The sequence below is a fragment of the Pseudoflavonifractor hominis genome, from assembly GCF_014288125.1.
In the GTDB taxonomy this organism is placed as follows: Bacteria; Bacillota; Clostridia; order Oscillospirales; family Oscillospiraceae; genus Pseudoflavonifractor_A; species Pseudoflavonifractor_A gallinarum.
The window spans coordinates 115,343-173,013 of the sequence record NZ_JACOPR010000007.1; the positions used below are offsets into that span (position 1 = coordinate 115,343).

The 57,671-nt window shown below is 59.5% G+C and carries 48 protein-coding genes, 1 pseudogene and 4 riboswitches (2 of these 53 running past the window's edge); of the genes and pseudogenes, 7 read left to right on the forward strand and 42 right to left on the reverse strand.

Annotation, left to right across the window (positions count from 1 at the left end):
- The 10 genes from H8S34_RS11550 to H8S34_RS11595 all read right to left on the reverse strand — a co-directional run.
- Positions 1 to 5,283 carry the 5' portion of an S-layer homology domain-containing protein gene (locus H8S34_RS11550; RefSeq protein ID WP_186964049.1) on the reverse strand. The gene continues 4,392 nt to the left of window position 1, outside the view, so the window shows 5,283 of its 9,675 coding nt (coding positions 1-5,283); the start codon lies at positions 5,281 to 5,283; its stop codon lies beyond the left edge, outside the window.
- A gap of 726 nt (positions 5,284 to 6,009) precedes the next feature.
- Positions 6,010 to 7,437, reverse strand: a complete 1,428-nt coding sequence (locus H8S34_RS11555; RefSeq protein ID WP_155117037.1) for a hypothetical protein — start codon at positions 7,435 to 7,437, stop codon at positions 6,010 to 6,012.
- Positions 7,438 to 8,034: 597 nt separating this feature from the next.
- Positions 8,035 to 8,379, reverse strand: a complete 345-nt coding sequence (locus tag H8S34_RS11560) for a hypothetical protein (protein ID WP_021631872.1) — start codon at positions 8,377 to 8,379, stop codon at positions 8,035 to 8,037.
- Between the two features lie 226 nt (positions 8,380 to 8,605).
- Positions 8,606 to 8,862, reverse strand: a riboswitch (cobalamin riboswitch).
- A 558-nt stretch (positions 8,863 to 9,420) separates the two neighbouring features.
- Positions 9,421 to 9,614: riboswitch (cobalamin riboswitch) on the reverse strand.
- A 176-nt stretch (positions 9,615 to 9,790) separates the two neighbouring features.
- A complete protein-coding gene (locus tag H8S34_RS11565; RefSeq protein ID WP_044942432.1) occupies positions 9,791 to 11,257 on the reverse strand; it encodes a UPF0236 family transposase-like protein in 1,467 nt (488 codons plus the stop codon).
- 230 nt (positions 11,258 to 11,487) lie between these two features.
- Positions 11,488 to 12,420 (reverse strand): LysR family transcriptional regulator, encoded by a 933-nt coding sequence (locus H8S34_RS15180; RefSeq protein ID WP_021631852.1) that lies wholly within the window; start codon positions 12,418 to 12,420, stop codon positions 11,488 to 11,490.
- 23 nt (positions 12,421 to 12,443) lie between these two features.
- Positions 12,444 to 13,244, reverse strand: coding sequence for an ABC transporter ATP-binding protein (locus tag H8S34_RS11575; RefSeq protein WP_021631853.1), 801 nt, complete (start codon positions 13,242 to 13,244; stop codon positions 12,444 to 12,446).
- On the reverse strand, positions 13,207 to 14,139 hold the full coding sequence (locus H8S34_RS11580; protein WP_021631854.1) for an ABC transporter ATP-binding protein: 933 nt from the start codon (positions 14,137 to 14,139) through the stop codon (positions 13,207 to 13,209). The genes H8S34_RS11575 and H8S34_RS11580 overlap by 38 nt, the downstream gene beginning before the upstream one ends.
- A gap of 13 nt (positions 14,140 to 14,152) precedes the next feature.
- Complete coding sequence (locus H8S34_RS11585; protein WP_256291703.1) at positions 14,153 to 14,938, reverse strand: ABC transporter permease; 786 nt, start codon at positions 14,936 to 14,938, stop codon at positions 14,153 to 14,155.
- A gap of 41 nt (positions 14,939 to 14,979) precedes the next feature.
- Entirely contained in the window at positions 14,980 to 15,924 is a 945-nt protein-coding gene (locus H8S34_RS11590) for an ABC transporter permease (protein WP_034566845.1), read from the reverse strand.
- Between the two features lie 58 nt (positions 15,925 to 15,982).
- Positions 15,983 to 17,599, reverse strand: a complete 1,617-nt coding sequence (locus H8S34_RS11595) for an ABC transporter substrate-binding protein (RefSeq protein WP_021631857.1) — start codon at positions 17,597 to 17,599, stop codon at positions 15,983 to 15,985.
- Between the two features lie 213 nt (positions 17,600 to 17,812).
- Positions 17,813 to 18,008: riboswitch (cobalamin riboswitch) on the reverse strand.
- Between the two features lie 193 nt (positions 18,009 to 18,201).
- On the opposite strand from H8S34_RS11595, the gene H8S34_RS11600 reads away from it, so the two are divergent.
- The 6 genes from H8S34_RS11600 to H8S34_RS11625 all read left to right on the forward strand — a co-directional run bounded on the left by H8S34_RS11600 (position 18,202) and on the right by H8S34_RS11625 (position 24,541).
- Positions 18,202 to 19,026: a nitrogenase iron protein NifH gene (locus H8S34_RS11600; protein WP_007490275.1), complete on the forward strand. Its 825-nt coding sequence runs from the start codon at positions 18,202 to 18,204 to the stop codon at positions 19,024 to 19,026.
- Positions 19,019 to 20,629, forward strand: a complete 1,611-nt coding sequence (locus H8S34_RS11605; RefSeq protein ID WP_186964050.1) for a nitrogenase component 1 — start codon at positions 19,019 to 19,021, stop codon at positions 20,627 to 20,629. Before H8S34_RS11600 ends, H8S34_RS11605 begins: the two co-directional genes overlap by 8 nt.
- A 98-nt stretch (positions 20,630 to 20,727) precedes the next feature.
- Positions 20,728 to 20,845, forward strand: a riboswitch (cobalamin riboswitch).
- Positions 20,846 to 21,064: 219 nt separating this feature from the next.
- Positions 21,065 to 22,192 (forward strand): ABC transporter substrate-binding protein, encoded by a 1,128-nt coding sequence (locus H8S34_RS11610; protein WP_186964051.1) that lies wholly within the window; start codon positions 21,065 to 21,067, stop codon positions 22,190 to 22,192.
- Positions 22,176 to 23,234 carry a FecCD family ABC transporter permease gene (locus tag H8S34_RS11615; protein WP_021631993.1) on the forward strand — a complete coding sequence of 353 codons (1,059 nt, stop codon included), beginning with the start codon at positions 22,176 to 22,178 and terminating at the stop codon, positions 23,232 to 23,234. Before H8S34_RS11610 ends, H8S34_RS11615 begins: the two co-directional genes overlap by 17 nt.
- Positions 23,231 to 24,019, forward strand: a complete 789-nt coding sequence (locus H8S34_RS11620; protein WP_021631994.1) for an ABC transporter ATP-binding protein — start codon at positions 23,231 to 23,233, stop codon at positions 24,017 to 24,019. Before H8S34_RS11615 ends, H8S34_RS11620 begins: the two co-directional genes overlap by 4 nt.
- A gap of 9 nt (positions 24,020 to 24,028) precedes the next feature.
- On the forward strand, positions 24,029 to 24,541 hold the full coding sequence (locus tag H8S34_RS11625) for a hypothetical protein (RefSeq protein WP_186964052.1): 513 nt from the start codon (positions 24,029 to 24,031) through the stop codon (positions 24,539 to 24,541).
- 211 nt (positions 24,542 to 24,752) lie between these two features.
- Here the strand turns inward: H8S34_RS11625 and H8S34_RS11630 are convergent, their stop codons facing one another.
- The 4 genes from H8S34_RS11630 to H8S34_RS11645 form a co-directional block, all read right to left on the reverse strand.
- On the reverse strand, positions 24,753 to 25,220 hold the full coding sequence (locus tag H8S34_RS11630) for an ABC transporter ATP-binding protein (RefSeq protein ID WP_186964053.1): 468 nt from the start codon (positions 25,218 to 25,220) through the stop codon (positions 24,753 to 24,755).
- Between the two features lie 32 nt (positions 25,221 to 25,252).
- Positions 25,253 to 25,549, reverse strand: a complete 297-nt coding sequence (locus tag H8S34_RS11635; RefSeq protein ID WP_186964054.1) for a helix-turn-helix domain-containing protein — start codon at positions 25,547 to 25,549, stop codon at positions 25,253 to 25,255.
- Complete coding sequence (locus H8S34_RS11640; protein ID WP_420890022.1) at positions 25,546 to 27,357, reverse strand: type IV secretory system conjugative DNA transfer family protein; 1,812 nt, start codon at positions 27,355 to 27,357, stop codon at positions 25,546 to 25,548. Before H8S34_RS11640 ends, H8S34_RS11635 begins: the two co-directional genes overlap by 4 nt.
- A 153-nt stretch (positions 27,358 to 27,510) precedes the next feature.
- On the reverse strand, positions 27,511 to 28,197 hold the full coding sequence (locus H8S34_RS11645; RefSeq protein WP_007493932.1) for a DUF3991 and toprim domain-containing protein: 687 nt from the start codon (positions 28,195 to 28,197) through the stop codon (positions 27,511 to 27,513).
- Positions 28,198 to 28,521: 324 nt separating this feature from the next.
- Between H8S34_RS11645 and H8S34_RS11650 the strand changes: the two genes are divergently transcribed.
- On the forward strand, positions 28,522 to 29,544 hold the full coding sequence (locus H8S34_RS11650; RefSeq protein ID WP_186964055.1) for a PDDEXK nuclease domain-containing protein: 1,023 nt from the start codon (positions 28,522 to 28,524) through the stop codon (positions 29,542 to 29,544).
- Between the two features lie 33 nt (positions 29,545 to 29,577).
- Here H8S34_RS11650 and mobP3 read toward each other — a convergent pair whose 3' ends face one another.
- From mobP3 to H8S34_RS11790, 28 genes and pseudogenes are all read right to left on the reverse strand, one after another.
- Entirely contained in the window at positions 29,578 to 31,011 is a 1,434-nt protein-coding gene (gene mobP3 / locus H8S34_RS11655) for a MobP3 family relaxase (protein WP_243208004.1), read from the reverse strand.
- Positions 31,012 to 31,025: 14 nt separating this feature from the next.
- Positions 31,026 to 31,445 carry a hypothetical protein gene (locus H8S34_RS11660; protein WP_009261388.1) on the reverse strand — a complete coding sequence of 140 codons (420 nt, stop codon included), beginning with the start codon at positions 31,443 to 31,445 and terminating at the stop codon, positions 31,026 to 31,028.
- Positions 31,446 to 31,769: 324 nt separating this feature from the next.
- Positions 31,770 to 32,585 carry a hypothetical protein gene (locus H8S34_RS11665; protein ID WP_009261389.1) on the reverse strand — a complete coding sequence of 272 codons (816 nt, stop codon included), beginning with the start codon at positions 32,583 to 32,585 and terminating at the stop codon, positions 31,770 to 31,772.
- Positions 32,582 to 33,940, reverse strand: coding sequence for an ankyrin repeat domain-containing protein (locus H8S34_RS11670; protein ID WP_186964057.1), 1,359 nt, complete (start codon positions 33,938 to 33,940; stop codon positions 32,582 to 32,584). Before H8S34_RS11670 ends, H8S34_RS11665 begins: the two co-directional genes overlap by 4 nt.
- Positions 33,927 to 34,187 (reverse strand): DUF6103 family protein, encoded by a 261-nt coding sequence (locus tag H8S34_RS11675; protein ID WP_009261625.1) that lies wholly within the window; start codon positions 34,185 to 34,187, stop codon positions 33,927 to 33,929. Before H8S34_RS11675 ends, H8S34_RS11670 begins: the two co-directional genes overlap by 14 nt.
- Positions 34,188 to 34,189: 2 nt before the next feature.
- Positions 34,190 to 34,789 carry a hypothetical protein gene (locus tag H8S34_RS11680; protein ID WP_055271887.1) on the reverse strand — a complete coding sequence of 200 codons (600 nt, stop codon included), beginning with the start codon at positions 34,787 to 34,789 and terminating at the stop codon, positions 34,190 to 34,192.
- Positions 34,790 to 34,795: 6 nt separating this feature from the next.
- Positions 34,796 to 35,875, reverse strand: coding sequence for a M23 family metallopeptidase (locus tag H8S34_RS11685; RefSeq protein WP_186964058.1), 1,080 nt, complete (start codon positions 35,873 to 35,875; stop codon positions 34,796 to 34,798).
- Positions 35,872 to 36,663: a hypothetical protein gene (locus tag H8S34_RS11690; protein WP_131972138.1), complete on the reverse strand. Its 792-nt coding sequence runs from the start codon at positions 36,661 to 36,663 to the stop codon at positions 35,872 to 35,874. The genes H8S34_RS11685 and H8S34_RS11690 overlap by 4 nt, the downstream gene beginning before the upstream one ends.
- Entirely contained in the window at positions 36,660 to 38,501 is a 1,842-nt protein-coding gene (locus H8S34_RS11695; RefSeq protein ID WP_186964059.1) for a VirB4 family type IV secretion system protein, read from the reverse strand. The genes H8S34_RS11690 and H8S34_RS11695 overlap by 4 nt, the downstream gene beginning before the upstream one ends.
- A complete protein-coding gene (locus H8S34_RS11700; protein WP_186964060.1) occupies positions 38,494 to 39,078 on the reverse strand; it encodes a hypothetical protein in 585 nt (194 codons plus the stop codon). The genes H8S34_RS11695 and H8S34_RS11700 overlap by 8 nt, the downstream gene beginning before the upstream one ends.
- Positions 39,071 to 39,337, reverse strand: a complete 267-nt coding sequence (locus H8S34_RS11705) for a hypothetical protein (protein WP_186964061.1) — start codon at positions 39,335 to 39,337, stop codon at positions 39,071 to 39,073. Before H8S34_RS11705 ends, H8S34_RS11700 begins: the two co-directional genes overlap by 8 nt.
- 59 nt (positions 39,338 to 39,396) lie before the next feature.
- Positions 39,397 to 39,834, reverse strand: a complete 438-nt coding sequence (locus tag H8S34_RS11710) for a hypothetical protein (protein WP_186964062.1) — start codon at positions 39,832 to 39,834, stop codon at positions 39,397 to 39,399.
- A 109-nt stretch (positions 39,835 to 39,943) separates the two neighbouring features.
- Positions 39,944 to 41,474: pseudogene (locus H8S34_RS11715) on the reverse strand (DNA cytosine methyltransferase).
- Positions 41,471 to 42,358, reverse strand: a complete 888-nt coding sequence (locus H8S34_RS11720; protein ID WP_024725202.1) for a conjugal transfer protein TrbL family protein — start codon at positions 42,356 to 42,358, stop codon at positions 41,471 to 41,473. Before H8S34_RS11720 ends, H8S34_RS11715 begins: the two are co-directional and overlap by 4 nt.
- Before the next feature lie 14 nt (positions 42,359 to 42,372).
- On the reverse strand, positions 42,373 to 42,714 hold the full coding sequence (locus tag H8S34_RS11725; RefSeq protein WP_024725203.1) for a DUF3852 domain-containing protein: 342 nt from the start codon (positions 42,712 to 42,714) through the stop codon (positions 42,373 to 42,375).
- A 68-nt stretch (positions 42,715 to 42,782) separates the two neighbouring features.
- On the reverse strand, positions 42,783 to 48,305 hold the full coding sequence (locus H8S34_RS11730) for a SpaA isopeptide-forming pilin-related protein (RefSeq protein WP_186964063.1): 5,523 nt from the start codon (positions 48,303 to 48,305) through the stop codon (positions 42,783 to 42,785).
- Positions 48,306 to 48,415: 110 nt separating this feature from the next.
- A complete protein-coding gene (locus tag H8S34_RS11735; protein ID WP_186964064.1) occupies positions 48,416 to 49,234 on the reverse strand; it encodes a hypothetical protein in 819 nt (272 codons plus the stop codon).
- Between the two features lie 130 nt (positions 49,235 to 49,364).
- Entirely contained in the window at positions 49,365 to 50,162 is a 798-nt protein-coding gene (locus H8S34_RS11740; protein WP_186964065.1) for a class D sortase, read from the reverse strand.
- A complete protein-coding gene (locus tag H8S34_RS11745; protein ID WP_186964066.1) occupies positions 50,159 to 51,076 on the reverse strand; it encodes a cell wall anchor protein in 918 nt (305 codons plus the stop codon). Before H8S34_RS11745 ends, H8S34_RS11740 begins: the two co-directional genes overlap by 4 nt.
- Complete coding sequence (locus H8S34_RS11750; RefSeq protein ID WP_186964067.1) at positions 51,073 to 51,732, reverse strand: hypothetical protein; 660 nt, start codon at positions 51,730 to 51,732, stop codon at positions 51,073 to 51,075. Before H8S34_RS11750 ends, H8S34_RS11745 begins: the two co-directional genes overlap by 4 nt.
- Before the next feature lie 14 nt (positions 51,733 to 51,746).
- Positions 51,747 to 52,481, reverse strand: coding sequence for a DUF3849 domain-containing protein (locus H8S34_RS11755; protein ID WP_186964068.1), 735 nt, complete (start codon positions 52,479 to 52,481; stop codon positions 51,747 to 51,749).
- Positions 52,474 to 52,845, reverse strand: a complete 372-nt coding sequence (locus H8S34_RS11760; RefSeq protein ID WP_186964069.1) for a hypothetical protein — start codon at positions 52,843 to 52,845, stop codon at positions 52,474 to 52,476. The genes H8S34_RS11755 and H8S34_RS11760 overlap by 8 nt, the downstream gene beginning before the upstream one ends.
- Before the next feature lie 22 nt (positions 52,846 to 52,867).
- Positions 52,868 to 53,881: a DNA adenine methylase gene (locus H8S34_RS11765; RefSeq protein ID WP_186964070.1), complete on the reverse strand. Its 1,014-nt coding sequence runs from the start codon at positions 53,879 to 53,881 to the stop codon at positions 52,868 to 52,870.
- Positions 53,865 to 54,188, reverse strand: a complete 324-nt coding sequence (locus H8S34_RS11770; protein ID WP_087359992.1) for a hypothetical protein — start codon at positions 54,186 to 54,188, stop codon at positions 53,865 to 53,867. The genes H8S34_RS11765 and H8S34_RS11770 overlap by 17 nt, the downstream gene beginning before the upstream one ends.
- 109 nt (positions 54,189 to 54,297) lie before the next feature.
- The gene (locus H8S34_RS11775; RefSeq protein WP_186964071.1) at positions 54,298 to 55,296 is read right to left on the reverse strand and encodes a hypothetical protein; all 999 of its coding nucleotides are present in this window, start codon (positions 55,294 to 55,296) and stop codon (positions 54,298 to 54,300) included.
- Positions 55,297 to 55,302: 6 nt separating this feature from the next.
- Positions 55,303 to 56,472 (reverse strand): antirestriction protein ArdA, encoded by a 1,170-nt coding sequence (locus tag H8S34_RS11780; RefSeq protein WP_186964072.1) that lies wholly within the window; start codon positions 56,470 to 56,472, stop codon positions 55,303 to 55,305.
- Entirely contained in the window at positions 56,465 to 57,316 is an 852-nt protein-coding gene (locus H8S34_RS11785; protein WP_186964073.1) for a DUF4314 domain-containing protein, read from the reverse strand. Before H8S34_RS11785 ends, H8S34_RS11780 begins: the two co-directional genes overlap by 8 nt.
- A 192-nt stretch (positions 57,317 to 57,508) precedes the next feature.
- Positions 57,509 to 57,671, reverse strand: the end of a protein-coding gene (locus H8S34_RS11790) for a hypothetical protein (protein WP_186964074.1). It continues 548 nt past the right edge of the window; only the last 163 of its 711 coding nucleotides appear in the window; its start codon lies off the right edge, out of view; it ends in the stop codon at positions 57,509 to 57,511.

Sequence of the window (57,671 nt, forward strand, 5' to 3'; positions counted from 1 at the left end):
GTATCCAGGCTCTGTGCAGGTGGCCGCTCGCTGGCCGATGACGACGTTCTCACCCACATGGATGCCGTCGGCGCAGGCCTCCGGCTCCACGTCCTCAACGGGAACTGTGGGTAGCTGGTATTCGGGCGGTTCTAGTTTCTGCGCCACGGTTGCACCGCCGGCCCAGACGGATTTCCCGTCCACGAGGATGTCCTCAATCTGGTAGCCCTCGTTTGGCGTGACGGTAAAGGACTGCTTCGCCCCATCCGGCACCGTGACATCACCGACGGGAGAGATGGTGCCACCGGCATCTGCCGAGGCGTGGATGGTGTGGTCGGTATCAGTACCGTCCGTCGGACCGTCAAACACGTCGCTCATGTCATAGAGGGGTTTCTTGTTGTTCTTGTAGCGGTCGTAAGCCACCAGGGCATAGGCTGCCTGCTCGGTGGACATTTGGTCGATGGGACCATCAGAGGTGTGGCTGAATCCGCCATCCGTCTTCCGGTAGCCCAGCAGGTCCGCCAGAACGCTGATGCTGCCCTTGGCAAAGCTCCCCGCATCCTTCTTGAGCGCAGCTAGGGCCACAATGACCTGCGCGCTGGACTCCGAACTGCCGTATCCGCCGGTGCTGTTCTGCGAGGTGGACAGGAAATCCAAAGCTTTTTTTACAGCGCTCTGCAGATCTTCATGGCTGTGCGCTGTGCCCAGACGGTTGAACTCACCTGCGTCGAGATAGTAGGGTGCCAGCGCCTGGAGTGCCATGGCGCAGACGTCCACGCCGCCCAGTTGGCTTCCGGAGCCGTCATTCTCCTGGTCCGGGTTATAGATGGGCCAGTTGCCGTTGGACTGCTGCTTGTCAATCAGCAGGTCAATCCATGCGGCCCGGGCCGTGTTGCCCGCTTCATCCCGGTAATAATCGCCGGAATTCAAGGCAATGAGAGCCCAGATGGTGCCGTTGTTGCCCTGCTCAGAGACCTGATAGGTGTAGCTGCTGCCTTCGGCGGCCTCGTCCAGCAACGGCTTCACCAGATTGTAGGTTTTACCGTCACTGACCTGGAACTGTGTGGCGTCCATGCCCAAAGCGGTTAGGGTTACTACGACACGGGCGTACTCTGTGTGCATGGTTCCATTCTTGGAGGTGTCCAGTATGCCGTCATGGGTCTCCACATAATCCGCCAGGTTGGCCAGATATGCCGCCCGGACGTCTTCGGACAGGGTGCCGGCCCGGGCCTGGGCCAGGACGGCCCACTCGCCTTTTGTGGAGCCGACAATCGGATTTTTGACGTTCTGCTCCAAATATTCCAGAACGCCGTTCATGACCTCCCGGTAGCCGGAGGTGTCCTGTCCGCCGCCCTGGAGGATCTCCAGCGCGGCCTCGGCAGCCTCCAACACGTTCAGGTTGGACACCATGTCCTTGCCGCTGAACTTGCCGGCATAGTCCGTGTACGCCTGCCGGGCAGCGGTGATGGCCGCCTCGCTCTCCAGCGTAACCGTGCCGATTCCGGCGATCCGTTCTACCACAGGCAGGGCGGCCTCCGCATTGAGGAGGGTGTTGTAGGAATCCGGCGCGGTTGCAACCAGGGCTTTTTGCGCATCCGTCAGGTTCTCATATGCCGTCCTGGCGGCTACAATGGCATCCTTGCTCCCGGCGCTGACTTTTTCCCCAATCGCTTCCACCAGATCGTTAAACGCCTGTACTGCGGCCACGTCGTCCGGCGATATGCTCCCGCCCAGGGCCTCCACCGCCTCGTTGAGACGGGCGACCTCCGCTGCCTTCAGATAAAGTTGGCCGCTGATACCCAATGCCTCGTAAGCCGTTTTTGCAGCTTCAACTTTTGAACGGTGCGCCTCAGGATTCTCCGTAATTTCTACGGCAGTGGGAAGGTCGGCGATCTGAGTTTTTACGCTGTCAATAGCCGCAAAGAACTGGATCTGCTCCGCCGCTGCTGTCAGTTTAGCAGCAGAAACCTGTGATTTGTCCGGCAGTGCATTATAATCCGCTTGTAGCGCACTGACCGTCTGTTGGAAGCTTTTATAGTTGCTATATGTGATTTCTGACTTATCCGGCAGGTCGTCGATCCTGGCCTGGATTCCCTTCGCTCCGCTCTCGCAGACCTGGATGGTGTACCAGGTGCCGGTATAGCGGAGCGTGTTGCCGGACTGGTTGTTCATGGACGGCCACTTGTATTCGCCCACACCGATGTAAATGGTGTCTCCTGGCTGGACCGGTAGATTTTCACCACGGCGATAGTACTCCACATTGTTGGCCGTGGTTTTGTTATTGATAAATGTCTTGACCAGGAAATTTTTGTTTGCCGCTGTAGGTGTGACCGACACATCTCCGCCGTCCAGGGTCAGGGCATAACTGGTGGTCTCCCCGTCGAAGGATGGCGACAGCGTACCGCCGGTGACCTCTAGTTCCTTGAGGCTGGTGTCTCCGTTGCCCCAGGTTCCGCCCAGATCGTCTCCGTACCCGTCCATCGTGAACATCACGCGGATCTCGTCTCCGTCAACCAGGCGGTAATCGCGATCCGTATTTGAAACAGCATAGGAAGAAAATCCGTAGTTGGTGAACCAATCGTTGAGCACGCCCATCCAGCCGGAACTCACACTGCCGTCAAATGCCGCAAGTTTGGCTTCGCCATTGTCCCACTGCCCATTCTGATTTACATCTTTATAGATGTTTTCGATGTAAGTGACGCTCGTGTCATTCCCGTTGTTCCAACCATAACCGTTCTCGGACAGGGCTTCCAACACAGCAGTCATCATAGTGGTATCACTGTAAAGCTCGACCTCCGCCTCTACAAAGGCGCCGCCATTTTGATAGAAAGAGCCGTCCGCGTAAGTGGTGTTCTCAACGGTCACATGCACACTGCCGAACTCTCCGCTGGAAACGCGCGTCTCAACGGCTTTCATCGCATTGAGGGCATCGCTCAAGGCTGTTTCTATTGCTTCGGCGTTCTCCGCCGCATTGATCTTGGACACGCCCTCGTCATACGCAGATGTCAGTGTCTTCCAGTTTGTATCGCTGTAATCAGACCGCTTATAGCCATTGAACGCCTCTGACAGTTGATCCAGCGCACTGCTGCGCAGACTTTCCACCGATGTTTTGCCTCGGATATAAAATGTGATCGTCACATCGTTCCTCGGCATGAACGCTGATGTGGAGTCAGCGAAGTAGAAAGGGGCAACCCCTTCCCAACCCTTGTTGTATCCGCCTTTCGGATCGGTTGGGGGCCTATCCAGCCTCAATTCGCTCAGTGTCGCCCCCGTGGACTCCACACGATAGATCTCATAGTCCAGTTCATTCAATGCAGTGCCGGTTTCCGTACGGATATATACCCACCACTCATCATTGGGCGAGAGTTCAATGACGTTCGCATATCGAAAGCCTTTGTTTTTAAGGGCCAAAAAGCTCTTGAATGGGTCACTGGATCCCTCCTGCCCAATGAACTCAAAGGTCAGCGTAAAGGTCTTTTCCGGCAGGTTGCTTCCGTCCTCACCATAGGCTTCTACCAGAGCCTCCCACTGTGCCTGTTCCTGGCCGGTGAGCTGTGATTTCTGGTAGCCGGTCATTCCGGCATAGTGGGAACTCGCCTCCTGCATGGTGGAGATGTCGCTCTGCAGGAAGAGTCCCTCCCCGATCTGTGCCACTGTTGGGAGCTTCGCCAGGTATTTCCGCATGGCAGAGACAGATTCCTCATTGGATTTCTCCGCGTTCTCCACCAGGCTCTCGATTTGGGTCAGCGCATTTGAGAGCGCGTCTTCGGCCGCTTTAAGGCTTGTCGCGTCCTCGATGGCCTGCACTCCCGCATCATGGGCCGCCTGGACCTGGGCGTAGACGGCTTCTCCCAACTCAGTGGCGTTGCATCCGGCCAGCACCGCAGCCAGAAGGCTCTTGCGCGCTTCCTTCGCCGCCGCAAGTTCTTCCTCATTCAGAGGGGTGACCGTCACTGTGGTCCGGGCGGGCGCGTTCAGCGATGCGTACTGGTGCTGGGCGCCGCTGGCCGTCTGGTCAAATATCACGGATTCCGGATTCGCCGCAACCAGCACATATTGGCCCGCCTCATTGAGATGCGTGGTCACCGTCCCGCTTGCGTCGGTGATCCCCTCCAGAAGCTGGTACTCCCCGGACGGCGCTCCTCTCTCATCCAGCTTCACTGCCAGCAGGCGGGCGCCGTTGAACGGCGCAGAGCGGCCGTCGTAGCTTCCCACCCAGCCTCCAGTTCGGGTCACCTTCAGCGTAAGCGCCTCGCCCTCTGCCACGGTCTCCGCATGGTCTTCAAACGACAGCAGGCCCCAGAAGTCTGTCGTGTTGACATACGCCGTTACGCCCATGGCGCTGTATTCCCTGTCCATGGGAGCGGGGGCGAACAGGATCACAACTTCATCGCCGTCCCGGAGCTTTATGTCGCCCCACTTCGCTCGATTTACGGCCACTCCGTCGAGCTGTGTCGGATTTAATCCGGCATCCCGGAGCTGAATGCCGTTGACGAAGACCGCGACCGTGGTTTGGCGGTTTGACGTGAGCGAGGAATTGCCTTTCACCTGCAGCTGGAGCCCGGCTGACGCGACCAGTCCGGCAACGGTGCGGCCCGCACCGCTCAGGGAGACGTCAGGGTTCTCATAGATGCCTTCCGAGGGCGGGAGTCCCAGCTCCGCTCCGTCTGGGCTGGCGAGGTCGTAGGCAACCTGGCTGTCGGCCACGCGGAGGGAGACAGAAATTGTTTCCTTCGCGCTCTCCAGCCCCTCGTAGTAGGCCGACCACAGCGCCGCCGCATGTCTCTGATATCCATTCAGGACAGAAGCGGACACCGACGTCCCTACCAGACCGTGCTGCTGATAGTAGGATTGGGCTTCCTGGTAGGCCGTCTGGAACGCGGTAAAGCTCTCCTCTGTATAGCCGCTCTCATGTTCCAAAGCGCCCGCGAACTGAGCGAGCATACCGGCAAGCGACCGCTGATAGATCGACGCGCTGGTCACCTCATCGCCGCCGTTGTAAACAGCGTCCAGATCGCCGGCGGCAGCCAGCAGCTCCTCCGCGTACTGCTCCACAGTGTCCTGATGCTCAGCCTTGTTCTCCGTTGTGGGGTTCCCATCCTGGTCATAGAGGGAAGCGAGGTAAGCTTTGCCCTTCTCATAGACTGTCTTATACGCAGTCCAGGTCTCCGGCGTATAGTCCTCCTGCCGGTACCCTCGGATTTCCACCTCCTGGATGGCTTCATACAGGACAGTGGCGTTGACCTGGTTAGCAGGGATCAGGTTGGCGATGGCCGCATTCAATGAAGCTGTGGCACCATTCACATCCTCCTGTGTTGCAGTTATATTATCTAAAATCTCCTTTGCTGTTTTTAGTGCCGTCTGAAAGTCCTGCCAAAAGCCGTCACTGCTCGTTGTCTTCCCGTTGTAATAATCCTCAGCCTGATAGTAATCACTACTACTTATTAAGCCAGCCCCAGCAATGACACGTTGAAGCTCATCTTTATTTGCTCCTTCGACTTCTTGCGATGCCTCTGGCCATTCCAAAATAAGGACACCAATTATGGTATTAATTTTACCCCGTTTAACAGTATATAGGTAGTATCCAAGCTTGTCTGTGTCTGTTCTTAGTCCATCTAAAATTTCTTCAGACAGATTGGATGAAATACTGCTTTGATAAAGGGCCTCACCTTTCGAGTAATTTTCCGAATCAGGTGCCACGTTAATCAAGTTTGTCGCACCTATAGCTGCTGGTTTCTTACCCATAACTGGCACGACAGTCGTAATTGCGCAGCTTGACGCATCCGAAAACTCAATCGCATTATATTGTACAGTATCTACTACAAGGCGGTATAAATTATAATCATTTCCTTCAATTGTTATAGTTCCAATTTGCTCCAAAGCATCTGGGTCCGATACGGTCATGGTCTCGGCGGCAAAAGCAGTTGTCGGTAAAAACCCAAGCAGGATTGTCAAAATCAAAATAAATGAGATGAGCGAGCGTCCAAAAGGACGCTCGCTCACTTTTCCTATTTTATCCATATCCATTTTTTATTGGCAAATCAGCACAGTAATATACGGGGCCTCTTCTCCGGTCTGCGTGATGATCTGTAACATGTCTCCGGCTGCCATTGTAAACACATGCCCATCCGCAGCATCGCTAATCGTCTCGCCATTGAGCAACACACGCTCCATATCGGAGTACAGACGGTACTCGCCAGCGGCCACTACCTGGCTCCCCCCGTTGCTCGTATTCACCTCGTTCTCTTCTGTCGCTGCATCGGCAATAAACAGATCCTCCGTGATGCTGGCAGAGCCGCTCCCTGTCACCGCGTAGATGCCGCAAACCTCAGCGGAGGTCTCACCGAAGATACCGGGTGTGGGGATGGTGGTGTTATCCGTGCTGCTCATCAGTGCGGATGTATATACCCGGATATAACCGATCCTTATAAGCCCCGCAGGTGTGCCGTCCGGCTTTACCGCCCACGCAATGTCGAAGCCATCCCCACCCTGCGTGGTGGCCGCGGCGGTGTAGGGATTGATCGCCGTACCATAATTGCCGCCATTCACATGGATATCCGCATAGCCAAACTGATAGTCCGCGGTGGTATCCGTGTCCTTTACCAGTGTAACGCCGGTATAAGTCACGCTGGCGCCGTTAAAGGCGGAAGCGCCGACGGTCTGATCGCTGGAGACGGCGGACGTCTTCCACACGCCGCCGTAGTTCGCCGTGGTGGGGAACCACGCAGCGGCGCCAGCCTTGAACGTCCCGGTGAGTGGGAAGGAAACGCCGGGATTGCGCCCGTTCGGATCCGTGATGCTGTACTGAATATCGCTCCCGCTCAGGGTATAGGTGATGTTCACATCGCGAAGCGTATTGGGGTCATAGTACAAACTTCCGGCCAGCTCATACCAGGTCTTTCCATCTTCGGAGACCTGGACAGAGGCCGCCTCAGGGTTGCCGTTGAAGGCGTTGCCGTAGACGATGAAGTCCACGCCATAGGGATTGCTCGCGTCATCTTCAATATAGGCCTGGTTCCCTTCGCTGTCCCGCAGGGCATACTGGACGTAGCCGCCGCCGGCACCCAAGGAGACGCCGGTAGAAGAGAACCCGCCTAGAACCTTGGGGGTGCTGCCGGCCGTCGTGCTGCCGTCGGTATAAGGGCTGCCCCACATCGTGCCCCGGGCATACTGGCCCAGCGGCAGATACCCCTGCAAGACTCCGGTGATGGCGCCGCCGGCCATCTGTCCCTCCGGCGCAGCAAAGGTCAGCGTGTAGACGTTGTTGCTCTGGGCCGCATTCGCCAGCCTAATCACAATGCTGCCCCCGCTGTTGTTGGTCACCAAATACTTGGTGCCGCCCTCCGTTTCCTCCACAGGCGCAGACAGGGTGCCGCCAGTAACGGTGATTCCGTTCTCCTCGGCGCTGTCTACATAGAGGTAGAAGCTGGAGGGATAGTAGCCGTCTTCACTCGACACGATATCTCCTGTGTGATAAGCTTCGGAATCTACGGTTTCACTATCCCATACCACCGACAAAGGGCCTGCAGTATCAACGCTGATGCGGTCATGGTCATTGTCCATTACCGCTCCCGCACTGACCGTCAGCAAGCTGAATGCCATAGCCAGGGTCAGCAGCATCGCTGTAAATTTTCTGGTTTTCATACGTAAACCTCCTTCAAGTCTCTCCGTTGGATCGTTTCCCTTGTACTCCTGTTTACAACTCTTTTTGACTCTCACCGCCTCCTTCCGCTGAGAAGTCGCATTTTAATCAACCGTCAATGCGGCCGCCGCCGCGCTCCCGGAAAAAGCGCAGGGGCCGCCGCACCGATTGTCCCGTTCCCGCTGATCCTCTCCGCCCAAACACCAATACTGTTCCTGTGCAGTTGCCGCCCCGCATTGCTCCACGTCTCTCCGCTGTTGGTGGCTCGGCCGGCCTTGCCGGCGTCCTGGCCTACTCCGCTCACGGAATATCGCTTTTGGTACTGGGTTATTCAATTGTCAGCCGCGTACCGGCCATATGCGACGGGCGATAGCCCGCTGAATGCTCAAAGAGAGATCGTCATAGGGGTTTCCCTATGACGGAAGAAGGGGATCCCCTTCTTCCTCCGGATTGCTCGCTGCTGTTCTGTTGCTCTGTGCACTCCCGCTCTCCGCCTGGCAACGGAACTCCTCCTTGAAAATCTGCCGCTTGGAGGTGGGCTTCTGCTTCTTCGGCGAGGGCAGTCCTGCTGACGTGATCACATTCTGCCAGCCGCCAAAGCGCGCCGCCTCGCTCCGGACATAATCCAGCAGCGCTTCGTCGCTGGCGTCACCATGCGCCTGGGCAAACTGGACGTTTCGCTGACGAAGCGCCTCCTTGGTCCGCCCAATGAGCTTTCTGCTGAGCTGCTGGTTGCCGATGAAATGCTTACCGTTCACAAAACAGCCTCCTGACTTGTGGCACAATCCGGCTACCCCGCAAACCTCTTGGGGCAATCGAAACAAAAAGACGGACGCATACCGATACGTCCGTCTTTCTCCCGAGCTTGCGAATAAAAAACGGACGCAAAATATGCGTCCGCTTCTGCTCCCATTTCGGGTAGAAGGGGCCACTTATTCAGTGCCCTCCTCACATTTGGCATTTATCTCAGAGCAACCCCAATGAATTGGGGGTAAGCTCCTAGTAGGTCTTCTGACTAATGTGTCCCGACGGGCTTAAAGCCCGCCTGCGCATATCCGCCGCCTTCCCAGCTAAGCCATTACGACCGCCAGTGACCTGCTTTCGCAGAAAACAGATATACTCCACAATCACAGCTATTGAATTGCACGTCCCCGTAGCTTTCGCCACGGCTCCTGCTGCAAAACATGTCCAGGAATTTCACCTGATTCCCTTGTTCAGAAACAAGGATGCGTGTCCGCTCCCTGACGGGAGTCGGGTCGCGCATTTGCCACAAAAGCCGGATTCATATTAAATTTTACAGGAAGGTGCATGCCACTCTGCCCATGCAGAACTCAGAAGCCATCCCCTTCAAAGAACTATCTTTTGTTAAACTTGCACTTTACAAATGGCTTTCTTTTGAGTTCATTATACAACTTTCCGCTTAAAATGCAAGGGGTAAACAGGAAAATTTTTCAAACACTATTTCGCGATCCTGATAATCGCCTTTTCGCCGAGCGCTGCGGTATAATAAAAAGCACATGGCCCACCCCTGCGCCGGGTTCAGGCCATGTGCTTCTCTTGTTCCGGCTGGAAGAACACATAATATTACCCACGATATTATGCGCCCTTTTCTTCCAGCCGATTGCTCCAAAATGACGCGAGACCTGCAGAAGAGTCCCGTGTCCCGTGTGGAGCAGCACGAAATAGGAGGGACAAGTGAATTCGGCAACAAAAAAACTGTATCCTGAAGGATACAGCAACAAATTCCACAGGTTCCTACTGTGGTTGAAACTGCACCCTCCCAGGTCCGGGGAGGCTTTTTTGTGCGTTATACACAGGCAGGTCTTCTGACTCAGACGTTCAAACGCACCTCTCCGTCTTCCCGGAACAAACATCCCAGTGACATAGCAGAGAGGCACTCCGCCAACACAGCAACGGCTTTGTGCGGGATTCTCACCCGGCTTCCCTTTTCACCCACCACAATTGGATGGACACCTGTGTACCAACTATATTCACTTGTTTTTTTATTTTATCAGGGTGCACTCGGAATGTCAAGATGGAACAAAAGAAAGTATGTGTAACAAAATCGTTGGCAAGGGGTGCTGGTACCAAAATTGGAGCCAGTAGAAAGTGTTGTTCAAGGTGAATGGCCTCGGCGTAAACCGGGCCAAGCGCACTCAGCCAGCACAGTCATTCTGTGGTGTGCATCTCGGACAGCGGGAAGAATTTGGTCAGGCAATACTTCGCGGCTGGATGGAGGTCACCAGCAGACAGTAAATGCGGTGGGATATAGATTTCACTCATCTGTTTGTTGGTTTGCTTTGCAGATATGGGAGCCGTTATTGTGTATAGCTTAGAGGGGGCCCCGTGGGCCGTCCAATCCCGCAGAACACGCCGCAGATGGCCGGTGCGGTGCAAGGCGAGCAAAGCCGCAAGGTTGTTGGCCCCGGCCACGCTCCAGCAGGTGCGGTTGTGCTTCATCCGGTTCCCAATAATGGTAAAGATGTTGCTCTCCATGCTCCCACACCGGGCGGGCTGCTGGCCCTCGTTGGGCAGCGGGGGTTTTCTTCCACTCCGTTGGTAGTATGGAATAAGGGATTTCCGGTAGTTGTTGAAGTAGGTAAACAGCTTCCGCCGCTTCTCTTGTTCGTCGGGATCCAGTGTGCTCTCAATAGATGCCTCCACCACAGCAATCGCTTCTTTGACTTTACGTGCATGAAATAGCTCCAGGATGGTTTCCTGGAGGTCTGGGTCATTCACACAGGTACGCACAGCCCGGTTCCGGTGGAACAAATCGAGCTGGTAGGTACATCCAGGCACCATATTCCGTTGCAGCCAGGTTCCGCCGTCGCTGTTAAAGACCCGTCGCTTCACGCAGTCCACAGCATAGAAGTCGGCCACTACACCCTCGGCGTGGCGGCGGAAGTGTTCCGCCTGTTCCATGCTGGCGTATGAAACCTTGTTGGCAAGGCCTCGCCGCCCGCTGGCGTCCTCGTAAATCCCGGAGTAGGCAATAGACACCTTCATCTCTTTGCTGGGGCCGTGTTCCAGCCGGTCTTTCCCTTGCAGAGCAAGGTACACGCCGTCCATCTCCTCATACAGTACCGGCGTTTCATAGGTCCCAGACCCACACTCGGCCTTTGCCGCCGCCGCCAGGCTGTCCACTCGGGCTTGCTCCCAGCTCCCAGCGTTCTGGACAATGCGCCAGACGCTCTCGTGGCTCAGGCTCAGCCCGGTCAGATCGTTGAGTGTGGCGGCTGCCGTCCGGTGACTCACCGCACAGGCCGCTTCCACCGCCATCATACACACAGTATCGCTGAAAAGGCCTACCGTGTCAAGGCCCATGCTCCTGTCCAGCAGGTATACCGTTGCCCTGGGCTGCTCCGCGGCCCCGGACAGCAGGTAGACATGGCGCTGGTACCCCACCTCGCCCATCACTGTTTTGAGCGTGGTGGGCCGGTAGCCCTTGTCCCGGTACATCCCACGGTCCCGCTGCCGAGCGAGCGTCCGATCCGCCTCCTCTATGCACTGGCGCATGATATTGCGGCCGAGGGAGAGAACGGCTTCGTACACCGCTTTCTCCAGTGTGGCGATGTCTACAAACTTCTCGCCCCACTGAAAAATCTGCTTGCCTTGTGTCTCTAACTTTGTTACCATTACCTTGGGACTCCTTTGCAGTAGGTGTTTGTTCTCAACTCACAATTCTACTGACTTTGGAGCCCCAAGGGAAGCGATGTTTTCACCGTTTCCCTTTTTCTTTTGCCTACGATAATTTTACACTAACAAAAGAAACGTGCGCCATCCGGCTCAAGCCGGACGGCGCATTTTTTATACAGTCTTCCGTGGATCCTGTGCCGGACACTTCAATAAAAACGAATCTAACGTTACTAAAGAGTCTTCTTTAACACTATAATATCGTCCCGCAGATAGTCCAGAAACACTGCCATGGCGGCTGAGACCGCCACATTCTTTTGCAGCAGATATCCGACATGGAGTGAGTCGGAGATCTCCTCTACCGGCATGGCAACAATCTCACCCATCCCGCTGTGGAAGGCATCGGCGTTGCTGTTGGTCAGGTCCGGACCTATGCTGAACGCATCGGTAAACCGAACCAGCGCCACCTTGCTGCACCGGTCGGAGACGTGAACGGTCTTTTCCGCAATCTGATGGAACACAACTTCTTCGGTGTATTCAGAGCGATCCGCCTCCTGGTCATAGGTTACGAAGGGGTATTGGAGCAGTTCGGCCATGCTGACCTTGTCCCGCTTCGCAAGAGGGTGACTTCTACGCAGGAAGGCATACGTTGGCAAGCGTTCTAACTCGGTGAAAGTCACATGGTTTATCTCAAAGGTCTTTTCCAGTGCTGGAATGTACTGGTCGTGCAGGGCCACCACCCCCACATCACTTTTTCCAGCAGCCACGTCACTAATAATGGTATAGGTTGGGCACTCCCGGATGGCGATATCATAGCTGTTCCAGGAGAGCTGCTCCATAAATCTCTGGAATGCCCGGACGGCAAAGGGAAGCCGCTGGGTCGAAACCGCGAACCGTGTAGGCGCATATCTCCGGTGGCGATAACGCCGTTCCAGGGCGCGGCTCTGCTCCACAATTTCGCGGGCATAGCGCAGGAAGTCCTCCCCGTCGGGGGTGGGCTGGATACCGCGGTTACTCCGCAGGAAGAGTTGAGTTCCAAGCTCGGCCTCCAGCTCCTTGATTGCGGAGGACAGGGTGGACTGAGAGATGTAAAGGGCCTTGGCGGCCGCAGAAAACGAACCGTGCTCCGCCACTGCAACCACATATTTTAGATTTTGAAGCGTCACAGAGGTCACCTCCCAATGGGCGTTTAATCCCTCATATAGGAAAAGTTCTCAATCAGTTCCCGGGTATAGGGGTGGGTAGGGGCATTCAGTACGGCCTCTGTCTCCCCTTGTTCCAGCAGCTTTCCCCGGTACATGATGCCAATCCGGCTGCTCGCGTGGCGCAGCAGATCGAGGTCGTGGGAGATGAGAAGATACGATACTCCGGTTCGGAGCTGAACCTGGTGTAGCAGATCCATGATCTGGGCCTGTACCGACACATCCAGCATAGAAGTGGGCTCATCCAGTACAATAAACTCAGGCTGGAGCAGCATGATGCGTGCCAGCACAATGCGCTGGATCTGGCCGCCGCTGACTTGGGAGGCCCGGCGCTCCAGCAGCTCCGGCTGAATGCCATAGGGCTCGATATGGGCGCGAATTATTTCATCCATATCCTGCTTGCCGGGCAGATCGTGGAGCAGAAAGGGCTCCCGCAGACTGTCCAGCACTGTCATCCGCGGATTTAGCGAAGTGTCCGGGTGCTGAAAAAGCATCTGAATGCGCCGGCGGTAGGGGAGCATCTTTCGCTGAGGAATGTCCAAGAGGTCCGTCCCGTCATAGAGAACTGTCCCGGAGGAGGCCGGGAGAAGCCGGGTAATCATCCGACCCAAAGTGGATTTGCCACAACCGGACTCCCCCATCAGCCCATAAGTTTGTCCGGGCCCGATGGCGAGGGAAACATCGTCCACCGCCTTGTGGGTGCGTCCGCGAAGGCGGTTGGAGTGAAAACTTTTTGAGAGGTGCTGGACTTCAAGCGTAGCGATGGCAACACACGCTCCCTTCTCCACAGGGGATGGATTTCGGCTCTGTATGCCGGCAACGAGCCTCCGCGTAAGGGCACCGGGGATGGAATACGCAGCCGGAGGGCTGGTCGGTAAAGGCGGGAGAAAAGCCCGCCATAGGCTTCATGCCCAGGTGGGGCAGCGAGGCGATAAGCCCCTGGGTATAGGGGTGCCTAGGGTGCTCAAACAGTTCCCGCGCCGCGTTGGTCTCCAGGACACGGCCGCAGTACATGACAACGATACGCTCGCAGAATTTGCGGGCCAGCAGAAGGTCGTGGGTAATGACGATAAAGCCGACGCGGTACTGGTCCCGTACCATACAGAAGGTGTCGTAAACCTGATTGCGCACCACTGCATCCAGTCCCTTGGTGGGCTCATCTGCGATCAGCCATTGCGGACGTGCAGCCACAGCGATGGCTGTCAGTACACGCTGGCGCATGCCACCGGAGAGCTCGAAGGGGTAGGCACCTGCAATCTGCTTCGGGTCGGAAAAGGCCATCTGCCTGAGAAGCTCCAGCGTGAGTCTCCGGCAGTCTGGGGTACTTTTTCCAGCCAGACGGAAGACCTCCTCGATCTGGCGTCCCACCCGCACGCTGGGATTCAATGAGGTGGCCGGGTTCTGAGCCACCAGAGCAATCTCTCTGCCGCGGACTGTGCACAGCTCCCGCTCGGACAGGGCAGTGAGCTCCCGCTCTCCCAAAAAGATCTGTCCGGTGACAGAGGCGTTGGACTGAAGCAGTCCGAGAATAGACAGGCCCAGCACAGACTTGCCGCTGCCCGTCTCTCCAATGATGCCGGTGACCTGTCGCTCCGAAAATGCGAGGGAGACATGGTTGACGGCGGGAATATCACCCGAACGGGTAGCAAAGCGGACGCAGAGGTCCTTTGTATACAGTTCCATGTGCGTCCTCCCTTTACAGCATGCGGGCCGCGCCGTCATCGTGGTCAAGGCAGTCCCGGAGATAATCAGCAATCAAGTTGATGCTCAGGCAGAACAGAGTCAGGCAGGCCGCAGGGGCCAGTAGAACAAGAAAATCCTTCACATAGTAGAGCTTGGCGTCGTTAATCATGATCCCCCAGTCCGCTGCGGGTGCCCGCAGGCCCAGGCCCAGGTAGCTCATGGCGGCCACGGTGAGCACCGTAGAGCCGATCCGTGTGGCGATTAGAACCAGCAGAGGGAGCAAGATATTGGGCAGGATATGGCGCCGCATGATATAGAAGCTCCCGCCGCCCATGGCCCGTGCGCCCTCGATATAGTGCAGCTCGCGGATCTCCAGAACTTGATTGCGCACAATACGGGAGAATCCAGCCCAGGAGCTGACCACAATGGCGATCAGCAGACTGCGCATACCGGGGCCCAGCAGTCCCAGGATGGCGACCACAAAAGCGGCGCTGGGGATTCCTTGGAAGATATTGACCACAGCCTGAATCAGTTGATCTATCCATCCCCCCAGATAACCGGACACCAGGCCGATAGTCATGCCCAGCAACAGAGTGCATCCGGTGGCGAAGAAAGCGATGAACACAGAAGAGCGGCTGCCGTAGATAAGCCGGCTCAGCAGATCACGGCCGATATGGTCGGTACCCAGCCAGTGTTCAGTGGAGGGGGCGGCAAGGCCGTTGGCCATATCCACCGCGTTGGGGTCGCAGGGTGCCAGAAAATCAGCAAAGACCCCTACCAGCAGGAAAAGAACAAGCACAGTTAGTGAAAGGATGAACAAGACTTTTTTACCACGCATGCTCAGCCCCCCAATCGAATCTGCGGGTTCAGCCAGGCGCAGATCAGGTCGGCCAGCAGGCAGACCAGAACAAAGACAACACCGGTAAAAAGCACATAGCCCTGTATGGCGATATAGTCCCGATTATTGATGGCGGTGAGGGCGTAGCTTCCGATTCCTGGGACGGAAAATACGCTCTCCGTGATCATGGAGCCTCCCAGAAGACCGCCGAAGGTATTGGCGATATAAGTAATGGAGGGAACTAGAGAATTTCGCAGTGCATGACGGGAAATGAGCTGGCCCCTCCGCAGGCCCTTGGCCTGGGCGGTCAGAATGTAATTCTTGCTAAGCTCCCCCAGAATGGAAGAGCGAAGCAGCCGGATAACCACACAGGCCGAGCCGATGGAAATAGCAAGACAGGGCATGAGGAAGCAGGACAGTGTCTCCGCGCCGCTGGTGGGCAAGATACGCAGCTTTTGGGCGAACAGCCAGATCATAAAATAGGCTAGGCAGAAACCAGGAATAGACATCAGAAACACCAGTAAAACTCGCCCGAGCAGGTCAATGAATTTGTCCCGGAACAGTGTAAGCAGCAGGCCGCCAGCAAGCCCCACCACAGTAATGACCAGCAACGCCATTCCGCTCAGCAGGAGGGTGTTGGGCAGCAGCCGGAGAATCTCACCCAGCACCGGCTTGTCGTCAATATAGGATTCCCCTAGATCACCGTGGGCTGCGTTCCAGATCCAGCGCCCGTATTGCACCAAAATGGGATCATCTAACCCCATTTCCGCCCGGAGCTCCTGGATTTCCTCCTCAGTGGGGATATAGTTGGGATCGGCGCTGGCCCGATTGGTAGCGGGGTCTCCCCGTGCAACCAGCCCCAGACCGAAGGCCAGAAAGGTGATGCCGACCAGAATGGGAATTGTCCACAATATTTTTTTTGCGGTATAGCGCAGGGTTTGATTCAATGAAATTCCTCCCTTGAAAAACACCGCGCCAAAGCACAGCTTTGGCGCGGTGTGGCGGTTACTGCGCGTTCACCCAGGAAAGATGACTCAGATCCAAATGGTCACTGAAATCCTCGTAGCCTGTAATCTGCTCCTGATTGTAGATGAGGTTGCTGGTGTCGTAGAACAGAGGAATAACAGGCAACTCAGTGTTGGCAATCTCCTGGAGCTCCACGGCCAACTCATGGAAACGGTCGTCGTCCAGGGTGGTCTTCATCTCGGCCAGCAGCTCGTCCACGTGGGGGTTGCTGTAGGCCAAATGCTGGGATTTATTGTAAGACCCTTCGCTGCTCATATAGATATCCAGGAAGTGGTAGGCATTGAGGTTGGACATACCATGAGTCATGAAGTTTGCCCCCAGTTCACCGGCCTTGGACATCTCAGAGTAAGTAGAGGAGTCAATCACATTCACGGTGGCATCGATACCGATCTGGGAAAGCTGGGACTGGATATACTCCATCATCTCCTTATAAGGGCCGCGGTCCAGATACAGAGAGCGGGTATACATATCCAACGGAAGGCGCTCGTCCCCCAGCACCTCACGGGCCAGCTCCTTGGCCTTGTCCATATCATACTCTACGGGCAGTTCTACCCAGTCGGGGCACATACGGTTAATCAGGTTCTGCGTTGGCATGGCATAGCCGCCCCAGAGCTGGTCCACAATAAGCTGACGGTCAATGGCCAGACTTACCGCCTGACGCAAACGCATGTCGGAAAATTTGGTGCCCTCACCCTTAAGAAGCATTATATGGGTAATATTGGAGGTCTGCACCGCCATGGCAAAGCGGTCATCCTTGAGAAGCTCGTCCCCCAGGGCGGCAGGCATAGCCCCGAGGTCCAGCACCCCCATGACCTCCTCGCTGTCCAAGGCGGCATAGCGGGCCTGAGGGTCAGTGATGATGCGCACGCGGATATTCTTTGTTTTGGCGGGCTCTCCCCAGTAGCCGTCAAAAGCAGTGATATCAACGTACTCATCCTCTTTGATATCCTTGATAATATAGGGGCCAGTGCCGACAGGCTGCTCAGTGAAGTACCCGGTTTCCGTGTCCCAGGAGCCGGGGTAGAAAATACAGCTTGCAGTGTCCTTCATGTTAAATAACAGCCGGGGGATGGGGTCGGTAAAGCTGACATTGACGGTGTAGTCGTCGACCTTCTCACAGCCAATGAGGCCGGGGTAGAGCTCGTCCACCTTGAATGTAGTATACTGGGAATAGCCGCTCTCCATGAGCTTGTAACGGTTGAAGTTCTCCACCACGATATCAGCGTTGAAGTCCTCTCCATTCTGGAACTTAACGCCCTGCCGAAGGTGGAACGTCCAAACAGTGGCGTCTTCGTTGCGCTCCCAGCTCTCAGCCAGCACCCCCATGGGGTTTCCGCTCTCATCCACGGAGATCAGCGGTTCCCATGCACCCAGGAGCTTGTGGGAGAAATAGACATCCTCCAGACCAGGGGCCAGAGTACGGGCACCAGCCAAAACGATCATATCGTCTGCGGTGTGACCGGCGGATGCGGGTTCCGCGCTGGGGGAGGGGGCAGTTGAGGGGCTCTCTTGGGTGGCGGGGCTGCCGCAGGCCACCAGAGACAGGGCAAGTGCCGCGCTCAGCAGCGCAGCAGTCAGGCGTTTTTTCAGATTCATAGAATCCTCCTTCTTTCGGTCCAACTTATATCTGGAAACGCGCAAGTCCTGCGGATGCAGAAAATGTGCCGGTTCCACGGCCGTCTTCCAGAGTCAGACCCCATAAGAGGAAAAAAAGCAGACCATTAAAGGTCCGCTTCGCACAAACAGCGTTTCCGGGTTTCCAGCGGAAATCACCTGTCCCATTTGTGTCGAGAGGCCTTGACCGGAAGCATCAACATACTTCATCAAGCAGGTTTCCTGGCTCACAGATCGCCGCACTGACACGCCTTCTCGTGTAATTTACACAATGGCATATGTGAAAGTGCTCCCTGTTCACAGTGACCGGATCGCTCGGGACTTCCACCCGATTCCCTTTTCTCCGCTGAAACGCACAAACAAAGCGGACACTTGACGAAAAACAATATTTTATTGTGGATATTATCATAGCAATCTTTCCCACGGAAGTCAAGCAGATCCCCCAGGGAAGCCGCAGGCACGGGCAGATCTGCTATCGGAAAAACCAATATTCAATAAGGGAAAATGGAAATAGTGGAAGATGTCTCCGCTGTGATATAATTAAAAATTACAGACAACATGCAAGGGAGGCGCAGAAAGTCAAGATGTTGCGTATTGCGTTTTACGGAAAAGGTGGGATCGGGAAGTCCACCGTGGCCGCCCATCTCTCCGCGGCCTTTGCCCGAACGGGGAAACGGGTGCTTCACATCGGCTGTGACCCCAAGGCGGACTCTACCCGCTGCCTGACGTCGGGACGAATCCCAACTGTGCTGGAGACTCTGGGGAGGTCGGAGGAGCTTCTAGCCCGGGAGCAGCTTGTCTTTCCCGGGGCGTTCGGCGTCTCCTGTGTGGAGGCAGGAGGTCCCCAGGCCGGCGCGGGGTGCGCCGGCCTGGGCATCACCGCCATGGCGGACGAGCTCAACCGGCTCGGCATTCTGGAGGAGCCCTGGGACGTGGTGGTGTACGATGTCCTGGGCGATGTGGTATGCGGAGGGTTCGCAGTGCCCATGCGAAAACATTTTGTAGACCGGGTATACCTGATCACCTCTGCCGATTTCATGGCGCTCTACGCCGCCAACAACATCATGCGCGGAGTCGCCCGCTATTCCGGCGCCGCTCCCCTGTTGGGCGGGCTGATCCAAAACCGCAGCCACGGAGCGGGAGAGGATGCCTTGGTACGCTCCTTCGCAGAGCAATCCGGGACCAGAGTCGTCGGTATCCTGCCGGAAGACCGCCAGCTCCGAAGAGCGGATTATCTGCATACCACCGTACACCATCTGGAACCGGACGGGGCGGCGGCCATGCGCTTTCTGGAACTGGCCCAGCGGCTCTGGGATACCCAGCCCACCAGCCCCCGGCCACTGGGGGACGAGGCACTGGAGGCATTCTGCCGCCGGGCAGCAGAACAGGAGGTGGAGGGGCTTGCGTGACGCCTGCCGTGTGGAAGCCTATTCGGCGGAGGGGGGCGGGAAGCATTTTATGACCCTTCCGGAACGCATTTGGCAAAGGGGGGATCTTCTCCTGGCGGCTGCCGGTTCTCTGGCCTGTGTGCGGACGCTTTACCTGCGCGCGGCAGAGCTGGGGAAGCTTCACCAATTCCTGCCCTGCCCGCTGACGAGGGCGGACTACGCCGCCGGCCAGGCAGCGGAGCATCTGGCAGCCAGGCTTCGGGAGGCCGCACGCCGCCCCGGCGTAGGCGGGGTCGTGCTCTACGCCTCCTGTGCCGAGGTGCTGACGCAATGCGATCTGGAACAGGTTGCGGAGCAGGCTGGCCTTCCCGTCCGGATTCTGCTGCGGGGGCCTCTGGTGGCCCGCACCCGGAATGCCGTGGCAGAGTTGGAGCAAATTCTGTCCACCTTTCCCCCGCCTGTGGGGGAAATTCCCCGGGGCAGCGCGCCGCTGCCCGTTCTGCCGCCGGATTTCAGCGGAGTGGCGTCCCTTCTCCAGAGCTGGGACGCCTACCCCTTTCTGTTGACTGCCGGAGGATGCACCGGATGTCTGACACTGGGGGACGACGCCACCGCCGGACTGCGTCTGGAACATTCACGGTTTGATGATCTGGAGCTGGCCGCGGGCTGCGAGGCAGCGGCAGTCAACGGAATTGCGAGAGGCTTTGCGCACAGCGGCCGCGCTTTCTGCGGCCTTATGGGGAGTGCAATTCCCGAACTGCTCGGCATGGACTATACCGGGATACAGGAGAGTCTGGCCGAGCGGGGGGTCCCGGTACTCAGGTTCCCCTGCACCGGATTTGAGTCCGCACCAGTGGGCGTGGACCGGGCCCTGCGGAATCTGGCCACTTGGAGGCGCCCGGAGGGGCGTGACAACCAGAGGATCTCTATTCTGGGCTATTCCGATCTCGCGCTGGGCTCCAGACAGCCGCTGCGCCTCGGGGCGGAGGCTTTGACCACCCGGGGGTATCAGGTCTGTGTCTGGGGGGAGGAAGGTTTTGGGGGCGGAGAGCTCCGGTCTGCGCCGGCCCTGAACTGGGTGGTGACGGCCGAAGGATTGGGGGCGGCACGGCAAATGGAGGCCGACTATGGAATCCCCTATTTCTGCGGCCTGCCGCTGGAACGCTATGGACTGGAGCGATGGCTGTCCCGTTTCTCCACGGCGGCAAAGGGGGCCCCGCCAGAGAAGCCGGTGGAACATGAAACAGGGAACCGCACCCTTCTCCTGATCGGAGCGCCCATTGCAACGGAAGGACTGGCCTGGGCGATCCGGGGGGAATATCCGAATTGCCGGATCCTCCGCGCCTTCTATGCCCCCTACCGGACTTTAAAGGAGCTTTACCGGCCCTTTCTCACCGCAGATACGCTTCTGTTTGGCGATCCGGCGGAGCTGGCCGCTTGGGCGACGCCCGATGTCCTGCTGGCAGATCCCCTCTTTTTCCCCTCCCTGCGGCCGTGGTTTCCACGGGCGGAGCTTCTGGCCTGTCCAGAGCCCGGAGTGTGCGGCAGGGGTGGACTGCCCGCACGGTGGCTGGAGGATGTGGCGTGTGTGATGTCGGCTATTGGAAAAAGTCATACCTGGTAATGGAAAAATGCACTTCTCCCGGTGGTTGCCGGATGGCGGCCGACGTGCTATACTGTAATCACAAAGTTCAATATAGAAAAGGCATTGGAGCATTTCATGGAAACCGGTGAAAGTCCGGTACGGTGCCGCCACTGTGAGATGGAGCATCCCCCACAATGACACTGAGCCGACAGGCTTGGGAAGTCGGGGTGATGCGGAGAAGTCGAGTCAGGATACTTAAATGCTCCGGGACACCTGGTATCTAACGAGCCATTAGATGAGGGTGCCGCGGGTTGCTCTGCGCTTTTTGCGGTACGCTTCTTTTGGAACACCTTCTCTTGTTCAGATACAGGAGAAGGTGTTTATTTTTGCCGGGGAGCAGGACCGGGACGTCCGCCCTGGCCTCAGGCCCCCTGGACAGAGAATTTAAATTGGAACAGGAAAGGAATGGTACTTATGAAACGACATTTACACCGCCTCGGGGCGGCCGCCGTGTCCGGCGCGCTTCTGGCCTCCCTGCTGACTGCCTGTGGAGGGGGGATCACCGCGGAGACCCCGTCTGTTGTACCGGAATCCCCCGCACAGCAGACGGAGCAGGCTGTGGCGGAAACCCGCACCGTGACGGATGCGGCGGGCAACGTGGTGGAGGTTCCGGCGGAGCTCAGCCGCATCGCGGTTACCCCGCTGCCCTGGTCCTCCGTGATCTATGCCATCGACGGCACCTCTGAGCACATGGTCTCCATCAACCCCGGCGCCATGACCGCCTATACCAACTGTTTTTTCTCCAAGCTGGACAGCGGTTATGCGGAGCTGGACACCACCAGCATCGGCTCCGACTTCTCCATCAACATGGAGGAAATGGTCAGCCGAGGCGTCCAGGCTGTGGTGATCTGGGACTATCAGACCGAGGAAGCGGAACAGCTCAAGGCGCTGGGCATCACGCCGGTTATGGTGAAGAACGAGACCACCGAGGATCTCCAGGCCAGCTTTACCGCCATTGGTCAGATGTTGGGCAAGGAGGAGCGGGCCGAGCAGTTCAACACACTTTATACCGAGGCGTATGAATATCTGCAGTCCTTCCAGGAGCAGGTGAATGCCGCGGACAAGCCCAAGGTGCTCTATCTGCGCAATGCCGAGCTGAAGCTGCAGGGCAACGACATGTTTATCGCGGAGGCCCTGGAGCTGGCAGGTGCAGACAATGTGGCCGCCGATCTGTCCAGCATCACCATGGAGGAGATCCTGGCCATTGACCCTGATATCATTCTGATGAGCAATTTCGACTCCTTTACACCGGCGGATCTGTACGAGAACAGGCTGGATGGACAGGACTGGAGCCAGGTATCCGCCGTACTCAATCACCGCGTCTATAAGACCCCCATGGGTATCTACCGCTGGGACGCCCCGGGCGTGGAGACTCCGTTGATGATGCGCTGGCTGGCCCAACTGATTCAGCCGGAAATTTTTGCCGAGATCGATATCGAGCAGGACACCAGGGCCTTTTTCCAGGACTATTTCGGCTACAGCCTGACGGATGAAGACCTGGCCCAGATCTTTGCCGCCGATGCCAATGCGGACAGCCAGTAACCCAGCCCCGGCCCTGGAGCAAACACCCCGCCGGCCCTGCTCCTTTCCGGTTCTGTTTCTGGGATGTCTGGCCGCGCTGCTCATCCTGACCATCCTGGCCATCGGAGTAGGGCGCTATGCCATCTCCCCGGCGACCGTGGTGCGGGTGCTCCTCTCCAGATTCCTGCCCATCCCGGCCACCTGGGAGGGACAGGCGGAGAGCGTCATTTTTACCCTGCGTCTGCCCCGCATACTGGCTGCCCTGCTGGTGGGGAGCGCCCTCTCCCTCTCTGGAGCGGCCTACCAGGGGGTCTTTAAAAACCCCCTGGTGGCGCCCGACATGCTGGGCGTTTCGGCTGGCGCCTGTGTGGGTGCCTCGGTTGGAATCCTGATGAACGCCGGCGGAGTGGGAATTCAGGCCGGAGCGCTCCTGGGCGGCCTGGCTGCCGTGCTGCTGGCCATCGCCATCCCAAAGGTCATCAAGAATCAATCCATGATGACCCTGGTGCTGGCAGGCGTGATTATCAGCGGGCTGATGAACGCTATTCTGGGCCTGCTGAAATATCTGGCCGACCCGGAGACGCAGCTCGCCTCCATCACGCACTGGCAGCTTGGCAGCCTGGCGACTGCAGTGTGGCGGGATGTGTTCACCATGGGACCACCGATTTTGGCTGCAATCATAATTCTCCTGCTGATGCGGTGGCGGATCAACATCCTCTCTCTGGGCGAGAATGAGGCCAAGTCGCTTGGCATGGATATTCGGCGTGCCCGTGGGATCATCATTTTCTGTGCCACGATGCTCACCGCCTGTGCCGTCTGCACCAGCGGAACGATCGGCTGGATCGGGCTGGTAATCCCCCATTTTGGGCGGATGATGGTGGGGCCGGACAACCGCAAGCTGATCCCCCTATCCGCGGTACTGGGGGCTGCGTTCCTTCTGCTGATTGATACCCTGGCTCGGGTGCTCACCAGCGCGGAGCTCCCATTGAGCATCCTGACCGGACTTATCGGGGCCCCTTTTTATTTCTATCTCCTGTTGAAACAAAGGATGAAGCTGTCATGATTCTGGAAGTAGAACATCTGTCCTTCGCCTACCGGCCGGAACGCCCCCTGTTTTATGACGTGAGCTTCGCCTTTGAGCAGGGACAGGTTCTCTCTATTCTGGGGGCAAACGGAGCGGGCAAGTCTACCCTCCTCAACTGTATTGCAAATCTGCTGCTCCCTCAGCAGGGGGAAATCCGTCTCCACGGGACGCCTCTCTCTCGGCTGGAACTGCGGGAGATTTCCAGAATCATCGGCTATGTTCCCCAGAGCCACACCCCCGCTTATGATTATACAGTACGGGATTTTGTAGTCATGGGCCGGGCCCCTCACCTGGGAACCTTCCAGCAGCCTGGACGTGCGGACTATGACCTGGTGGACGCCACGCTGGAGGAGATGGGCCTGCTCCCGCTGGCCAACCGGCCCTATACGGAGCTCAGCGGCGGGGAACGCCAGCAGGTAACCATCGCCCGGGTAATCGTTCAGCAGCCGGAGCTGATCCTGCTGGACGAGCCCACCAACCATCTGGATTACGGCAATCAGCTCCGGGCACTCTCCATGGTGCGCGCCCTGGTGAAGCGGGGCTTCGGCGTCATTATGACCAGCCACAATCCCGACCATGTGCTTCTGCTGGGCGGGCAGGTTGGTATTCTGGGGAATGACGGCCGTTTTCTGGTCGGCAATGCAGAGGAGGTTATGACGGAGGAGCGGCTTCGTGCGCTCTACCGCAGCGACCTCTACTTAACCTATGTGGAGCGGGTGGGGAGAAAAGTCTGTATCCCCGGCCGCTTGAAATCGGATGAATAGGAGGGTAAGATGGAGTCGATCGAGGTTTTGGAGGAGGGGAAGCTTCTCTCCTTCCGATTCGATGAGATGCTGAACTATCACGGCCCCGGTTTCCCGGGTGGCGTGGCCCACGGATTTAAGGTCATGCAGAGGGCGTTTCCGCTGCTGGACGACGGGAACCTGCTGGAGCGCAGGGAGATCTCGTTCGTGACGGCTTTTCCAGGGCCGGGGGCGCGGGATGCCTTTGAGCTAGTCACCCGCTGCCTTACGGACGGCAGGTATGTGGTGGACAAGGAGCTCCCCGAGGCGGCGAACGAGCTGGAGAGTCCCGGCGGGCGCTATTACTTCCGGTTGAGCTACCGCGGGCGTTCCGTCGCAGTCACGCTCCGCCCCGGCTACGTGCGGGAGGAATTCATTCAACTGGCCCGCAAGATGGGGCGCACGGAGGCGGAGGAGCGTGCGCTTGCCGGAATGAAACGCGACATGGCCGCCCGCCTGATGGCGGCCAAAGCGGAGGATATTTATCGAGCTGAGCGGCTTTAAGTGAAGTCGAACGTAAAAACATGCGCCATGGAGATTCCCGAAAGGGCCTATGGCGCATGTTTTTACTTCGTAATTTAATGGGACACACCGTAAAAGGATGCTACAGGCAGATATGTAAACGGAGCGCAGAGCAGGATTGGAATGTCACCTTAGTGAAGGTAAGAGCCCTATCTGTTGTCATCTCGCTTCTCTTGATGCCGTTCGGCCTGCATCAGCAGACAAAGACAATCGTTTTTCGTTTAAGCTCAGGGACATCTACCAAGACGGATTCCACCCCAAAAACTGTCCGGATCAGGTCCGGTTCCAAAATGGTTTCCGGTGTTCCCTCGGCCACAACTGCGCCACGGCTCATAACATAGAGGTAATCACAATAGTCGATAGCTAAGTTGAGATCGTGCATAGCCGCAAAGACCTCGATACCCAGGCTCTTTACAACTCGGAGGATCTGGAGCTGATATTGAATATCCAGATGGTTCGTGGGCTCATCCAGGATCAAAGCCTCCGGCTGCTGGGTGAGGGCCCGCGCCATCAAAACCCGCTGGCGTTCGCCGCCGGAGAGCGTGTTGAATTTGCGGTTAGCCATTCCCTCCATTCCAACCAGCTCCAGCGCCTTCCAGGCTAATGCATAGTCCTCGTCGTTGTCTGTCTCCATCAGCTTCTTGTGGGGAGTACGTCCCATGAGGACAACCTCCTCATTGCTATCAAATCGGATTAAGTCCGAGACAGCTCATCAGTCAGTTCAGCTTGTCCTACCTTTACTCGGTAACAGTTCGAGGTAATCCCCCCGCTCTCCCGAAATCTTGCCTGTTTCTCCACCCGGCCCTGGCGGATTAGCTCCGTCAGGGCCCGTTTTATGGTCGAACGGGAGAGGCTCAGATCTTTTGCCATAGTGCCAATAGCGTACCAGCTCTCGCCGTCCTTGTTTGCTCGGTCGTGGAGGTAGACCAGCACCTGCTTGGCCCTGGCGTTCAGCTCCGGGTCATTGTAGATCTCGTTGAAGTAGCTCATTTCTGTTTCTGTTCCTTTCCCATATGATAATTGACTGTCCCTGCCCGGAGGGGAAACGCCCGGTAGATTGCGCTGGTCAACTCCTCCTTGCTGGCGTAGTACACCTTCCGGGCTGCCCGCTGGGGCACCTGGTAGGGCTCCCCAAAAGTGATCCCCCACTCCAGGAACAGCCGCAGGCGGGTCTGCATGGGATGAGTCCCGGTTTTCATGACGATGAAGTGTCCCTTGGGGATGGACTTGAGCTCGTCCGGGGTCATGAGGGGCCGCTCGATCATCTGGAGGCTCTGGCTGGTATCGTTCTTCCCCCGGGAGATGGAACCGCTCATCACGGTGCGGCTGCCCAGGGCCTTGGACAGCACCTCGGCGGTTTGGCTGTTTGGGGCAAAGCCTCCGAAGATGGTGTCCTGCACATTGTCCATGATGATCTCCGCCCCTTCCTTGCCGTAGTTTTTCTCAATTTGGGCAATGCTCTGGATGATGGGTACCAGGGTCATCTGCCTGGAGCGGCCGGCCGAGAACAGGGGCAGGATGTCGAAGGCGGGCATGGTGCCCAGCTCGTCACAGAAGAATACCACCCGGTTGGGCAGCTTCCCGTCGTGCTCATCCGCCACGGAGAACAACTCCCGGCTCAGGGTCTGGATCATCAGCCCAGCCATGAAATTTTTCGTGTCATCTTCCTCTGGTAAAATCAGGAATATCGCGGATCTCTTCGAGGCAAAGCTCTCGGCGTCTATGGCGCTATCGAAGCAGAGCACCTGCTCCAGCTCCGAGTCCAGGAAGGTATTTAGCCGGGAGAGCACGGTGGACATGACGGAGGCCATGGACTGCTCGGCGGCGGTGAGGGCGGAGCCGGAGAACCACTTGGCCTTGTGCTCCTCCGGCAGGCGGTCCATGAGGAGCTGGAACTCGTTCTTGCCCGGCAGGATGCTGGGGGCTATCAGTTCCTGCACCAGCTTGAACACGGACACAATGTGCCGCCGCTCCCGCAGCTCACCATGGATCCTTTTGGGCGGCAAATATTCCGCTAGTAAGAGGGTCACAGCGGTAAGCACGCCCTCAGCTGCATCATAAAAATATTGATTTTGTGCGAAGTTCTCCCCGTCTGGGTTGATGATGGTCTTGGAGAGGATTTTGGCGTACTTCTCCGCCTTGGCCCGGGCAGCCAGGTTGGTGGGATCTTTCCGGCAGACATCCATATAGTGGTTGATCAGGGTGAGCAGGTTGTAGCCGTCGGAGCGGGTGGGGTTCCGAAGATCCACCACCGATACCTGGTAGCCGTAGCAGTCCCGGGCTATGGCGCCGTAGTTCCGGGCCAGATCTCCCTTCGTGTCACTTGAGAAAAAACTCATACCGCTGGCACATGCGTACTCGATATTGGGGTACAGGAAATATGCAGTCTTGCCCACGCCGGAGGCGCCGATCATGAGGCAATGGATGTCGTCACAGTCCACCAGGGCCCGGATCCCACCGTGCTTCCACAGCTTCTCTGGGATGAGCGGATGGACGGTCTTCCCAAGCAAAGAGAACTCCGGCGGAGCCGGGAGCTTTCCCACACAGCCCAGCACCAACCCCTGTGCGTCCGGGAGCTGCTCCCCCTTCCGCCACAGCGCGGGCTGGAAGGGCACGGAACGGAAGGTCTTCCTCACCTCCGCCGGTGTGGCCCAGCGGGCGGTTCCGTGCTGGCCGTCGCCCACGTCCTTGCTCTTGATGCTGTCCAGGCTGCCCCGGCTGGAGAAGGCGGCGATGGCCGCCAGGGCTCCGAATACTGCTGCCAACAGGAGAATCAGCGTCCAGGTATCGTTACTCACGTGTATATCTCCCTCTTTCTGGTCATTCTCTGTGTTTGATCTATCTTCCAGTGTGACCTTCTTTGGTGGGCCAGGATGAACCGGGGCCCGGTCCAGCGGCAGGGCGCACCACCCCCTTGGCGGGCATGGTACGATTTCGGCACGGGGATGGGGCTACATGCTCTGCCCCATAGTCATGGCAGGGCCAGCCATGGCCTGCCCCTGCACCAGATCGTCGTTCCAGTCCTTATGCACAGGGAGCAGGATGCCGCTGTGGTATCCTGCTTCCTGCAACTCTTCCTGGAGGCGCTTGGCCGCCGTCTGTCCGGGCTCGTCGTGATCCAGGCAGAGCACCACATCCCGGAGGCGGGTGTTCTGCTCCAGCATCCAATGCATGGCCTGGCCGCCGGTACCGCACAGGGCCACATAGCTGTGCTCCTGCCATCTGTCCGGGTACAGCGTGAGGAAGCTCAGCAGATCAATCGGGGCCTCAAACACATAGAGCAGGCCGTCCTGTCCCACGTGGCGGAAGCTGTACTGGGGCCTGCTGCCCTCCACGTTGACCTTGAAGGACTTACCCAGACTGTTGGTGCTCCGCTTATGGGCGTGGCGGGGGACGCCCTGCTCGTCTGTCCCCACAAAGACGCAGTTGTGATATTGGGCGTCCTCGTACAGCAGGCCGGCCCGGGCGAAGTGGGTGATAACCTTCCGGCTGATGTGGCGCTGCTTCATCAGGTAGGCGTACACCCGTCGCATATCGGTGTGGGGCGGCGGCAGGGCGAAGGGCTTGAGCGGCTCCTCCCGCTTTGGCTGCGCGGCGGGATATGCCTCCCCCAATTCATTCCCCAGCAGGAGCTCCATGGCCTCCTGATAGGTTGTTCCGTAGTAGTGCTGGACGAAGCTGACCGCGTGGCCGCCCCGCCGGGCAATATGGTCGTACCATTCGCTGCCCCGGACAGTAATATGACGGATCCTGGCCAGCCGGGACTCCCGCCCAGCGCGGAGCAGCTTCTCGCCCCGCCGCCGCAGGAACTCCTCCAGATCAACGGAGTTGGCCTGCTCCTTCTGTTCAGAGGTAAAGTGGATATAGGTTCCCGTGAGAAATCACCTCGGTTTTGGTTGCTGTCTTTCCCTGGATTGTGTAAAATAAAAGAAACAGAATTTGACTGTGCCAGGAGGCTGACCATGAACAAGCAGGATGAGATTTTAACTGTCAGCCCAGAGCAGACCTACCACGCCATCCGCGGCTCCATTGTGACTGCCCAGCACTCCGTAGCCAAAGCGGTCAACTCCGCCATGGTGACCGCCTATTGGGAGATCGGAGAGCAGATCTACAAGGCGTGTGGAGAAAATGACCGGGCGGAGTATGGAAGCAGGCTCTTAGAATACCTCTCCGCAAAACTGACTGCTGAATTCGGAAAAGGCTTCAGTGTGCAGGGGCTCCGAAATATGCGCCAGTTCTATTGCACGTTCCCAATTCGCTCCACACTGTGGAGCGAATTGAGCTGGTCCCACTACCGCCTGCTGATGCGTATATCAGACGAGAAGGCACGCGCATTCTATGCGGAGGAGTGTGCCAAATCAGCCTGGAGTGTGCGCCAGCTGGAGCGCCAGATCAACACCATGTACTACCGGCGGATCCTGGCCAGCCAGGACAAGGCGTCTGTCGCTGCGGAAATTCAGCTCAGAGAGCCCAAGCCCGAATACGAGAAGATCATAAAGGATCCCTATGTCATGGAGTTCCTTCAGATCCAGCCGGATACCCATGTCTACGAGAGTGATCTGGAGCAGGCCCTTATTGATCACCTCCAGCAGTTCCTCCTGGAACTGGGCCGCGGTTTTTCCTTCGTCTCCCGCCAGAAGCGGTTTACTCTGGACGGGCAGAGTTTCTTTATTGACCTGGTGTTTTACAACTACATCCTCAAGTGCTTTGTGCTGATCGATCTGAAAACAGATACCCTGACCCACCAGGACATCGGCCAGATGCAGATGCATGTGAACTACTACACCCGTGAGATGATGAATGAAGGGGACAATCCGCCCATTGGCATTGTGCTGTGTGCGGAGAAAAACGACGCGGTGGTACGCTATACGCTGCCGGAAAACAACACCCAGATCTTCACCTCCAAGTACAAAACCTATCTGCCCACGGAGGATGAGTTGAAGCGGGAGCTTCGACTCGACTCCTTTCACAAGTTGGATGAATAGTTGAAGTTGGGGCTTGGACTGATCCGAGCCCCACTAGTTCATCCGCAGTTCCTCATGGTCATCCGCCTTATGTCCTAGGGCCATACGCTTCTCCCGGAGCATCCGGCGGCGCTTCTTGTCAATGTGCAGGCAAGCCTGGATGGCATCGGAGGCGGACTGCTCTCGGAAGATGCGGCCCATGTTGTGGAATAGCTGAAGGACACATCGGGCGGTATCCGCGTGGGATACCGCCCGATGTGTCTGTGTACGCTGGTGGTGCGTGACCTTCTGCTGTGGGTGATGTGCCCCATGCGGCATACCGGATTGTGCAGGCGGTGTGCCAGATGGGGTAAACCCGTGTACCACCTCATCTGTTGCAGGCGGCTCACGTCGCCCCAGCCGGAGCATCTCCCGTATGACCATGTTGCGCACGGCCTTGAACTCCTTCTGTTTGGAAAGAGGTAGGCGCTCCGGCAGCTGCTCAGAATAGGTGCGGCATACCTCCTCCCGCATCTGGTTCCACAGGTCATAGGCGGCGGCCACACGCTCGTCCTTTGCCAGCTCATCCACGATGGCGTCCACCAGCGCCTTAGTTTTGGGCTGCAGATAGCCGTACACCTTTTTACCCTTGGTGCTCTGCAGCCGCTGGGCCAGCTCCAGCACCAGCCGCTCCAGGGTTTCATTTTGGAACTGGCCGGTCTCCATCTGTGCAATCAGCCCTGCCATGGCGCGCTCCGCGTCCCGGCTTAGGGTGTCCCGGTATTCGGTTTTCTGTTCGTAGACGTGGAGCAAATCCTGTTGGAAAATCCGCCGGCCGAAAGCGGACTTCACCTGCTGGATGCCCTGCCTGGTGAGGTAGCCCTCCTTGGGATCGGAGGAGAACACCACCATGTGGATATGGACGCTGTCCTCCTTGCGGTGGAAGGCGGCGTACCAGCGCAGGTGCTCCAGCGGAATTTTATATCCTCTGGCAATCTCAGGCGCACAGGCGCACACCAGCTGTCTCCAGCTCTCCGCGTCGTTGTAGCCCAGCCGCTCCGCGTCCTCCCGGCGGATGGCCACCACAGGCATCCACACGCTGCCGGTGTGCTCCGCCACCTCCCGGACGGCCTGGGAGAGGTTGCGCACCTTGCCCTCGGTGTACCATAGGCCGTGCTCACCGTCCATCTGCACGCCGGGGCGGTGGGACACGTAGTCCAGGTAGTTCTCCATCCGGCTCATGGGCTCCGCGAAGTCCTCCTGCACCTGGCGGATGAAAGTATCGGCGTTTGCCTGGGTGGGTGTGTTGCGGTAGCCCTCGTACTCCAGCAGTTCCTCCGCGCCGGGGAAGTCCCGGAGCAGGCGCTGGATATAAGCCTGCTGCTTTTTTGTTGCAGGCTGGTTACTGTGCTCACCCCTGAGCACCTCCACGCCGGGGCGGGTGGCGATGTAGCGGGCCCGGTTGGACAGCTTGGCCGCATCCCTGCCGCCCTTCAAGTAGGGGGACATGAAGCGGATGCGGCTCATCCGTCAGGGTAGACCTGTCGCTGGAGATCTATGGCGTCGTCGAAGCGGATCTTCCCGTTGGTGCGCAGCACCTCGTCCACCGCGTAGGCCCGCAGCTCCCGGCGGTTCACCGGGTCTGCCCGGAAGTGGGCGGCCACGGTGTGGCCCATCATGTTCACCTCCACGCACAGCTTGAACAGCAAAGTGCGCAGCCGGTTCTCGTCATCTGCCAATGTACCCCGCAGGGTGTCCACCATGGCGCGGGAGAGGTACTCCGAGGTGTCCTCCGTGGCCAGGTAGCCCATGTAGAACCGCAGGGCCTTTTCGGCAAACTCCCCGCGGCTTTTGCAGTTGTCCTCCTCCAGCCAGCCGTCCATCCGGCGGACAATGCCCGGCTTGAGCCAGAGGGTGATTTTCAGCCTGTTTTCCTCGTCCATGCTTCCTCCTTGTTCACCACGGCGGCGCGAAAGGGCCTCAAGCCCTTGGGACGCCGTGCTTTTTCAAACACATCACCGCTCCGAATCCCGGAACGGGCCTTTACCGACGGCGGTACCCAAATCCGGGAAAAGCCCCGCACTGCGGGGCTTTGTGGCCTGAGCGCCGGGGCTCACCACGGCGCTCCTTTATCCTCGTACTAAAATCGAACGCCCCAAACCGGGGCGACACCGGCCCCAACGGGGCAGTTTTCTGGCTGGGCGGGGCCCTGGCCCACCCTCTGCCTGAAACCGGCACAAAGGGCGCACACGGGGCCGACGGCGTGCTCACAGTTGGGCCAGACTGGGGGCCTGGCGGGGCTGCGGTTCCTCCACCAGATACCGGGCCCGGAAATCGGCCAGCGCCATGCCGGTCTGCTCCAGGCAGCAGGCGTCCATCTTCTCCAGCAGCACCGTCTGCTCCGATTCGGTCAGCGGATACCGGAAGGCGAACTCATTGCCGTCTTCGCACATCAGGATGACGTCCAGTGCGGAGCATGGCCGGCCGACGTTCAGGTCATAGGCGGCGTACACGTTGAACCAGTCGTCGTTTTCCGCGGTCGCCACGTGGGTGCCAAAGACTGCGTCCGGGTCAAAGGTCACCGGTATATAGAACTGGAGCAGCCCATCGCACTCTGAGAGCTCATCCGCAAAACTCACCTTGTCCACGGGGATGCGGCGCTTCCCAGCCGTGAGCTCCGGCGGCTCCACCTCCTCCTGCACCAGCAGATGGTTGTACTGCTGTGCCAGTGTGCGGCCGGTACGGAGCTGGCAGCAGGCCTCCATCTCCCCGCGCAGGACGTCCCGCTCCGCCCTGTTAAGCGGATACAGGAACGGATGCGCCTTCTTTCCAAAATTCCGGCAGAGGGTTATTTCTATGTGGTCCGCCACATCCTGAAGCGCAAAATCATAGGCAGTATGGAGGTTCAGCCAGTCACACAGTGAACTGGTATCCAGCTCCGGACCAAACACCTCCTGCTGAACTTCTTTGCTGACACAGCCGAGCTGGAAATCCAGCGTGTGGCCGATGCGCAGGATCTCCTCCGGGAACACCAAATCCCCCTGCCGCAGATCCCTGCGGTGGGTCAGTACGGGAACACTCACAGGCTCATCCCTCCCAGTACAGGCCCATTCTGCTCCGGCGCGCTGTTTACCTGGGCCTGCTGTTCCGCCAGGCGGTCCAGGATCTCCTGGGCCTGCGTGTCCAGAAGGACGTTCTGTTTTGCCGCCCACGCCAGGTAGCCGTCCAGCTCCACGCCATTCTCCAGCAGGGCTTCCGCCGCTGACGACGCGTGCTTCCGCAGGCACGCATCCAGGGCTTCATAGTCATCCTGGCGCACCTGGAGCACAGACCGCAGCAGCTCCACCGCCATCCACTCGCTGCCCCTGGCGATCAGAGGCCGCAGAGCGGGCGCGGCGCTGCCCTGCGGCTGGAGCCCCTTCCGGGTCAGGTTGGTGAGGGCGTGCAGGTCACAGGCCCTGGCGGCATCATAGAGCAGACCGATGGGGGCGGCGGCAACCTGCTCTGGTGGAGCCCAGCGTATGAGATCCCTGGCCATGGCGGGGTTTTGCAGGTAGGCATACCGCAGCACCTCACCGGGCAGGGCAGGGAACGGATCGGTCACCTTGTCCATTGTCCGGTCCAGCATCGTCTGCACCCGCTGGAGGTCTCCGGTGTCCACCGCCCGTTTGCAGGCATCCAGCCAGACGTCCTCTGGGTAGGGTGACTTTGTCCCAAGCATCAGTTTGGCCATCCGTCTGCCCACTGGGCCTGGCCTGCCTGCCGCTGCGGCCAGCAGGCTGCCCCGCTCCTCCGGCTTCGTGATCTGGACTGCCAGGGAGGAAAAGGCATAGAGCTCCCCATCCCGGACGGCCAGCAGGGCCCGGTCCGCTGTGCTCATGCGCAGGGGGCGGGCGCCCACCTCGTCCATGTAGGCGGTGATGCTGCCCGCCATGCGGCGCAGGAGCTGTTCGGTACCCGTCATCTGCTCCTCCTGCCGCATCCGCTGTTCCAGCAGCGCGTCCATGAGCACCCGCTGTTCCTTCGGGCTGAGATGGTGCACCACGCCTTCCGCTTTTGTGCCGTCCTCCTGACTCTGGAATCTGGCATAAGCGCCGTGCTCACCGTGAAATGCCTTGGTGATGGCGGAGGAGATGAGGACCATCCGGTCCATATCGGCGCCGCTCTCGCCCAGGGTCTTGCCCGTGGCGAAGCTTTTGATCACAGGCTTGCCGTCCTCCCCATACCACTTCAGGTACACATCCAGGTAAATCCCCTCGCTGTCCCCGTAGTCCGTAGTGCAGAAGAGATCCGCATTCCTGGGGATCACCCTTCTGTCCTCCCAGTCGGCGTCCAGCAGAAAATACTCGTCCGGCAGATAGCCCATGCCCTCCAACCGGTGCTTCAGCTCCTCATAGACCTCCTGTCCAGTGCGGCCGCTCAGTTCAATGGTCTCCATCTGTCGCTTCCTCCTTCTGCATCTGTGTGACCTTGGATGCCGTCGGCCGCCGGGGCCGGTGCCTGTCCGGCCGGCACCGGGCGTCCAGATAGGCCCGGGTTTCGGCCGGGACGTAGGTTTCGTACAGCTCCTCCAGCGCCCGCTGGAGCTCCTTCTGAGGCGTGCGCTTGTTCTTGGCGGCCAGAAAATACCGGAGCGCGTCCAGCCGCTCCGGTTCCATGCTCACCGTCAGTTCTGTTTTTTCCATAGTCAGCTCATGCCTCCCATCGCCTGCATTGTGTTTTTCGGGGCCTCTGATGAAGCTGCCGGTGGCCCGTATTGGGTGTTCCACCGGGCCTCTGCTTCACGCAGATACCGCTCCGCCAGCTCAGGGTGTTCACCCATCAGAGGCTGGACACAGGGGACGCCGTAGTGAGTCTCATGCAAGTCCAAATCATACCGCCCCAATACATAGTGAAGGGGAACATCGTCCATCGGGAAAAAACGTCCCTGTACGGAGCAGGTTTTGCGTTCCGGGTCAATGGACTGGATGACGCCGCCACGGAGGGCAAAGTCTCCAGGACCGCCATAGGGTTCTGTGGCGGCAAAGAGCACCGTGTCTCCCACGGACAGCTCCCTGGACAGCAAAGCGTCCCGCATCTGGTCGATCAGTGACTCGCGGCTTGTGGAGAGCAGCTTGGTCTCCGGAGCCAGCAGGGCCTGTGCCTGCCGGTAAAGTGACGCCGCCTGCTGCTCCGTCACCCCCGGCCTCCATGTACCATCTGTCCGGGTGATCCGTTCGTTGTCCGGCAGCCCCGCCGCCGTTTCATAGGCGGCAATAAGGCAAGCCGTATTCTGGATTGAGTTCATATTCTCTCACTCCTCGTATGATGTGGTTGGCAGGTAGTATCTGGGGTTTGTTCTCTGTCCATTGACGCGCACCTCGAAGTGGAGGTGGGGGCCGGTAGACCGGCCGGTGCTGCCGGACAGAGATATGATATCGCCGGCCTCCACCGTTTGGCCCACCCGCACCAGCAGTTGAGAGTTGTGGGCGTAGAGAGTGGACAGGCCGCTGCCGTGGTCGATCATCACATAGTAACCATAGCTGCTGTGGTACTGGGCGGCGGTGACGGTGCCGGGCAGGGCGGCCCGGACGGGGGTGCCGGTGGGTACCGCCAAATCCATGCCGGTGTGGCCCCGGGTCTCCCCGGTGAAGGGGTCTCTCCGGTAACCAAACTCCGAGGTAACACGGCTCTCCCACCCGGCACCAATGGGGGAGCAGAAGCCGTCCGCCCCGATGAAGGGCACGTCGGCGCCGGGGATCCAGCCCTCCGTGCCGGTGGACACGCCATACTTCACAATGTTGTAGACGCTGTCCGCATTGGCCTGCTGTTCCGGGCTAACCTCCGTCCCTGTAAGCCGCTGGAGGTTCTGCCAGATCTGCTGGAGATCTGAAATCGGGACGGCCATGGTATAAGTCTCCTGGGTCTCCACCTCATTACCCTCCTCATCCACGGTGGTCACCGTACGGGTGCGCTCCTCATAGGTGACAAAGCAATCCACAAAGGTCTGTCCGGCATGGGCTGCCGGGTCATCCGTGCCGAAGTACAGAGCGAAGAACACCGCCTTGACCCGGATGTCATCCAGGCCGTCCCCCTCCTCCATCTGCCCCTCCACGGCCTGCATGGCGGCATCCAGCAGGGCAAAGCTGTCCCGCATCTCCTGGATGTATGCCTGATACTCCGCCGGGGTTCCCTCCGGGACGGCCCCGCCGTGGAAGCACAGATCCACCACAGTGCGGTTGTGCTCCGCCCCTCCTGAGAAGGTGGTGCAGAAGAAGGCCAGAAGGAGAATGATGGGAGAGAGTACGGCTGTCAGCACCCACCCCACGGCTTTCCGGCTTTTTTCATTGGTAAGGATGGACGCGGCAGCCTTGACTAAGATGGCGGGGCTCATGTGATGCACCCCCCGCAGGAACAGGGCAGGTTGTCCTCCGGGAATACCTGGGGGAACGCCAGCTGCCCCTCGTCGTGCTCCAGAAAGTCCCGCCAGGCCCAGTTCCGGCCCAGCCCCTTGATCGTAACTAAATTAGGCCGTGCCCTGTCCTCCATGGCCAGGGCACGGCCTAACAGCTCCGGATATTTATGGTAGAGGGTGCGGATCTCCCGCCGCTTCATGCTGGGGCAGAAGAAGCAGGAGGACTTCCCCGGCAAGGGAAGCCCTGCCTCTTGGATGGCCTGGATACACCTGTCCCGGTCCCAGCCCCACTCCATGAGGGGGTATCCCTTCTGATATTTGCTGTCCGCTTCGTCACGCTCCCGCACCCGCTCCCGACGCTCCGGTTCCCCGGCATCATAGCCGATGAACTTGATCACCCGGCCGCCGCCAGCCCATACCGCCCGGCAGCGGGGATCGTGCCGGCAGAACTTCTCCTGGGGGAAGGCCTTGTGCTTGAGGGAGCACTTTTTGTGGCCATAGGCAATGGAGGGGAGGGAACCGGAGCGGAGGCACTCGTCCTCCAGTGTAAGCCGCCGGCCGGCCCGTGTGGTGTACCACACCCGGGTGATGGGCGGCATCCCGTGCTCCGCCAGCCACCGACCCATAATTTCCAGATAGGCATAGGTGTGGGGCTGTTCCCCGCCGGGGTCCGCGAAGAGGATGAGATCCACCGGGACGCTCCTCTGCCAAAGTCCCACCAGCATGGCGGTGCTGTCAGTCCCAGCGCCGTATCCCACCACGGTCATCCCCCGCCTCCTGTGATCAGCGCGTGCTTGTGGGGCGGGGCATGGACGTCCAGCAGGTTGCGGTCCGCGCCGGACTTGAACAGGCAGACGCCGTTATTGGGGGAACTGATCAGGTCGTACTCGGCGCTCTCCAGCTGGAGGTTATCCATGTAGAACTTCTTGTCCACCTTGCCGCCGTGAAAGAGGAACTGGTGGGTGGGGATGGCAAACAGGGGCCGGGTCAGCTCCCGCACCCCCTGGATATCGAAATCTTCCAGATTTTGACTGGATAGGATCAGGCCGGAATTGCGCTTTCGCACCCGCTTGAGGCAGTTGCGGATGTACTCGATGGTGGTCAGGTTGGACAGCCAGAGGTAGAGCTCGTCCAGGGTGGCTACGGTGTTGCCTTTGGTAAGGAGCTGGTCGCTGAGGTAGGACAGCAGGTTGAACAGCAGGGCGTCCTTGACCGAGGAGTTGGCATGAATCAGATCCTTGACGCCAAACACCAGGAACCTTGCGCTGGTGATGTTCGTGCGGCCGTTGAAGTAGACGCTCTCCGCCCCCCGGCACATGGAGTGGAGCCCCAGCAAGAGTTCCCGCAGCAGCTCCCTGGGATACAGAGGGCTGTCCTCCCGGTCATAGTGTTCATAGGCGTCCTCCAGGACGGCGTACAGATCCTCCGCAATGGGCCAGTCCTCCGGCCCCATGGCCGAGAAGTTTGTCTTGTCCGAAATGCCCCATTTCCGGTACAGCCGCTCCAGCATCAGCTCCAAGGTATCCACCTGTTGGTGGGTGAAGGGCTTGTAGGCCCGGAAAAAGTCCTTGAGGAAGGAGATGTGCTGGGATAGGGGGGATTGCTGGCGGAAGGCATTGGGCACAGTTGGATCGTCATCCCTGTCGTCGCCAACATCCCACCGCTTGGCCTCCAAAAAGTTGATACGGAACTGCCCGCCCATGAGGTCTGCGTAACAGCCGCCCAGCCTGCCGCAGAGCCAGGCCAGCTCCTGCTCCGGGTCCAGGCAAATCACCGTCTTGCCGCTCTCCAGCAGGTTGCAGATGAGCAGCTTGAGCAGGTAGCTCTTGCCCTCGCCGGAGTTGCCCAGGATGAGCACGCTGGAATTGGTCTTGTCCGGTGTGCGGCGGTCCAGATCCAGCAGGATGTCCGAGCCGTAGTGGTCATTGCCGATGTAAAACCCGTGAGGATCGCTGCGGCCGGAGTAGTTGATGGGGTACAGGTTGGCGGTGGAGCTGGCGGGCAGCACCCGCTCAAACTGGGCGCCCAGGGCGTTCCGCCCCGCCGGGTTGGCGGAGAGGAAGCCCTCCCGCTGGCGGAGCAGCAGGGGATCTGCACTGAGCTTGGCCCGGGTGAGCTCGGCGCCCACCTCGTCCCGCAGCAGCCGCAGCTCCTCGGGGGTTTGGGCGGCCAGCTCCAGGAACACGGCGCAGTGGATGAGGGGCTCCCGGTTCTTCCGGGCGCCGGCAATGATGGCGGCCACATCCTGGAGGTTGGCCTCCGCCGTGACACTCCGCTTCAGGTTGTCCTGGCTGCTCCGGTCCAGCCGGTTCTTGTTGACGGCCTTATGGTAGATGGCGTCCTCCTCTGCCGCTGTCACCTGGCGGGCATAGAGATGGAGGGTGACGCCGGCCCGGTTGCAGATGTGGGAGAGCAGGGCCAGCTCCTCGGTGACGGCGGGGTAGCCCCGGAGGGCCAGGACGCAGCGGTACAGCCCGCCCAGTACATAGGAGTCCGTGTTAAACTTCACGGCTGCTGGGGCAATCAGGTCCAGAAAGTCCTTGGACTGGAAGAGCTGCGCTGGTTTTTCCACAGGCTTCCTTTGCTTCCTCTGACTTTTAGCCATGCTCTGTCACCCACCTCTCCCCGTCCACCTGATCAAAGTGTTCGGTCACCATGTCCTGCTGGTAGTACACCGCCAGGATGCGCTTCACATCCTGCTCCCCGGCCAGGCGGACGTGGAAGCCGTGATCCTGGATCTGCTTCTCCAATCGCCGGGGTAGCTCCCGATCCTCTGCGGCCTTGCTGTCCAGCCGGCAGACCAGGACGAACTCCCGGGAGGCGGCGGTGGAGGACTGGCGTGCGTCCAAGTGCTCCATATCCTGCCGGAGCAGCTCCTGCAGGGCGGGAGACGGTTCCTCCTCCAGCCTCCTCTGGTAATACTGCTTGTTTTTTAGAAATGACTCCCTGGAGTCCAGGGCCAGCAGCTCCAGGGATGCCATCCCCTGGAGAAGCCCGGTGAGGGCCCGCACCCGGCCCCGGATGCCCTCCGGGGACAGGATGGACAGATTGTCCGGCCGGAGCAGGTAGAAGAGCAGTTCGTCCCTGCCGCACACCGCGCCGTGCTCCGTCAGATGGGTGACACCCATGAGCTGCCGGGTGGTCTGCCGCTGGCGCAGGAGCTGCTGTTCCTTTCTATTCATTGTTCTGCCCCCATTTATAGTATTGCTGCTGCAGGAACAGGAAGCAGGCCGCCCGCCGCAGGAAGTCCAGGACGCTGGAGCCCTCCACCTGGATGGCGAGGAAGGCGTACAGCACGGTACCCACCAGGGGCAGCATGGTCCCCGTCTGGGCCAGCGCCAATACAGAGAGCAGAAAGGCCACCCCGATAATGGCCACATCCCGCAGCTGCCACAGCCGCAGGGTGGCCTTGGCCTTCAGGTTGTCTGGGTAGATGAACACGAAAACACCTCCAAAACAGGAAGGGACCCAGCCTGTCCGGCCGGATCCCTTCCTGCAGTTTATCCTTCTGTACTGCTTTCTTCCGTATCCTCGTCACATCCATCTGTTTCCCCCTCGGTCTCTGCAACGGCTTCCTCCGGGAGGCGGCCCTCCTGCTCCACGTGCCCCTCGTTGGCGGTATCCCCTGCAGCCTTACATTCCTCCTGGGCCTCCGCCAGGGCCCTGTGGATGCAGTCCAGGAAGAAGGCGTTCTGCTTGATGCCCTTCTCCTGCAGGTAGTCCTTAAATCGCTCGAACAGCTCGCCGGGCACCTGGAATACCACCGTTCTCTTGTCTCCGCTCATCGTAGTTTCCTCCTTCTGATTGTCGTAAAATGTTTGGATCAACCAGGCCATATACTGGCCCAGTGTTTTTCCGGATACCTCCTGCTCCTCCCGCACCCGGGCGTGAAGCCCGGCGGGGATGGGTGCACAGAGGTTCTTCACATTTTCTTCCATGGATTGGCCCCCCTTCTGTTTGGTAACGCAAGTATATCGATCCCGGCGGTAAATAGCCATCACCAACAGCAACAAAGATTTTGCCGGAAAGCAAGCATAAGCAACAATGTCAGCCCCCCTCCGCCGCCCGGGCGATGCCCGCCATGATATACTCCACGCATGGCACTGGGACACTATTACCCAAGGCCTTGTACCGGGCGGAGTCCGAGGCGCCGGGCAGGTCTGTCCACCCATCCGGGAACCCCTGAAGCCGCTCACACTCCAGTGGAGTGAGACGCCGGATCAGGAAAACCGCCAGTGTATCACGGCTTGGCTGGCAGATCAGATCGGTGGCATCCTTCCCCTGACGGGCACTCTGGGTGGAGGCGGTATCGTCCTCTCTGAATTTGTCCACCCGCTGGCGGCGAAAAATGGCGTGCCGGTCCACACTGGTCAGGGTATAGGCCACATCATTTTGGATGCCAATGCCGTTGCCGCCATTGCGGGGCTGCCGGTCAATGGCATTGCCGCAGATACACATAGTCGGCTCCGGCTGGAGGGCCAGAGGCAGGTTGTTGCCTCCGGTACCAGCCCTGGCGGATAGTGTGGGCACGATCGGATGCGGCCCAGTGTATCGGCTGTCAATGCCGTGGTTCTCAAAAACCAGGGGCTGATGCCCGTGCTGTTGTGCCCGCAGGGTTCCGGTCTTATCTTCAGTGCAGTCCATGACGCTGCCGCCCTGGTCGTTGAGGCAGAGCACGGAGGGCATGCGGTTGCCGCTCTGGCCGGCCTTCAGGGTGGGCGCCGCACGCTCCGAGTATCCAATACTGCCCGCGCTGGCCCCCGCCCCGGCGGAAAACCCGGCTGTAATATCCCGGGTATCCGCCAGGCCGCACTCATCCCAGGCGGCCAGCCCCGCCTGCACCAGGAGGGCCGCATGGAGCTGGGGCGGGAGAGGCTTGCCCCGCTCCTTCGCCCTGCGCAGAATGCCCAGGCAGGCTCTCCTGGTCAAATAGTATTTTCGGGGCGGATTGTCCTGCAAAATCAGCGACAAGGAACACCCTGCGTCTCCGCTGGGGGGTGCCGGGCCAGTATTGAGCGTCGAAGACCTTCCACGCCAGGGAGAATGCAGCTCCCACTCGTAATTTCCCAGCAGGTTGCCAGCCCCAGGGGTGAGGTCGAGTGAAAGGTATGGAATTGCCTGCAATTCCGGCGATCTGTTCCAGGACGAACCGGAAGTCCTCCCCTTTAGGGAAGCCGCTGCTGAACACGCCGGGGACATTCTCCCAGCAGAACCATCTGGGGCGAACAGACTTGCCTGTCCGCCCTCGTCGTATATCCGCATCCCGCATCTCCTTTGTCACCCGGATCTGCTCCAGGAACAGCCCGGACCGTGCGCCGGCCAGTCCGGCGCGGGTACAGGATGCCACGGATAAGTCCTGACAGGGTGAGCCGCCGCAGATAATGTCCACCGGCGGCAGCTTCGCCCCGTCCAGCCTGGTGATATCCCCCATATGGAGCGTCTCCGGGAAATGATGTTTCGTGACTTGAATGGGGAAGGGCTCAATCTCGCTGGCCCACAGTGGGGTGATCCCCTGCCGTATGGCGGCCAGCGGAAAGCCGCCGATGCCGTCAAACAAGCTTCCGAGGGTAAGGGTCATTTTACCGCCTGGACAATGGTGCGGGTGGTATTGACGGCAGCCTGGGCGGTGTAGACGGCGCTCATGATATTGGCTCTGGTGGTGGTGTCCAGGCCGAAGGCCCCGGCGATGCGGGGCACCTCTCCGGCGGCCAGCATGAGGCCAAGCCCCAGGAGGGCTTTGTCGCTGAACACCATAAGCCCCGCCACCAGAATGGTGGCCTGGAGGAAGGCGCTGAGACACAGGCCAATGACCTGCTTGCACCACTGGGTGAAGCCGTCCGTATAGCCCCGGGGGATGGAGAACATGTACAGGGAGCCCACCGCGATCTGGATGAGCAGGATGCCGCCCCGTTTCAAGTTTGAGAAGAACACCTTGATTACCGCATAGGCCATGAAGATCATGGCGAAGAGGAGCATGATGGGGTTGGTACCCAGGCCCCATTTGGCCTGGGCCGCGATATCCGTCAGGCCAGCCCCCTCAAGGCCTGTGAGGATTTCATTGCCCAGCTCCCCGATGCTCTTTCCCGCCCCTGTGATTTCCATGGCGAAGGTACCCTGGAGGGAGACGGAGAGGGCGTACAGCCGAACGGGCACAGTGGTGAACAGGCTGACGGCAAAGAAGCCCTTGAGGGCGTTGAGGGCGGGCTGCTGGAGATTGCCCCGGCCAGATGCGTACTCAATGCCGCACTCAAAGGCAGATACCACCACGCTGACGGCAAAGAGGGCCCAGCCCAGTTGGGAGAAGAAGCGCACCACTGACCGCACCCAGGAGAGGTCAAACAGCTCCACCCCCATGTTTCCCATCTGGGCGAAGAAGGCGCCCAGGAAGCCCACCATCTGGCTGTAAAACCAGTCCAGGATGGACTCCATCACCGGATTGGCCACAAAGTCCCAAATAAACACTCGCCTTCACCGCCTCAGATGCCTACGATATTCCAGATGTAATTGGGGGCCAGCAGCACGAAGATCAGGCAGACGAACAGGATGGCCGCCCCCGTCCACTCAAACTGGCCGTGCTTGCGATAGTCGAAGAAGCACAGTGCCACCTTGACAAAGAATGCAATCCCCAGCACCATGGTGAGGGCGGGGAACACCACAGTATCCACCACGGTCTTAATCTGGCCGGCGGCATCCGTCCAGGTCTGCTCCACGGCGTCCGCCACATTGCCGGCGGAGGAGGCGAAGGCCGGGACCATGCACAGGGCGGCCACCGTCAGGGCCAGGAGCAGCACCCGGATGCCCTTTTTTCTGATACTCATTCTGACACCTCCATAAAATTGGAGGGTCGCCCGACTGGGGCGGCCCTTCTAACGATAGTTTGCTGGAATCAATAGCCGGTGCGGGGCAGGGGCTCGGCGGGCTTGTAGACCTTGGTCACCCACCGGGAGGTGGCCATAATCCACTGGCCGTTGTACACGCCGCCCACATCCGCCTGGTTGACGAATTGGCTGCCACCGGTAAGCCAGGCGTAGACGGTGGCATAGACCTGGGGCGCCTCCACCTGCCGGAAGTTGGCGGGCACCACGCCGAAGGACACCATGAATTCGGTGACGTACTCGTTGGAGGCCAGGCCCAGGGCGGCCCTGGAGGCGTCCAATACATAGTTCTGCTGGGTGCTCAGGTTGTCCGCCAAGGTGCGCCAAGTGCCGCCACTCAGGTTGGTCTTGTAGACCACCTTATAATTGCCCGGCACGTTGTAGGTGCCAGTGACAATCTTGTCCAGCCGCACCGCCTGGCCGGGCAGAGTGTCTCGCCAATAGAACGATGTAAGGCTGGTGGTGGAGTTGTTGCCGATGCCTCCGAAATCGTAGCGGATCTGTTGGCCGGGCATGACCTCCACATAGCCGGTTTTTTGGATGCTTACATTGGTGTAGAGGCCCTTGTTGGTCATGGCTGCCTTTACGATCTGCCCTTCAAACTCAATCTCCACCTCGATGGGGGTCTTGTCCAGGCCGTAAAAGTCTGCGGCCTTGGATTCCACGATTTTGTAGCGGCCCAGGGGGAGAGGCCGGGAGGATGCAACGCCGTTCTTGTCCGTCTCAACCGTATCGACCAAGTTGCCGGTCCGGGCGTTGTAGATCTCAAACTCTGTGCCGGGGATGGGGGTGCCGGCGGGCCAGCCGTTGACACTGTTGTAGTCCGCGGAGGTCTTTGTTATCTGGATCTGTCCAGTGATGGGGGTGTTCTCCCACTCCACCTCGGTGGTCTCCCCAGACTCCACATAGACGGTCTTTTTCTCCGTGTCAGGAACATAGCCCTCATTCTCTAACTCTCTGAGATAATACCGCCCGGCCTCCAGACCCTCGATCAGTACATACCCCTCGTTATCCGAAGTGTACTGGCCAACGGGGGTGTTGGTGCTGTCATAGAGGATAAACGGCACCCCATAGATGCCCTCGCCGGTGGCGCTGTCCGTCTTGTGGATGAGGATGGCGCTGACCGGCGTATTCTCCACCTGGAGGGTGGTTGTCTCCCCGTTCTCCACCTCGAAATAGTGGGGCGTATCGTCCATGTGGAAGCCTTCCGCGCTCTCGGTTTCCACGGCATAGTACGATCCATTCTCCAGGGACAGGAACACCCGGCCGTTTCGGTCTGTTGTCACGGTACCCACCAGGGCGTCGTCCATACGGCGGATTTCAAATGTAGTGTTGGGAATCCGCTCCTTGGTGTCATCCGCGTTGACCTTGATCAGCTCCAAGCCGCCCACAGGGTCGTTATACACCGTGATGGTCTGGGTGTCGTTGGGGTTGATGACCACCGTTTGGGTACGGGTCTCCTCATGGATGGTATAACCCTCGATGGTCTTGGTTTCCGTGATGATGAATGTCCCCACCAAACCGTCAATGATGATCTGGCCGTTTTCATCGGTGCGGTAGAGGCCCATGCTGGAGGTCATGCCGCCGTTGTCGTCCACCACCGTGCCGTCCGCCTCGGTGATGGCAAACTCTACCCCCTCCAGGGGCTCATGGGTGACGGAATCCAGCTTGTTGATGACAAGGCCGCCCTTGGGGGTGTTGGTGATGACCACCGTTTGGGTGTCTCCACCCTCCCCGATGACTACATTGGTGGAGGGGGCATCCATGACGTACCCCTGGGGCGCCTTGATCTCCGTGAGCACGTATGCGCCGGGGGCCAGATTGGTGATGCGGATCTCACCGCTGCTGTCAGTGGTAAACACCCCGTTCTGGGTCAGGGTGCTGTCACCGATCACCCCGTCCAGGCCCACTTCGCACCCCGACGCGGTCGTGACGCGGAACTGGGCGCCGGCCAAGGGCTGACCGGTCACGCTGTCCCGTTTCTGGATAATTAGGGCCCCATGGGGTTCATTTTTGAAGGTAAGGGAAACGGTGCGGCCCGCCTGGATTTGGATGGTCTGGGATTGGGTGTCGATCTCGTATCCGGCCGGGGCTCTCGTCTCCGTGACAATGACGCTTTTGCCCGGCTCCAGGCCGTCAATACGGATTTCGCCATTTTCGTCGGTGACAAAAATCCCGTTGCTATCTCCGATCATGGTGCCGTCCGCATAGGTGATTTTGAACTCAGCATCAGGCAGGGTCACGCTGGGGTTGGCCGAGCACACCTTACGGATGAGCAGATTCCCGTCCGGCATGTTTTCAAAGCGGACAGTGATGACACTCTGCTCCCCGTTGTCTGCCAGGTAGACGGTCTCGGAGGACTGGATGATGCTGTACCCCTCCGCCGGATCCACCTCCTCCACGATGTACGATCCTGGCTTCAGGCCCGTCCAGATGGCCATGCCGTTGGAGCCGGTCACCTTCTGGCCGATCACCGTGCCGCCGGTACCGGAGGCGCCGCCCAGGTAGCGGAGCTGGAAGGTGGCCCCACCCAGGGCTTCACCGGTGACACTGTCATATTTCTCCACCACAATGGCGTTGAGGGGCACATTTTGGAAGGTCACCGTCCTGTCCCTGCCGCCGGTGATGTAGAACTCCTGGGTGGCGGGTTCTTTGATGGTGAAGCCAGGGGCGGGTTCCAGCTCCGTCACCTTGTACCAGCCGTCCCGCAGGCCCTCCAGCACGATCTGGCCGCTGGCGTCGGTGAAGTAGGTCCCCAGGTCGTTGAGCTCGCCGGTGTCGGTGCCATTGCTGCCGTACCAGACCTGAAATTTGGCCCCCTGGATGGGGCTGCCGGTGATGCTGTCTACCTTCTGGATAGTCAGGGTGGGCTTTTTGTGGTTCTCGAAGTAGACGGTGTGGTTCCGGTTGGGATAGAGGGTGACCATCTGGCTGGGGGCATCCAGCAGATAGGGGGCGGGTACAGATTTCTCCGTGACCTCATAAACTCCGGGCAGCAAATTTTCCAGGGTGGCCGTGCCGTCTGCCCTGGTCTTGATTTCATCCACGCTGTGGCCGTCCGCCGCCTTGACGGTGAACACGGCCCCCGCCACGGGTGCGCCGGTGTCGGCATCCCGCTTCACCACCGTCAGGTTGGGGCGGATGTCGTTCTCTAGGATGATCGTGGAGGTCTTGCCGGGGAAGAGCTCCACATGGTACTCCACCGAGTCGATGATGTGGTCTGAAACCGTATCCAGCTCCTTGACCGAATACACCCCTGGCTCCAGGCCGGAAATCAGGATTTCGCCATTTTCATCAGTGGTGCGATCCAAGTAGTGCGAACCATCCTCAATCCTGGCGATGCGGAAGGTCACCCCAGCCAGCCGGGAACCGTCCGCACTCAGCTTGATGAGGTGCAGGGAGGGCTGGATGGAGTTGGTGAACACAAACCGGGCTGTCTGGTTGGCCTCCAGATGGATAATGCGCTGGGCCTCATCGATGATGTAGCCGGGGCACTCCAGCTCGGTGACCACATAAGCCCCGGTGGGCAGCTCAGACAGGTCGATTTCGCCGTTTTGGTCGGTGGTGAACTCCGCCGGGCCCCACGAACCGTCTACCGCCTCAATGCGGAACTTGGCGTTGGGGATCACCTTGGAGGGGTTGGCGCTGTCCACCTTGACCAGCCAGATGCCGGGCTTCTGATCGTTGAAAAAGTATAGCTCTTTGATGCCGTCCCCGGCGGAGAGTTCGATCTCCTGGGGCGTGGAATCCACCAGATGTCCACTATCCCCAGTGTCCACCTCCTGGACGCGGTAGGTGCCCGGCCGGCAGTCCGTCAGCAGGATTTCTCCCAAAGCGTCTGTCTCATAGTCCCCCAGCAGCTCCCCATCCCGCCAGATGCGGAAGGTGACGCCGGACATGGTCTCATGGCTCTCTCGGTCGTACTTGATAATCTTCAGGCCGGGCAGGGCCTCGTTCTTCAGGGTGTAGGTGACGCAGTCCCCTGCCACCACAGTGGTGGTATAGGTCTGGGGATCCCGCTCCCACCCCTCCGGGGCGGACAGTTCCCGGATTTCGTATGCCCCCGGCTTCAGCTTCGTGAAGGTATAGGAACCTCCGGTGCCGGTGGTACCGGTATAGGTCGCGCCGCTCTCAATGTGCTTGATCTGAATCCGTGCCCCGGCCAGGCTGGCTCCGGTGGCCTCGTCAATCTTCTCAATCCGCAGATCGCCATAGGGTTCGTTTTCAAAGGCGACTTCGGCCACCTCACCATACTTCACAGTGACCTGCTTGACCGGCTCCTCGTCCAGCAGATGATACTCCGGGGGTACCCGCTCATAGATGGTGTAATTGCCCACTTCGGTGAGAGGGATAGTGATGGAACCGGATTCCGGCGTGGTGTAGACGCCGATGGTGTCCCCGTCCGGGCCCACCACCTCGAAGGTGGCGCCTGATAGGGTGACAGTGGTGCCCGCCTCATACTTGGTGATCTTGAGGGCGGTTTCGCTGGGAGGGGGCGTAGGCTCGTCTGGGTCATCCGGCTCGTCGGTATCCGAATAGTTAGAGATGGCGTTTCGCAGCAGGCTGGTTTGGGGATCGGTATCGCAAAGATAGCTCTGGAGCTTGCCGTATTCATCCGTTTCCTGGCAGAGGGCATAATAAACGGCGTAGCGGTAGACATCAGCAGAAAGGGTAAGCTGGACGCTGCCGCTCCGTCCCTCCACGCTGGCCGCCGGATACAGCACCTTAAATTGTCCACTGTAGCCGTCTCCGGTATTGGAGACCTTGACCTGGGTAATATCCTGTCCGTTCATGTCTGTAATTCTGGTGCCATCAGGTACGTCACCGGGATTTTGAAACTGGATATTGACGATATGGTTTACCACCCAAGTATCCGAGGTGGCAGTAAATACCTGCTGGAGATATGCTTCTCCGTCAAGGGTGACAGGGTACGCCTGCTCCCGGTCTGGAGTGACCGTAATTTGGGGTTCAGCCACATGATCCCAGGTCATGCCTTGGGTATAAATCCTGGTTGTGGCATCCAGAAGCTTTTCTCCAATTGTGCGTTCTGAGCCGGTAAGGCCGGGGGCCACGGTGATGTCGTTGATGTCCCACTCGGGGATCAGGTAACACCACAGGGCAATCTTGCCGGCGTAAAAGGCCTGATATTTGTTATCCAGCCCCAGTTCCTCCAAGGAGCGGTGGGGGTACATATTGGCAATCAGCCCCACTACCTTGGGATCGCTGGCCTTCTCCTCAGCCAGATAACGGATACTCTCCCCCTCGGGAACCGTTTGGGGTACGCCGTACTGGTTGGGGTTGACACAGTATGCCGGGATCTCCTGTTGCTTGCCCTGCGCATTTTCATATAAAAAGTAGGTATAAGATTGGGTCTGCACCTTGCCATTGACAGCCAGATAGTTCATGGAATATCCGCCGCTATAAATGTCCAGTTCGCCCAAAGCCTCTTCCGGAGTAGATGCCGCAACAGCGGATAAAGGCAGCATGCCTATGATTAGGACAGCTGTCAGCAGGAGCGATATTACTTTTTTCACAATATTTCCTCCTCGGTGGATTTAAACAAAGTAAAAAACGCCCCGAAACGGTTCGTGATTGGCCGTTTCGGAGCGGTAACACATCGTTTTGCTATTTTTGCTATGGGTGGTTACATGCCCATTACATTGTATTCGGTATAGAGGTATTTCCCATTTTTATAGACATCCCATGCCTCCACCTCAAACCGGGCCATTGGGGCGGAGTAGAAGACGCGGGTGAGCTGTTCGTCCCGCCAAGGCCAGAACGTCTGCACACCGCTGGACTCTGTAATCCCCATAGACAGGCGTAAGATGGGATCCCCCTTAGAGTTGAGCTTAAGGGTTCCAGCCTCCCATAAGTCCGGGCAGTTAGGTACGGCATTATACAAGGTATACAGCATCCGCCGGGTCTCATAGAGGTTCAGGATATGAAGTCTATCCCCAGTTTGGCTCTGGAAACGCAACACCTTCACTTCCGGCAGCTCCAGCTCTGGGAACTGGTTCCAGTCACAAGTCGGCGTGGGCAGCGGGGCCAGGGGCTCCCATAACTTCAGATCGGTAATCTCATAGGTGGTACCGTCATCGCAGAGCACCTTGTCTCCCTCCTGTAACCGGAGGGGCTCGTCCGACTGGGGGATGACGACCACCCCGGAGGGGGCGGGCGCCGCGCTTTCCTCTGTGTAAGGGGAGCTGGTGTCTACCAGGACACGGTTGGCGCCCTGGTCATACGCCACGCCGAAGTCTACCGCCCGGCCGACATCCCGGAGCTGCACATAGTTGTGGCCGTGGATGACATACGCTTCCAGATCCACCTGTTTCCCGTCCACATAGAAGGTTTGGGTGCTTGGGGCTGCAGTGAGGGCAGCCACCCCCGCCGATGCTGGCCCTGCCAGGGCCGCGCCGGCCAAGGCACCTGCCAATACTGCTGGAATAAGCTGTTTCCTTTTCATACGGTTGACCTCCTTCTTTCCTCTGCTGTTCTTGTGTTCCTTACAGCAACAACATACCGGAAATCTGGGGAAAAGTCTACAGCAAAGAGCAGTCCCCTGTGGAGAAAATGAGCCCGGAAACTCAAGCAGGTTACACAACCTCCACCGCCTGCACCTGCCAGCGGTAGGCCCTCTGATTACGCACGCAGGTGTAGAGAGTGAGCATGTTCTCGATAGAAGGGGCGGTGCCGCTGGTATCCGTCTCCTTGACCTTCTGTACACTGGTGACCTCATAGGTGCGGACGCCCAGCTTGGTGGTCCAGGTGATGGTATCTCCCCGTTCCAGGGTGTGAAGATCCCCAAAGTCATCCCGTACCCCCCGGTTGTGCCCGGCGATGGCGCAGTTTCCATCCCAGATGCTGGTGCCTTTGAAATGTCCCGCGCCCTTCATGAGCGTGGAGCTGTCTGTACCCTCATAGACCCGCACGCTCAGGCCGATGGCGGGGATTCTCAATGTCCCCAGGTATCCGCTGGAATAGTAGAGATCCGAGGTCACCGGGGTATAGCCTAGGGAGGTGGTCTGCTCCTCCTCGGTAGCCGGAGTGGAGCTGTTGGTATCTACAGAGGGCGGGAACACGATGGGTGTCCCGCTGCCGTTGACGGTGCCCACTGCCATGCCCTCCGGGGCCAGGTTGGGGGTAAGCCAGGTTCCGGTGTTCAGGGTATCCGCACTGGCGCTTCCAAAGCCCGGCGGGATGAGGGCGGCATTCTTGCTGATGTCCTCATTTTTCAGGGCCCCGCTATCTGCCGTATGTACCACCTCCACCGAGGTAGGTTTGCCGAAGTCCGGCCCCTCCGGCGCGTCAATGGCGTAATCTAAAGCACCCGCCGGAGTGGCCATAGCTGCCGCCAGGCAGGCGGCCAGGCAAAGGGTGGTCAGCTTCTTCATTCCGTATCCTCCTCCTTGAATTCCCGGCGCCGTTTGACGAACAGGCAGGCTCCAATCACGCCGCCCACAGCAAAGACCACGCCCAGCGGGAGCAGGATGGCCGCCCAGTTAAACTGGGCCAGGCCGTCCCCAGGCTCCTCCATGGGTACGGTGGGCTCCAGGGGTTCCCCCTCAAAAATTGCAACGTAACGCACCCGGTTCAGGGCAATGCGGCTGACGGTACCGGTGTAGTCTGCCGTGACGGTATATCCGGTGACATAGCTGCTGGTGGCGGTGCCGGTATAGGTGGCCACGGCGGTGTAGCGGTCTCCAATGGCGTAGCCGGACATGCCGGTGGTGTTGTCCGTCCGCCAGTCAATGTTCTGGAGGGTGAGGGTACGCCCGTCCTCCTCGATGCTCTTGGGGATGCTGGCGGTGTCCTGGCTGGCCAGGTTGGGGTAGGAACGGGTGGCGGACACCTGCCGGGTGGAGCTGCCGTAGCCCGCCGCCGCCACCTGGACAGTGTCCAGCTGGAGGGACAGGGTACCGGACAGTCCGTCCTCTGTGACGAACTCCTTCTCCTGGGGCAGAAGGGTCAGGATGGACTCCATATCCTTGCTTTTACTCTCCAACGATACCGTCTCCGTGTGCGGACGGCTCTCATGCTCCGGCAACTCCTGCTGGAGCAGGTCTGTCAGGGTGTAGTGGAAGCCGTCCTGCTCAAAATCTGACCGGGGGATACCGGCCGGGTCCTGCTCCGGGGACAGGTCGTAGACCTTCCGGATCTCTGTGCCGTCCTCACTGCGTGTGACGGAGGTTGGGTAACAGACCTGCACCTCGGGCACTTCGGGGAAGGGCTCCGCCGCCAGGGCGGTGGGGAGCAGCGCCGCGGCTATCAACAGGCCGGCGGCGCATCTCAGAATGGTGTGTTTCACGATGGGGTTCCTCCTTCACATTTTGTCATATTTTGCTCCAGCCGCTCCAGGGTGCGCCGGGCCAGGAGGCGAAACTCCCAGGGCTCCAGCTCCAGGGGGCGGTAGTCGCCTTTGTCCGTGATGCCGTCCGCCCGCACCTTGAGCACCAAGGGGAATACGGCGGCGTGCTCTTTGAGCACCGTGGGGGCCAGCCAGCCCTTGCCGGCCAGATACACCCACCGGAGGGCGGAGGCAGGATCACCGGGGACGTCGGGCCAGAGGTATTTCCCCGCCAGCTTCTTGCGGCGCTGCTTCTTGTTGACGGGGATGGGTGCCAGGATCTTGCCCTCAATTTGGTAGCGAAGGCCAAGCTCCTCTACACAGGCGCGGACAGCCTGTCTTGCCTCCGGCTTATCTGCCCAGACAGGCAGCGGCTCCCCAAGCTCTGTGGCCAGCACGTCCTCCCCCTCTGGATCATCTGGGAAGAGGGGCACGTTCTTCACCATCTCCAGCACGTGGAAGCCGTCCGTCAGCCCCAGCACCTTCCGCTTGGTGATCGGGATGCCCCGGTAGTGCGCCAGGGCCTCCCCCAGCTCCGGGCGCTGCCGGATCGTCCAGCCTTTCTGTAGGAAGCCGCCCCGGCCCAGCCGCAGGTCATCCATGGTGTAGTAAGTCATGCTCATGATCCTCCTTATCCCATTCTCATACTGCACATGGAGGGCTTGTCCTGCCGCCCCTGGCTGCGCAGCGCCAGCAAAGGTTTCCGGGCCCAGTCCGGAAGAAGCTCATCCTGGAGTGCGCCGGCGAAATTGGTTCGGTTCCAGCAGGCCTGCTCCCCATCTGCCAGCCGGGTGGCGCGTATGGAGCCGACAATGGAATCGGGATTGCATCCGGGGCCGTCATGGGCATACCAAAGCTGGCCCTGGGGACTCCAGCAGGGCTCGTCCAGTACTGCGGGTGACAGCACCAGAACCCTGCCGGTATAGTCCAGTTGGTGCCTGGAATTGGGTATGCAGTGTTCCAGCTCAAACAGGCCCAACGACTGGCAGAATTTACGGTATTGAGTGACAAAGCAGTCCAGTACCGCCGGACTGCCCGGTACCACATAATCGCCGTTGTACCCGTCCAATGGGATATAGAACTGTCTGGCCCACACCTGGTTGGCCGGGCTGAACAGTCCGGGCCACCAGTTCAGGTGTTGGAGCGTATTGGCCAGAACCCATGCAGTCCGCTGGCCGCCAAACTTATGGATGATTTCGGCCATGCAGTCCGTGTCTGAAGCCGCGCTGTCCTCGCAGGCCTGGACGGCGCCACTGAGGGCGTCCCCGCAGGCAATGTTCGCCCGTTGGCTGGCCTGCCAGAGCGGCAGCTCACCACGGCGGCGGGCCTCCTCCAAACTGTAGAGGTAAAGGTTGCTCTTACCCATGCTTATTCGCCTCTTGGCTGAGCAGGCAGCCCAGCCTGTCCAGTTCCACACCACAGTGCTCCAGCATGGACAGATAGGCGCTGTCGTATCTCTGAAGTGGGTTGCGCAGTTTCGAGTGGGGCAGCTCCTTCGCTCCGTGGCTTTTCAGAGCCAGCAGGGTAATGAAGTGTACGGCCCGGTCATGGAGCAGATGGACGGCAGACAGCAGCTCCGCGGCGGAGGGCTCCTGTCGGGTGAGCACCACGCAGCCATGTCCTGCATGGAGGGTCAGCCGCTCCGCATCCTCCAGTCCGGAGAGCTGGAGGGCGGCCCGGGGGATGGCCAGGGTCTTCTTGCTTGTGTCATGGCAGATGGTAAATTTCATCTTCTGTTTTCACCTCGTATTCTTAGTCCTGCGGCCAGTCCCGCACCCGGGGCAGCCGCCCGGCGGGGGCGGACAGGATCCGCAGCTCCGGCCGGTCGCTGGACACCCGTCCGAGGTCATCCAGCAGGGAGAGCTGGCGGTTGAGCATGGGGCCGGGGTCAAAGTTGGTCATGAGCAGCTCGTGGTACCTGGCGTCCTCCTGCCGGGCCATGGGGTTGGGGCGGTCAAAGCCCACAATGTAAAAGTCCGGGGCGAAGAGGTCCAGAATGTCCGGATGGCTGTTATAGGACAGAACGATGTGGCTGTCCCGCGCCGCCGGGGCGCACAGGCAGTCGTGGAGCCGGACGTGGTCCCGGAGGTCGAAGGAGGGGGCGTACATCCTCTCCGCCTCCAGATAGGGCGGGTCCGCGTAGATCACCGCGCCGGGCCGGGCGTACTGCCGGACTACGTCGCAGCAGTCCTTGTTCTCCACCACCACGCCCTGGAGCGCGTCTGAGGCGCGTCGGAGCAGTCCGAGGAAGCGGCGCAGCTCCACGCTGCGCCCGCCGAAGCTGTTTCCGGTGGCACTGTAGCTGTACCGGATGCTCAGATAGTAGGCCGCAGCCCGCTGTACGTCCGGCAGGTTGGCCCGGCCCACCAGGAGCTTCTTCACCGCCTGCCTGTCCATGGGCGGGAAGTAGTCCTCTGTGATCTGGAGCTCCTCCTCCAGGTAGTCCATGGGGTCATACTCGTGGTTGAGGAAGCGGAGCACCACCTCGAAGTCCGCCCGGGCATGGAGGGGCAGGAAGTCCAGCTCCCTGAGCAGCGCCAGGGGCCGGTCCCTGGCACAGCGGAACAGGTTGACCAGATCCACATCCACGTCGTTATACACCCGGAGCGGGGCATACCCGACGCCCAGACCCAGAGTCACCGCGCCGCTGCCGCCGCAGACCTCCAGCAGGCGGGGCGCCTTCCTGGGGAGCAGTTGAAAGATATAGGGGAGCAGGAACAGCTTCCCGCCTACCCAGGGGAAGAAGGGCTTAGCGATCCGCCTCACCTCCCCCGGGCAGACGGAAGGCGCCCATGGCCCGGATCATGCCCGAGGATGCCATCCGCAGCCCGAGCTCCATCCTTTGGAGCTGAAGGATTGTGGTATACACCTCCCCGCTGTTTGCGGGGTAGAAGTAGCCGGTGCGGTCGCTGCAGATAGGCTCCCCGTTTACCCGCAGGTTGTGGACCAGCTTCCGCAGCTCTGTCCCGCTGGTACGGAACACCTTCACCAGCCTCTCCCCGCCCACGGCGTTCCGCTGGCCAAGGCAGTGCTTCTTCAGGTACTTCAGAAGCTCTTTTTCTTTTTCTCTCATGACGTCCTCCTCTGGGCCGTCCTCCCGAAAAAGGGCACAAAAAACAGGGGCCGCTGTCCCCTCCGGGAAAACGGCCCCTGTTTCGTTTTGATATAGATTTGATCTGGGGTTACATCTGCTGCATCTGCATAGGCGCCCGAATCTGAGCATGCGGGCCGAGAATGTAGGCCCTGCCGTCCGCTGTCTGGGTATAGCCCTTGTTCCGCAGCAAATCCAGCCCGTACTGTTCCAGGTTGAAGCAACCGGCAACTGCCGTGTCCAGCGTACTCCCTGCCGACCGCAGCTCCGCTTTCGCAACGTCCTGAAGCTGGTCTGTATATACCACATGGTAGCGGTTCAGGTGCTGAGCAACCTCCAGGGCTGCGGGCAGGGTGGTGCAGCCCTCATGCTCCAGGGCCCAGAGGTAGGTCTGGAGGAAATCTTTCTGCCCCTGGTTCTGTTCCTGGAGAATGAACCCTAGGTTCTGGCCGTCGTAGATCAGATCCTCCAGCCGGCCGGCATAGGCGTCCTCCAGCCCGGTGATGCCCGGCAGGCTGCACCGAGCTTCCAGCAGGGTGCACCCCCGGATGGTCTGTACGCCCAAAGCGTCCAGGGCCAGCTGGATCTCCCCCGGCCTCACGTCCATGATGTCGTTGTAGTCCGGCAGGGCCAGCCACACCCCATCCGGCACCGCGGAGGATGCCAGTTTCAGCCGTAGGCTCCAGCTGTAGTCCGGCTCCGGCAGGGCGATGCCGTCGTATACTTCTGGCTGCTCCCGCTCCGGGTATACCACATAGCAGCCTCCCACGAACAGGCCGGGGTGCTGTGCCTCATACTGCCTGCCCAGCTTGTCCAGGTCGATATAGTCCCGCAGCGCCAGAAGCCTTGTATCATTCTCCTCCAGGTAGTACAGGCCTAGATCCTCATAACTCTGGATGCCGCCCAACACCTCATACCCGTCCAGGCTGGTCAGCAGGCTGACCGCCTCTGTACTGTCCTGGGCGGGATGGCGCTGGAGGGCCGCGTCCAGGGCGATCCCCTCCCGCACCGTTAACATCTCCAGCCGTTCCCGCAGCCATGCCTGCTCCTCCGGCCTACCTGGGAGCTTTGTCAGTTCTTCTCTGTTCAATCGTCGTCACCCCATCCCCATGCCGCCCAGCATACGCTGAGGTGGCAGCGGTTCCTGCACCGGCCGGCCATCCACCCGGGTTAGCAGGCCGTAGTCTGTCAGCTCGCCCCCGTACTGCTGGATCAGCGCCTCGCCGTAGCCGTAGAGGTTCAGGTACCGGCACAGCAGGGCGGCATTCTCCTCCCCCATGGAGCGGCGCAGCTCCCCACGGGCCACGTCCTCCGGGGAGGCGGCGGCCCAATTCAGATTGTAGGCGTCCAGCCGTTCTGTCAGGGCCATGGCATCCTCCAGGCTGGTGGGAGGCGACGCCTCCAGTACCGCCTTGTACTTGATCAGCTTCAGCGGCTCCCGGTCCTCCAGCACGGTCAGCCGGATGGCCAGGCAGTTCAGGGTATCCAGCCGCTCCGGCGTGGCCCACGCTTCCGGAATCTGGGGCACCAGGCTGTGGAAGGCGGTGACGGTGCAGTTGGAGATGCCCACAGCCTCCATCTGGTCACGCACCTCCACCAGCTCCTGTCCGGCAGGGAGGGTGAGCTCCGCCCGTTCCTCCCCGAGCCGGAGCTCCAGCCGAAAGAAGCCAGTCGGGGCCTCCGGCGCGCGGCGGGGTTCCTGGCCCTTTTCGGGCTTCCAGTTCCCATCCGGTACCACATACCCCTGCCTGGTGAATACACCGCCCTCCGACTGACGGACCCGGCGGCCCAGGAGCCGGAAGTCCAGCAGTTCAAACACCTTGTCCGGCACATCCTTCACCTCGGGGATGGAACCGTTTGCCGCGTAAACCCGGCCCAACGAGGCGTCATCCGTGGCCTCGGGCACCACCTGGCAGTGCTCCGCCTGTTCCGCCAATGCGGCAAACATGCGCAGAGGGATGATACCGCTCCGGCTGCTTTCCAGCCTAACCAGCCCCTCGAAAGCAGTGCGCTGCCGGCTGTCCAGGCTGGCCAGCCGCTCCGCCAGGGCGTTGAGCGCCGGGAAATCCTCTCCCGACTGGAGGGTGGGAAACAGGCAGGTGAACTCCCCGTAATCCCCTATCTCCCAGAGAATGGCCGTATCCGGCGCCGGCCGCAGCCGATCCCAGGCGTCCAGCACGGCGTAGGGCTCCGCGGGAAGCGCCAAGGTGGTGTAGGCCCCGTTGTCCGGGTTGGACAGGGCCACCTCAAACACCTTATTATCCAAATGCCATTCCCCCCATCGTCGTTCCGTGTTTTATATCCTTCGCCTCGCCCTGCGGACAAGGCTCACTCATTCCGCAGGAACTCCTCTCCCCTCCGAACCCGCTGTGCTGGGCTTCGGTGGGGATCCCGTCATCGGGTGACTCCTGGACCTGCTGCGGCCCGAACCGCTCCGCCTCCGTCTGGATGCTCCAGCCCTCCGATTGCCACAGGTGGACGTAGAGCTCCCCACCGTCCACCTGGATCTCCCGCTGCTCGAACCCCTCGCCCCAGCCGTCTGACGCCTGGCCGCTGAGGTAGCCCTTTAGGCTTGTCAGTTCCTCCGGAGAGAGCCGACCGATGACCTGGCACTCGGCCACACCCCACAGCCGGCCGGCCCGGACCTCTGCCGTAATCACGGCGGAGCGCACCTTGGCGTCCAGGCTGTCCTGCTTACCATACCAGTGCATGAGCCCCCGCTCCGTCTCCTCCGGCATCCGGTTTTTTACCAAGGCGCTCAGGATGCTGCCCTCATAGTCCAGAAGCGTTCTGCCGTCCCATTCCTCACCCGTCTCATCCCAATCTCCCCACTCATTCCGGGCATAGAAGCTGGCGGTGAGGGGCATGTACAGCTTGAGCAGACTTGGTTCCGGCGGGTGGACGGAGAACATCTCCTCCCCAAGGGTCAGGATACGTTCACCTCCATCGCTCTGCCGGACATGAAACCGGCCCTCGTCATCGATGTGCTCCAGAGTACCAGCCTCCTTCAACGTGTTTCTGGGATCATCCAGCTTCCAGGTCTGGATCCGGCTGCCCGCGGGGAACTGGCCCCGTAGGAAATCCAGCCACTCCTTCGATACATCCTGCATAATGATCTGCCTCCCTTCATTTTGCCGCAAGTGTCATTCGGATAGAAAAGGCCGGCTTCCAAAGCGGAAGCCGGCCTTCAACGGGGTTCTTGCGCATGCTCTGTTTTCTCTGATGGTTCATAGCTCTTTCCCGCCCTTTCTTCTGGTAAGCACACAACATACCACAGTGTGCCCGTGATATCCAGCAGTTTTTCACATCTGCTGGATGGCCGCCTGACGCTGGCTTCGCTCCAGCCACAGGGGATGATAAGCTATCTCTGTGATACCCAGGTCTGCATTGCAGGTGATATGGGCAGCCACGGCAGGGCAGGCCGGCGAGAGCTGGAACAACGCCTCGGTGAGCTCTGAGCCCAGG

Bases quoted from the DNA above. Each gene is read 5' to 3' on its own strand.
- H8S34_RS11690 (WP_131972138.1), bottom strand. From the start codon at position 36,663: ATGACCGTGGTGGGATACGGCGCTGGGACTGACAGCACCGCCATGCTG.
- H8S34_RS11625 (WP_186964052.1), top strand. From the start codon at position 24,029: ATGGAGTCGATCGAGGTTTTGGAGGAGGGGAAGCTTCTCTCCTTCCGA.
- H8S34_RS11675 (WP_009261625.1), bottom strand. From the start codon at position 34,187: ATGGAAAAAACAGAACTGACGGTGAGCATGGAACCGGAGCGGCTGGAC.
- H8S34_RS11710 (WP_186964062.1), bottom strand. From the start codon at position 39,834: ATGGAAGAAAATGTGAAGAACCTCTGTGCACCCATCCCCGCCGGGCTT.
- H8S34_RS11635 (WP_186964054.1), bottom strand. From the start codon at position 25,549: ATGAGCTACTTCAACGAGATCTACAATGACCCGGAGCTGAACGCCAGG.
- H8S34_RS11660 (WP_009261388.1), bottom strand. From the start codon at position 31,445: ATGGACGAGGAAAACAGGCTGAAAATCACCCTCTGGCTCAAGCCGGGC.
- H8S34_RS11615 (WP_021631993.1), top strand. From the start codon at position 22,176: ATGCGGACAGCCAGTAACCCAGCCCCGGCCCTGGAGCAAACACCCCGC.
- H8S34_RS11770 (WP_087359992.1), bottom strand. From the start codon at position 54,188: ATGAGAGAAAAAGAAAAAGAGCTTCTGAAGTACCTGAAGAAGCACTGC.
- H8S34_RS11785 (WP_186964073.1), bottom strand. From the start codon at position 57,316: ATGCAGGATGTATCGAAGGAGTGGCTGGATTTCCTACGGGGCCAGTTC.
- H8S34_RS11740 (WP_186964065.1), bottom strand. From the start codon at position 50,162: ATGAAGAAGCTGACCACCCTTTGCCTGGCCGCCTGCCTGGCGGCAGCT.
- H8S34_RS11580 (WP_021631854.1), bottom strand. From the start codon at position 14,139: ATGGAACTGTATACAAAGGACCTCTGCGTCCGCTTTGCTACCCGTTCG.
- H8S34_RS11620 (WP_021631994.1), top strand. From the start codon at position 23,231: ATGATTCTGGAAGTAGAACATCTGTCCTTCGCCTACCGGCCGGAACGC.
- H8S34_RS11630 (WP_186964053.1), bottom strand. From the start codon at position 25,220: ATGGGACGTACTCCCCACAAGAAGCTGATGGAGACAGACAACGACGAG.
- H8S34_RS11650 (WP_186964055.1), top strand. From the start codon at position 28,522: ATGAACAAGCAGGATGAGATTTTAACTGTCAGCCCAGAGCAGACCTAC.
- H8S34_RS11750 (WP_186964067.1), bottom strand. From the start codon at position 51,732: ATGACTTACTACACCATGGATGACCTGCGGCTGGGCCGGGGCGGCTTC.
- H8S34_RS11695 (WP_186964059.1), bottom strand. From the start codon at position 38,501: ATGGCTAAAAGTCAGAGGAAGCAAAGGAAGCCTGTGGAAAAACCAGCG.
- H8S34_RS11700 (WP_186964060.1), bottom strand. From the start codon at position 39,078: ATGAATAGAAAGGAACAGCAGCTCCTGCGCCAGCGGCAGACCACCCGG.
- H8S34_RS11760 (WP_186964069.1), bottom strand. From the start codon at position 52,845: ATGAAATTTACCATCTGCCATGACACAAGCAAGAAGACCCTGGCCATC.
- H8S34_RS11685 (WP_186964058.1), bottom strand. From the start codon at position 35,875: ATGAGCCCCGCCATCTTAGTCAAGGCTGCCGCGTCCATCCTTACCAAT.
- H8S34_RS11670 (WP_186964057.1), bottom strand. From the start codon at position 33,940: ATGGAGACCATTGAACTGAGCGGCCGCACTGGACAGGAGGTCTATGAG.
- mobP3 (WP_243208004.1), bottom strand. From the start codon at position 31,011: ATGTCCCCCTACTTGAAGGGCGGCAGGGATGCGGCCAAGCTGTCCAAC.
- H8S34_RS11755 (WP_186964068.1), bottom strand. From the start codon at position 52,481: ATGGGTAAGAGCAACCTTTACCTCTACAGTTTGGAGGAGGCCCGCCGC.
- H8S34_RS11680 (WP_055271887.1), bottom strand. From the start codon at position 34,789: ATGAACTCAATCCAGAATACGGCTTGCCTTATTGCCGCCTATGAAACG.
- H8S34_RS11735 (WP_186964064.1), bottom strand. From the start codon at position 49,234: ATGAAAAGGAAACAGCTTATTCCAGCAGTATTGGCAGGTGCCTTGGCC.
- H8S34_RS11600 (WP_007490275.1), top strand. From the start codon at position 18,202: ATGTTGCGTATTGCGTTTTACGGAAAAGGTGGGATCGGGAAGTCCACC.
- H8S34_RS11725 (WP_024725203.1), bottom strand. From the start codon at position 42,714: ATGAGTATCAGAAAAAAGGGCATCCGGGTGCTGCTCCTGGCCCTGACG.
- H8S34_RS11610 (WP_186964051.1), top strand. From the start codon at position 21,065: ATGAAACGACATTTACACCGCCTCGGGGCGGCCGCCGTGTCCGGCGCG.
- H8S34_RS11565 (WP_044942432.1), bottom strand. From the start codon at position 11,257: ATGGTAACAAAGTTAGAGACACAAGGCAAGCAGATTTTTCAGTGGGGC.
- H8S34_RS11645 (WP_007493932.1), bottom strand. From the start codon at position 28,197: ATGGAGCTCCTGCTGGGGAATGAATTGGGGGAGGCATATCCCGCCGCG.
- H8S34_RS11595 (WP_021631857.1), bottom strand. From the start codon at position 17,599: ATGAATCTGAAAAAACGCCTGACTGCTGCGCTGCTGAGCGCGGCACTT.